Raw genomic sequence first — 57671 nt, forward strand, 5'->3', positions numbered from 1 at the left:
ATGCTGCGAGTATGGGGCGGAGGGCTGATTGAGAGGGATGCCTTCTATGAGCTTTGCAATCGTTACGGCATCATGGTTTGGCAGGAATTCATCCAATCCAGCTCTGGGATTGCGAACAAACCGAGTGAGGATGAGGCTTTTATCACGATGATGGTGCAGGAAGCCGAGCAAATCATTCCGAGAAAGAGAAATCATCCTTCTCTTGTGCTGTGGTGTGGAGGCAATGAACTGCAGGATAGCGATGATCGGCCGCTTGACGATACGGAGCCCGTATTGGGAGCCCTTAGACAAGTGGTTGAAACACTACATCCGGATGCACTTTGGCTGCCGACATCGCCTACCGGTCGATGCTTCTCGAATACGCTGGACAACATCGAGCAGGATCCTACTGGGCAGCATGACGTGCATGGCCCTTGGGAGTTTCAGGGATTGTCGCAACAGTATGAGCTCTATAATAAAGGAACCTCACTGCTCCATAGTGAGTTCGGCGTAGAGGGAATGACGCATTTAAAGACGCTGAACCATACGATTTCTGAATCTAATCAGTGGCCAGCAACCCGGGATAATCCTATTTATTTTCACCGAGGCTCCTGGTGGATTAATGAACCTATGGTTCAGTCATCCTTCGGAAATGAGCTTCGTAATCCGGAGGAGCTCATACGCACAAGTCAGTTTCTGCAAGCAGAGGGACTCAGGTATGCGGTAGAATCTAATCTTCGACGGATGTGGCAAAATAGCGGAACACTCCCATGGCAGTTTAATGAGCCATTCCCGAATGCTTATTGCACTTCCGCGCTTGATTACTTTACGAACCCTAAGCCGGTTTACTATGCGATGGCTAGAGCCTATCAAACTATACAAGTTTCAGCCAGCTTTGCGATGATTGCATGGGAAGGTCAGGAAACTTTTAAAGCGGATGTATGGATTGTACAGTCAGATAGGATAGAACTTGGAGAGTTAACCTCGCAGTGGTGTTTAGTTGGAGCAAGCGGACACATATATTCAGAATTCCAGTGGCAAGGAAAAGTGGCGCCTAGTGCTGCCACAAGACTTGGGGAGTTTGAACAGTCCCTCGAGCAGCTGCAAGAGGATGTGTTCTTCTTCCGCATTAATCTTGTAAACGCCGCGAAGGAAGTCATCAGCAGTAATTGCTATCCTTTTAGCGTCACAGCTAATTTGGTGCCGATGTTAGAACTGCCACAAACCACCATACAGGTGGAGAAAACGATTTCCGAGGAAGGGGTATTCTGGCAGCTTCAACTTACGAACGTGGGTACACAAGCAGCCTTTCTAGTCCATCTAGAGGATACTCGTCCGGTAACTGCAGAAGGATATGTTTATTATACGGATAATGACTTCTCCCTACTCCCTGGTGAAAGCAAGTCGATTAACGTCCGGTGGAGCTCCATTCCTGAAGCAGACAGGAAACTGGACATAGCTGCTTGGAACAGCCCGGTTCAAAACATTTTATAACGGATAGGACTTAATAGCCTCTTCTACTGGGGGGGGGTTACGGGGAACGCTCTTGACAACCCTACTAAGAAAAGCGATATTAGAATTTGCATATCTTCATTGAGAAATCCCCAATCAGAAATCCCTTTCTGATTCGGAAACTAATAGTGTAAAGGTATTCGAGGATTAGAGGGGGATCAAATTATGATTGCTATTCATCGCAGAACCAAAATAAAAGAAATTCTCTTCCAAGAACGCAGTGTTAAAGTAGCTGATTTGGTGAAGGAATTCAATGTTTCCGAAGAAACCATACGCCGCGATCTGAACCAATTGGAGCAGGAAGGCATCATTCAAAAAAATTACGGCGGCGCCATTTTGATGGAAGAATTGCAAAATAATTCACAAAACATTCCGCCAGTCGAGCAGCGGAGATTCCAATTTTACGAGGAGAAAGATGCGATCGGGAAAATGGCCGCTTCGCTGGTGGAAGGCAATCAAATCGTCATATTAGACGCTGGCTCAACAACCTGGTGTGTGGCGCGTCACCTAAGAAATGTGCCAAAGCTGATGGTAGTTACGAACGGAACAGATGTCGCAGAGGAAAGCAGTCATAATGAAGATGCTTCAGTCTTTGTCATTGGCGGGAAGCTAATTAAGAAATCAATGAGTCTTGTTGGTCCCCAAGCGGAATTAGAGCTGCAGAAATATAATGCCGATTTCTCCTTTTTAGGCGCCTCTGGGATAACCATGCGTAAAGGTTTTACAAGTTCTGATCTCTATGAAGCGGAAGTAAAGCGGGCCATGATATCGGCAGGACAAAAGATTGTCATTGTTGCGGATCACAGTAAATTCGAGCGGCAAGGTTTAGTTTCCTTTTCCAGCTTTCAAGATGTTGATATTCTGGTTACTAGCGACCTAGTAGAACCCAGTATTCTTGATGAAATCCGCCAGTGCGGGGTGCAGGTGATTGTTTGTCCTGTAAAGGAATTGATCCTAAATGAAGATGAATGAGAGTTAAAGTAACAGTAAAGAATAGTGGGTAGTCCAATAGAAGCCTTAAAGGCATCTAGGACCCCCGCTTTTTTTTATTGAATGCTGTCTTGGTGAATGGGAAATGTAGGTTTAAACCAGATGAATCTGGACATCGAATAGGTTTGTTCATTTGTTAAATTAAGTGTTGACATTTTCATGTGTAAGCGATAACATGTACATATAGAAATTTGGTATGAATAAAAGTGGGAACGATCCCAAACAAGTGAGGAAAACTTAATAAGATGACCCTTTTTTTTGAATACAAAATGGGAACGTTCTCAGAAAGTGAGATTACCTATCGAAGCAAGCAAAAAATCAAACTTTTATCCTTAAAATGGGAACGTTCCCGAAAATAAAAATTCAATCAATTTGTTCAAGCATAGAGGGGGGCAGCCAATGAATCCAACGATTCATGACGTCGCTAGAGTAGCGAACACATCCAAAAGTACAGTATCACGTTATTTGAATGGTCAAAAAGTAAAGAAAGCAACAGAAGAGGCCTTAGAGAGGGCGATTATAACTCTTAATTACCATCGGAATGAAAATGCTCGAAGATTAGTCATGAGTCGGACGAATACGATCGGCATCGTAGTCGACAACATTTCGAACATATTCTACTCAGGCATTATTAGAGGGATTGAAGCCGTAGCCAATAAGAAAGGCTATAACTGTATATTCTATAGTGGTACTTCAAATGCCAAACAAGAGGCGTCCTTCCTTCATCTACTTTTCGAAGGACAGGTTGACGGTATTATCCTGCTTAGCTTCCAGAAGCGGGATCTACTTGAACTGGAGCGGATGATGGATGTTCCGTATCCGCTTGCATTAATTGGCGATCATGGGGAAATGGACGGCTTATATTCCGTTGATATCGACAACGCTTCTGGAGTTGCTGATCTGGTTAACTATCTGCATGAATTAGGACATCGTCGAGTAGCCTATATTTCGGGTCCTAGTCACATGGGACCTATCAAATACCGGTTGAAAGGCTTGCAGCAGAAGATGCAAGAATTGCAAATGGAATTCCGGCCTGAGTGGGTCGTGGCGTCGGATTGGACCAATCAAGGCGGATACGAGGCCATGAAAGAGCTGCTTAAAGAAGAAGGCTATACGGCAGTCATTGCCTCCAGTGATGAAACAGCGATCGGTGCGCTTCGAGCACTACAGGAGCAAGGGATTCAAGTGCCTAACCAAATGTCGATCGTCGGATTTGACGATATCACCCTGTCGAGTTGGGTTTCCCCGCCATTGACAACGGTTCGCCAGCCTCTACAGCAGGTTGGGATGAAGGCAGCGGAAGGCTTGTTTGCCCAAATAGAGGGAGAAACAGTAGAGAGAACGTCTCATTTATTTAAACCGACACTGGTGATTCGTCAATCTTGTACCAAACTTTAGAAAAGAGTTGAGACCGATGATTTCAAAAATCAATAAGTCGAATTACGGATATCTATTTGTAGCTCCATTTTTCATAGGATTTGGGGTCTTTGGTTTAATTCCGATTTTATATACGTTTTATTTAAGCTTTACCAAATGGGATGGATTTACAGATCCCGTTTATGTCGGCTTGGCCAACTATTCTCGTCTTTTGCACGATACGTACTTCTATCAAACGATAGGGAACACCTTGATCATTTGGGTCATGTCGATTGTTCCACAGCTGATCATTGCTCTCGCTCTTGCGATTATTTTGAATGAGAAATTTATTCGCGGCAAGCATTTTTTCAGGGCTGTGTACTACTTTCCCCATATCATTACACCGATTACGCTTGGCGTCATGTTCAGTTTAATGTTCGACTGGCAAACGGGTTCAGTTAATAAGGTGTTGATGGATTTAGGAATTGTTAGCGACCCAGTGAACTGGTTCAGTAGTCCTTGGTGGTCGCGTATGATTGTATCGGGCGTCATTTGCTGGCAATATTTCGGATTTAATCTGATCGTGTTTGTCGCGGGACTGCAATCTATTTCAGAAGAAGTGTACGAAGCGGCCAAGATGGATGGCGCGAGTAAATGGAAAAGCACGCTATATATTACGCTTCCCATGCTGCGTCCTGTCTTTCTGTTCACCTTCATAACCTCAGTTATTGGTGGTCTGCAATTGTTTGATGCGCCGCTGATGCTCGGTGATGGTCCTAACAATACGACTAGAACTATGGTCATGTATCTCTATCAAACCGCATTCAAAAATTTCGATTACAGCTATGGAGCAACAGTCGCTTATGGTATTTTCATTGTTGTCATGATCTTGACGGCAATCACTGCGAAAGCTTCGAAGCTCAATGAGTAGGAGGTGACGACCCGTGATTAAGAAAGCGTTTCAATTTGATTGGTTTATTTTGAAAATCATCATCTATGTGGTGTTAATTGCGATAGCTTTGACTTGCTTACTGCCTTTTTACAGCATGATCATTACCTCCACGCACACGAACTCAGACATTGCCCGGAAGCTGCTGATCGTGCCTGGAGACCAGTTCTTAGTGAACTATCATAGGCTCATTGAAACCGTTAACATCTGGCGTGGTTTGGGAAATACGTTGTTCATCACCATAACGGCGACGCTCATTAATGTGTATTTTGCTGCGTTAGCTGGTTATGGATTCTCCAAATACAACTTTCGTTACAAAGGCGTGTTATTCATGATCACCCTAGGGACGATGATGATTCCGGGACAATTGGGGATTATCGGATTTTATAAACTAATGGATGTTTTCCATATGTTGAACACTTATTATCCGCTCCTGCTTACGTCAGTCTATAACGCATTCGGTATTTTTCTAGTCAAACAGTTCGCGGACACATCGGTACCAACCGAAATTATCGAATCTGGAAGAATAGACGGTTATGGTGAAATGCAGCTTTTCCATCGCATCATTTTACCGTTAATGAGTCCTGCGCTTGCCACGTTAGCGATCTTTGCTTTCATTGGAAAGTGGAATGACTTTTTAGTTCCGATGATTATTTTGTTCGACGCCGACATGCAAACTTTGCCAGTCATGATTGCGAGTGTTAAATCGCAGTTTTCATCCGACTTTGGCGCTCAATATGTAGGAATTGTGATATCGGTCGTCCCGATCCTGGTTTTCTTCTCTTTTATGTCCAAGCGGATTATTAACGGAGTTGCGGCTGGAGCCGTAAAGGGCTGATGCGTAGACATTGAGAGGAGTGATGCGCGGCAATATGTTATCGTCATTTTAACCAGAAAAACATCACTATACTTGTAAATTAACTCTAAGGGGCGATATATCTTGAAAGCACAAAAATGGGCTTCTATTTTAATGACAACGGTACTTGCAACAGGTGTTCTAACGGCTTGTGGTTCTAAATCAACTAACAATAGTTCAGCGACGAATACTCCTGCGGCATCGGTCGCACCCGTAGATCCGGCAAAGCTGTCTGGAACTCTCTCCCTATGGACTTTCTTTGATGGAACAAAAGGCATTGCGACAGCATTTGAAAAGAAATATCCGAATGTCAAAGTTGACGTTAAGGTGTTCCCTGGCGATCAATATCAAATCAAACTGTTGTCAGCGCTGCAATCCGGCAAAGATGTGCCCGATGTGCTTGACCTTGAAAGAAGTTATGTTGGTAAATTCATTGAATCTCCGTTCTTGATGGATTTAGCACCAATTGGCGCGGCTGATCTAGTTAAAAATTACATTCCATATGTCTCTGAGCTTGGTAAATCGTCAGACGGCAAAATCAAAGCGATTTCTGATCAATCCTCTCCAGGCGGCTTCTGGTATTTGAAAGAAAATGCGAAAAAGTTCCTCGGTACGGATGATTCGAACCAAATCAGCGAAATGGTGAACAGTTACGATAAGATCATTGAGCTCGGTAAAAAAGTTGCGAAGCAAAGCGATGGCAAGATTCATTTAATTGCGAATACAGGGGACTTGAATGACATTGCCAGCTACAATACACAGCCTTTCTATGTGAATGGCAAATTAAATGTAGATCCGAAATGGGAAAAAATATATAACAGTCAAAAAGAAATTCGTGCGAATAACGTAGATGCGAAATTACCATTCATGTCAGCGGGCTGGGGTAATGCACTTAACGACGGAAGTGTTGTATTGGTAGCGATGCCTGCTTGGGCAACATTCATGATCGGTAACAAAGATAACAAAGCCGTTGGTAAGTTTGGCGTTGCCAAAACACCAGAAGGTTTCTACAACGGTGGAACATTCCGTGCGATTTATAATAAAACGGCCAATAAAGACATCGCTGCTGAGTTTATCAAATTCTCCGCTAGCGCTGAATGGCAGAACGCAGATCTGATTGCAAGAGGGAACATGCCAGCACTTCAAAGTGTTTATGAAGCAAATGTAGATAAGTATACAGCTTCTTTAACTGGCGATCAAAAAGTACTGCAGCCTTACTACGCAATGATGAAGTCAATGCCAGTGATTAAGTCTGATAAATACAGTGATTCGATTCTAGGTCTATGGAGAAAAGTAGCAAGTCAAGGACTTACAGACAATAAAAGCTATGCGGATGTTGTAACAGCCTTCCAAAAAGAAGTGAAAGCAGCGTTCCCTGAGCTTCAATAATTGAAAAAAAGAAAAGCGGCTGTTTCTTCAAGAAACAGCCGCATATTTAGAAGGAGAGAGACCAGCTAATGAGCATCCTTCATGATTATGTTAACCGAATCCGCATCATTGACGGTCATGAACACCTGGCAACACCGCAAATTCGAAAAAGAGAAAATCATGATTTGTTTTCCTTGCTGCATTACTTGGACTCTGATTTTTATAGCGCAGGTATGAAAATGGGTGCGTTAGGAAGACAAAGTTCATTAGATGTGGAACAAAAGGCTTCCTTGTTTATGGACTATTGGCATAAAACAAAAAATACAACGTATGCCCGGATGTTTCGTACAGCCATGGAAGATTTATATGAGTTAAGCGAGTGGAACGTGAAAGGCCTATTAGAGGCGAATGAAAAAGTGTCCCAAGCAACACACAATCCTAACTGGTATGAGCATGTGATGGCCCAAAAGTCCGGCATTGATCTTGCTTTTACACTGATACAAACAACGAAATTGGAATACGAGCGTTTTCGTCCCATCATGTTTATGGATTTTACTTTCAAACTTCGAACATTGAAGGATATCACTGCTGTCGAGAGAATGTCTGGCGTTACGGTCTATCATCTGCGCCAATATTTGGAGGCAGTGGATACCTTATTGCATAAATATGTTCAGGAAGGCATGGTCGCGACAAAGTTTGGGCATGCCTACTGGCGCTCTCTATCTTGCGGTAAACCGACCTTCCATGAAGCGGAATTGGCTTTCAATCGTCTGCTTGGCTGTACACTGGAAGAATCGCTCTCACAAGCTGAAACACAGGCGCTGCAGGATTATTTGATCCATTTTATCATCCAACGTTCGATTGCTTATGATCTACCGATTCAAATTCATACAGGTCATCATGAAGTAAGTGTTTCTTCCAACGGTAACACGTTAACGAATTCGAATGTGGAATTGCTGATCCCGCTGCTGCTGGAATATACGGAAGCAAGATTTGTTCTGCTCCACAGCGGATACCCCTATTATTTGCCTTATTTAAGCCTTGTAAAAAATTTTCCGAATGTCTACGCAGATTTTACATGGGTGTACATCATTTCGCCGACGGCATCTAAACAAATATTGCATCAGGTGATTGAAATGGTCCCAATGACTAAAATTCAAGGCTTTGGCGGCGATTATAACTTTATCGAAGGGACATATGCCCACCAGAAGCTGGCCCGCAAAGTGGTGGCGGATGTCTTGACGGAAAAGGTGGCCGATGGCGCACTTGATGAATCAGAAGCCATGACCTTTGCTGATCGGATTTTCCGAACGAATTTAATCGAACTATATAAGCTGAAGGGTTTGGAGGAATAGCGATGCAGTGGAAGTTATCGGATAACGGCTTAGAGCATGCCGTGAAGGCATTTGAAATTACTACGGCTGAATCCAAGCATCAAGCAAGTCTTCGATTTTCCAATTTGTTATCGGCAAGCGGTAGGGACGGGGATCAGGAAATGGTACCCGTTGATGAGATAACGTCAACATCTAACGGGCTGCAAGCTTCTGGGGAATCGAAAAGCTTTCAAGTACGATCAAGCTGGAAACAAATGAGCGATATTTGCGACTATTTCGAAGTATCCATGGAAGTTCAATACAAGGGCAAGCAAGCTTCTGCGTACAATTTGCAGTTTGGCTGCAGCCTTGAAGGAACGGGCAAGCCGGATTGGATGATTCCCGGCGCTTTTTACAAAGAGAATCGGTTCGAAAAAAATCTGCGCCCCTACCCTCGCTATGACTTTAAGGGGGGCGACCCTCAGCAAATGGTGTCCGATTATTGGTCATTTCGTGCAGATCGTGCAGCTCTTCCCGCGGTATTCGCTTGGAATGACGGGATGTGCGGAGCGCTTTGTACAGATGAAATGTCCCCGCTTGGACTTAGTGGTCTAGGCTTTAGAGGCAATGCAGCAGGAACGGAAATTTGGCTTAACTTTCCTTACAAGGAGGAGCCCGTTACGTTCATTGGTAACGCCGTGCCAGCACCAGCAGATCTGAATATGCATACGTTCCAACCTGAAGAGAAAGTAGAACTTCACTTCTATGTATACGCAGGCACTTCTGATGCGCACAGCTACAATCCTTTCGTTCGTCAAATGTATGCTGTACATCGTCAAGTAAATGGGCTGAATCCATGGATGGACCTGGAGCAGGCAGCAGAACTAACGGCTCATGGCCTGTACGAATGGCACTATGATAAAGAGAACGACATTCTTAGAGAAACGGCTGCTTTCGACCGCGAGTTTAACAACAATGTCAAAGGGATGGGCGATCGTCCGCACATGCACGTCAGTTGGGTTAGCGGTGTGCCTTATGCCTACGCCTTGTTGACCTATGGCAGGAAAAAAGAGGATACATCCTATACAGAAGCAGGCATCCGAGTGTTGAATAAAATCGCAACAGGGCTTGCACCGAGCGGAACGTTCTGGGCTTCATGGGAGCTCGGGAGAGGTTGGACGGCGGGCTGGAATCCGAAAAAGACGTGGCTGCAAGCCCGAACGGTATCGGAAGCAACGTTGTTCCTAGTCCGGGCGCTTGCATTTGAGAGAGAAGCAGCAGTCATGCATCCTGAATGGGAGCATGCTGTTCTTTCCAATCTTCGTTTCGCGGCGGAACATCAACGCTCCGATGGGAACTTCGGCTCCTACTATGATTGTGAGACTGGCGAAGTACAGGAGTGGGATGGCGCAGGCGGTATGCTGTGGATTGCAGCTCTTCTGGAGGGAGCCGCATACTTTGAAGACGAAGGTTTCGCAGCTGCTGCAGTTCGGGGAGGAAGCTATTACGAACGATTCATTCGTGACGAATATATTTATGGCGCTCCCGAGGACGTCCACTTAACACCGACTTCGGAAGATGCATACAACGCTGTCGTGTCGTATGTTCTGTTGTATGAGTTCAATCGTCAGCCGCTCTGGTTGGAGCTTGCTTCTAGTGCCGCGGATTGGATGATGACTTTCCGTTGGACTTACAATTTACAATTTCCGAAGCATTCTCTTCTTGCACAGTACGATTACTGTTCGCGCGGGGCTGATCAGGCCTCAACATCCAATCAACATTTACACAATTATGGACTTTTTGCAGTACCGGAGATGCTCCGGCTATGGACTTATACAGGAGACAGATATTATCTAGATCGTACGCGAGATCATATTTCGTGCTTCCTGCAGTTTATTGCGCGTGAAGATGGCGACTTCAATGCTTACAAAGGTATGGTAACGGAACGGTTCTACAATACGAATTGTTTCCAGCCGAAGGGAATGATGCTGACGTTATCCCATTCTTGGTGTATTGGACTCATCTTATATGCGGCTCAGGCATCTCTACCTTATGAAAATGACTTAGATTTATACGATCGATAATTGAAGTGGACCAAAGGAAAAGTAGGCTGCGTTGCAGCCTATGTAACTTTTGGGAACGTGCCCAAATTGCCAGATAACGTGATGTAAACACGCAAAGGAGCGATTTCGATGACAACAAAACTAGCCATTATCCATACAACGCCGGTAACGGTGGAAAGTTTAAAAGCATTAGCCGCAGAGCTTCTGCCTGGGGTCGAAGTGATGAACTGGGTGGATGATTCCATTTTGCCGCAGCTCATAGCGAATGGCGGGCAAATCAACGAGATTGAAGAGCGCTTCCTTCAATATGCTCAAATTGCCGAGAAAGCAGGTGCTTCTTGCATTTTGAGCGCATGCTCCTCCATCGGTGAGTTGGTTGCCCGCATACAACCGAAACTCCAAATTCCCATCATTCGTATCGACGAACCGATGGCAGAGTTGGCGGTGAATTCAGCACGCAAGATTGGTGTTGCGGCAACGCTCGAAACGACATTGCAGCCGACCAAACGAATGCTTATCAGCAAAGCAGAGCAAGCTGGCATAGCGGTGCAAATTGATACAGTCGTCGCAAAATCTGCTTATCAGAAGCTCCTCGCTGGAGATAAAGAGGGGCATGATGTAGAACTCGCATCTGCACTCCGCAATCTTGCAGCCAATACAGATGTCGTTGTGCTTGCGCAGGCTTCTATGGCCCGCGTGATTTCGCAGTTTGCTCCAGAGGAACAAACGCGTTTTCTAAGCAGCCCGCGTTTAGGAATGCTGCGGGTTAAACAAGCCATGGATCAACTATAGCGTTACCTCAATAGTAGAAGCTTTATATAAAAGGAGACATACTCGATGACAAACTCAACACCCACTGCACCGGTAATCACATTAAAACAAGCACTTGAGATTTCTGAAGCGAACCATTTTGCGATTGGCTCTTTCTCGCCGCGTTATACACCCATGATTGCAGCCGTTCTGAAGGCGGGCCAAATCGCGAACTCACCGTTAATTGTTCAAATTTCACATAAAGAATTGATTCGTTATGGGATTACAGCAGCTGAATTTGGAGAAGAATTTTACCGTCAAGTAAAGGAACAGCAAATCACAGTTCCTGTCGTATTGCATTTGGATCATACAAAGGAATTAGAAACCATTAAAGAAGCGATTGCAGCAGGCTTTACGTCGGTCATGATTGATGCATCGGAGAAGCCATTTGCCGAAAATGCGGAAATTAGCAAGGAAGTTGTGGAATATGCCCATGCGAAAGGCGTTTCCGTAGAAGCCGAGCTTGGAATGATTGGCACAACAGACTTCGTAGAAACGGATAAAGATGAAGAATTATATACGAATCCACAGGAAGCGGCTGAGTTCGTCGCGATTACCGGTGTTGATGCGCTGGCTGTGTCTTGCGGTACCGCACATGGCGTATATGTCGTGAAGCAGCCGAAAATCGACTATGACCGCTTGATGGAAATTCGCAGATTGACTCCGGTTCATCTTGTCCTGCATGGAGGTTCTGGCGTACCTCCTGAAATGATGCGCAGAGCCTACCAATTGCCAGGCGGCGGTGTTAGCAAAGTGAATATCGCGACGGATTTGGAGCTTTCGCTGCTCCAAGCACTTGGACGTGAAGAACGGATGACCAATGAAGAATGTAAAAACTTAGCGCCGGATAGGCTGCAAGTTGGTCGTGATGCCGTTACGCAAACGGTGATGGAAAAAATGAAGCATTTTTTGAACAGTGCTGGTAAAGCGGATGTTTTTAATAAATAGATCGGGGGATTCTCTCAATGAAAGATAACAAACTCTATATGATTGGTAACGCACATCTGGATCCGGTTTGGTTATGGCAATGGCAGGAAGGATTCCAAGAAGCGAAAGCTACATTCCGTTCTGCGCTAGACCGTATGACAGAGTCCGAAGATTTTATTTTCACTTCCAGCTCTGCTGCCATGTACGAGTGGATTGAGAATAACGAGCCAAAGATGTTTGCGGAGATCAAAAAACGCGTGCAGGAAGGACGCTGGAATATTGTCGGGGGTTGGTGGATTCAACCTGATTGCAACATTCCGAATGGGGAATCCTTCGTCCGTCAAGGGCTGTACGGTCAACATTATTTCAAAGAGAAGTTCGGGGTAACCGCTAAAGTTGGCTATAACGTGGACAGCTTTGGGCATAACGGTATGCTGCCGCAAATTCTGAAGAAGAGCGGGATGGACTATTACGTGATGATGCGTCCAATGCCGAATGAAAAAGGGCTGCCAAGCCGTCTGTTCATGTGGGAATCGGATGATGGCTCACAAGTCATGACATTCCGCATCATGTATGAATATTTGTCTTGGGGCAAAGATTTGGAAAACCATGTTCGCCGCTGCTTGGGCGAATTCAAAGAGCCGCTTAACGAATTGATGCTGTTCTATGGCGTTGGCAATCATGGGGGCGGCCCAACGAAAGAAAATATCGAGAGTATTCGCCGCATGAACGAGGACCCATCTCTTCCTAAGCTGGAGTTTGCAACACCGGATGCGTATTTCAAAGAGATGGAGAGCAAGAACTTAAAGCTGCCGGTCGTTCATGATGATTTGCAGCACCATGCTAGCGGCTGCTATGCAGCGCATTCAGGCATCAAGCATTGGAATCGCAAGGCAGAGAATCGATTAATGGCTGCAGAGAAGTACTCGGCGCTTGCTTCATGGATCACGGGTCAGCCATATCCGGCAGAGTTTAAGCAAGCTTGGAAAAATGTGCTCTTTAATCAGTTCCACGACATATTAGCCGGAACCAGCTTGGAGTCGGCTTATGAAGACGCGATGTACTTGTATGGGGAAGCCATGGCTATCGCGGATCGTTCCCTTAATTATGCGGTTCAATCTTTATCATGGAACATAAACATTGAACAGGATGTAACCATGAAGCCGATTGTTGTTTTTAACCCTCATGCATGGGAAAGCCGTGTAAACGTTGAGCTGGAGGTAGGAGGCATCAAACCCACTACTGTTTTGCTTGATGACAAAGGGAATCCGGTGCCATTCCAGACGGTTCAATCACAAGCTTCTGCAAATGGCCGTTTCCGTCTTAGCTTTATGGCTGAGCTGCCTTCCATGGGATACCGGGTGTACAAGTTGGTGGCTGAGTCAGCCTCGCATAAACCGGTTGGCGAACCCATTCAAGCAAGCGACTTAGTTATGGAGAATAAGCGTTTCCGCTTGGAGTTCGATAAAGAAACAGGCTACATCAAAAGCCTGCATGATAAAGTGGTCGATCATGAAGTGTTAAAAGGAGATGGAGCCAAGCCCATCGTCTTGGATGATAAGTCGGATACATGGAGCCATGATGTGCTTCATTTTAACCAAAAGGCTGGCACATTCAAGGCGAAAAAGGTGTTCCGTGTCGAGCATGGTCCCGTTAAATCGGTCATCCGTGTTGTCAGTGAGTATGGCAGCTCGAAGCTAGTTCAAGATTTCGCCATGTATCCGGACCGCGATCAAATCGATGTACAGGTGATGGTGGATTGGCGCGAGTCCTTCAAAATGTTAAAGCTGGTTTTCCCTGTGAATGTCATGTTTAGCAAGCAAACCTACGAAATACCTTACGGTACGATTGAACGTGAACATAACGGTGAAGAAGAACCTGGACTAACGTGGATTGATTACTCGGGTGTGACACGAAAAGGCAACATCATGTACGGCCTCAGCCTAATGAATGATGCCAAATACAGCTACAGCATTCATAACCAAGACATGGCGTTGACTGTACTGAGAAGTCCTATTTATGCGCACCATGTGCCTTATGAGCCGGATCCGAACGGTGAGTATTCCTTTATCGATCAGGGCATTCAGCGTTTCTCCTACTCTTTGCTGCCGCATGAAGGTACATGGGAACAGGCTGGTACGGTGAAGCGCGCAGCGGAACTTAACTGCAAGCCGATTGCTGTTATCGAATCATTCCATGAAGGAGAGCTTGCGCAAACCGATTCCTATGTAAAAGTAAGCCGCGACAATATCGTTGTTAGTGCGATCAAGAAAGCGGAAGATAACGAAGACCTTATTATTCGTGTCTATGAGACGAATAAATCCGCTACATCAGCCGAGATTGAGCTGCCTAGATGGAAGCGTGTCATTAAGGCAGATTTTAAACCATGCGAGATCAAAACCTTCCGCGTGCCGAAGAATCCGGAATTGCCGATTAAAGAAACCAATATGCTGGAATGGGATGTGGAGTAGATGGAGGCATCGGTTTGGCAGCAGCTGCAGGAAGCCGGGCGTTACATGCTGAATAACGGCTTGGCTTGGGGAAACGCAGGCAATATCAGTGCGCGAACCAAAGCTGACCACTACTTGATTACAGCAAGCGGTACAGACCTAGGGGAGCTCAGCGAAGACGACTTCGTTGAGTGCTCTTTATTGAGCGGAACCTCATCCTCTGTAACAGGGAAGAAGCCATCCAAAGAAGTGCCCATGCATCAAGCGATATATGAATCTCGTCCTGATGTAGGGGCCGTGCTTCATGCTTCACCCTTTTACAGCACGATGCTAGCCTGCTCGGCAGAACAACTGCCATCGGAATGGTTTGTTGAAACGATGTATTATTTGGAACGCATAGAACGCGTTCCTTATTTTCATCCTGGTTCCCGCGAGCTTGGTGATGCGGTGCGGGAAAAGGCATGCAAAGCGAATGTGCTTTTCCTCGAAAATCACGGTGTGCTTGTCTACGACAAGAACGTAAAGGAAGCTCGTATGGCCATGCACACGCTTGAAATGGCTTGCCAAATGTATGTGATGGCGAAGAGTTCGGGGATTACCCTACGCAAGCTGCCAGATGACGTGGTTCAAAGCTTCTTGAACGAGTCGGGCTATAGGCCAAGAAGGAGGTTCTCCGATTGATTGGTATTATCGCAGACGATATTACAGGGGCAAATGACATCGGCATCATGTACGCTAAGGCGAACATCAGAACGCATGTCTACCCGATGGAGGCGTGGACGGGGAGAGATCAGAGCAGTGGTGACGAGCCGGATGTACTTGTTCTCGACACGCATTCCCGATTAGATACGCCGGATGATGCTTACACGAAGGTGTACCAGATGACGAAGCGGCTTCAGGAAGCTGGATGCGTACGATTTATCAATAAAACGTGCTCCGTTTTCCGCGGCAATATCGGGACAGAATTCGATGCCATGCTTGATGCACTAGACGCATCTTTTGGCATAGTCGTGCTTGGTTTTCCGAAAAATGGACGCACTACGTTGAATGGCATTCATTATGTACATGGTAAAAAACTGGAAGAATCCGAATTTCGAAACGATCCTGTGCATCCGATGCGCTGTTCCAATTTGGTTGATATTTTACAATCACAAACGGACCGCAGAGTAGGACTTATTCCCATTCATAATGTAGAACAAGGTGCTTCTGTGTTAGAGGAGCAAATTGCAGTGATGAAGCAATCAGGCTTTACCTATGTCATCCTCGATGTGCGTGATCAGCAGTCACTGAAGACCATTGCACAAGCCGTTAAGGATGAGCCGATTATATGCGGAAGCTCAGCTTTGGCCGAGGAATTGGCGTTGTTAGAGAAGCAGAAGGCCGTGCAGACGGGTGCTGCGAATAAGCTGCCAGCGCTTGGACGCTCAGCTGTTTTGTGCGCCGCAGGCAGTTTAATGCCGCAAACAGCTGCGCAAATTGCCTATGCCAAAAAACAGGGCCTGACAGCGTTGGAACTCGATTCCTTGCTCTTGTTTAACCCTATTGAGAAGCTGGCGCATTGCAAGCAATTGGTCGAACAGGCGTCGAGGCTTCTAAAGGACGGTCAGGACGTACTCATTCACGCCTCGAATAGTCCGCTCAAAGTGGCAGCGACGAAAGTAAAAGGCGCTGAACTCGGCTACGGCAATACGGAAGTGTCCGTTATCGTTTCGAATGCGTTGTCCGACGTCATACAATCGGTCGTCAATGAGACAGGGCAGCAGCGTCTGCTCATCGCTGGAGGGGAAACGTCCGCTGCGGTTTGCGATAAACTGGGCATTGGCGGACTTAGCATTTGGCAAGAAATAGAGCCGGGATTGCCATCCTGTTTAACACTCCAAACACCGCAGCGCTTTTTGGTATTGAAATCAGGCAGCTTTGGCAGCGAACCTTTTTTCATAGAAGCTATTGAACACTTGAAACAAACATAACCAGTGTTAGGAGGAGATTGGCGTTATGAGTCAAACATTGGAGCAGCTTTTCGTGAAATATCCAGACTTGGAACCGTGTCGTTCATCGATCCAAGAGGCATTTGAAGCTATGAAAGTGTCGTTTGAAAAGGGAGGCAAAATGCTGCTTGCCGGTAACGGAGGAAGTGCAGCTGATTGTGAACACGTTGTGGGCGAGTTGATGAAAGGATTCATGTCGCCGCGCAAGCTACCCAAGGAGCAAAGGGACAAAATGATGCTTCACGGCGAAGAGCAGGGGACGTATTTGGCTGATCATTTGCAAGGTGCGCTGCCGGCCATTTCGCTTGTCAGCCATACAGCGTTTGCAACAGCTTTCAATAATGATGTGGCGGCTGACATGGTATTCGCGCAGCAGGTATATGGCTATGGAAAGCCGGAGGATACACTCGTTGTATTCAGTACATCGGGTAACTCGGCTAATATTGTACACGCGGTGCAAGTTGCCAAAGCACTTGGTGTCTATACCATTGGTTTGACTGGGGAAGGCGGAGGCCGCTTAAAAGAACTTTGCGATGCGACGATTCGTGTGCCTTATCGTTCAACACCAGACATTCAGGAACGCCATCTGCCCATCTACCATGTGCTATGCATGATGCTGGAGGAGGCATTTTTCGTATGAGTCTTCTGCTAGGTGGCATTGATATCGGAGGTACGAAGTGCGCTGCGGTGCTTGGAATCACGGCTGGAGAAACCGTTAACATCTTAGATAAAATAAGCTTTCCGACGCCGGGAACGCCGAATGAAGCACTTGTGCAGCTTGGTGACGCGCTAGAGCAGCTGCTAAAGCGCAATCCTGAAGGTAATTTACAAGCCATTGGCATCAGCTGTGGCGGTCCTTTAAGCAGTAAGGATGGCCTCGTGCTGTCGCCGCCTAATTTACCTGGTTGGGATCGTATTGATGTGCTAGCCCCTTTTCGAGAACGTTTCGATGTACCTGTCGGATTGCAAAATGATGCCAACGCCTGTGCGTTAGCTGAATGGAAATGGGGAGCCGGGCGAGGTTCCCAGAATATGATCTTCTTGACCTTTGGTACCGGAATGGGTGCGGGCCTTATTCTAAATGGCCGCTTATATGCAGGCGCGAACGATATGGCCGGCGAGGTTGGGCATATCCGCTTAGCTGAGGAGGGACCTCTAGGCTATGGTAAGCAAGGTTCGTTCGAAGGGTTTTGCAGCGGCGGCGGTATTGCCCGGCTAGCGTTTGCGATGGCTGAAGACTGGTACACTGCAGGGAAATCAACGATACTTTCTACTTCTAAGGATCAGCTCCAAGAGCTCACAGCGAAAGATGTTTTTGAAGCGGCACATGCTGGCGATGAGCTGGCGATGCTGGTGATTCGTAAGGTAAGTGAGCAGCTAGGCAGAGGACTTGCGATCCTAATTGACGTCCTCAATCCGGATACCATCGTCATTGGCAGTATTTATGAACGGCAGGAGTCCATGCTAGCCCCTTTGGTTATGGAGGAGCTAAAACGCGAAGCGCTGCCGATTTCACTAGGTGTTTGCGGAATTGTTCCTTCGGGATTAATGGATCATGTCGGAGATGCAGCCAGCTTATCCGTAGCGCTTCATGAATTTGAACAACAACGGTTATAAGGAGGCCCTCTATGTTTCAACTAAATGAAATCGAACTTCAACATCTAAGTTCAAGCGGCTTGCAGGATGTTCTGGGCCGTATTGGTGTTACCGTGACGCCAGATACGGGTCCGGCATTGCCGCTTCTCCGCGGAGCAAACGAAAAGACTGCGGGAACGGATCATCTCGGTGATTACACAGAAACGAAAGTAACCTATTCGAATGAAGCAGACACGGCTGTTGTTCATTTACAGTTCCGCTGTTATGAATCCTTTGTGCTGACATCGGTGCAGGGAGAAATGAAAAATGCCAGCGATTTTGGCAAACAACACTGCTTTGCCGCTCAGAATGGCATCATCATTCATGCACAAGGAATGACGAATATAGATGGCTTAATGGCTAATTATCAGCATAAAGACTGGTGGACACGACCTCATTTTGACCCAAACTGGTCGACGCTGCCTGAACGGACACAATCGCTGCTTTGGTGTAAGGAATCGGCATTCTATCATTTGTTACCTGTATGCGGACCTGTGTTTCGAACGGATGTGTGCGGAACAGAGGACGGCTTGCAAATTCGCGTTTCTTCGCATCAAGGAGGAAGAACGCGCTGTGAGTCATTATCGTTTGTACTAGGTGCGGGAACTGATCCTTACCAGCTTGTAGAGCGACATGTGGAAGCTGCGCTGCATACCCTTGATTACCCGACGCTGCCTCGATCACGTAAACCCTACCCTGAAATCCTGGACTCTCTTGGCTGGTGCAGCTGGGATGCGTTCTACCATCAGGTCAATGAAGAAGGTCTGTTGGTAAAAGCCGAAGAGATGCAGGCTGCTAGCTTGCCGGTGCAATGGGTGATGATTGACGATGGTTGGTCACAGACGTTAGACAAAAAATTGTCCTCCTTTGAGGCAGATGTAGAGAAATTTCCTCAAGGTCTCGCGGAAACCGTCCGTCAGCTTAAGGAAAAGTATGGTATTCGTTGGGTTGGAGTGTGGCATACCATTGCCGGTTATTGGGGCGGTATTCATCCGGATAGCCCACTCGCGAAACAATTCAGCGATTATCTATACAGCAATGCCAAGGGGAGCTTAATTCCATATCCGGATGCGGGCCGCGGCTTTGGTTTCTGGCATGCGTGGCATTCCTTTTTGGAGCGTCAAGGTATTGATTTCGTAAAAGTAGACAGCCAAAGCGCCGTCTTGAACTTCACGAAGCATGAGTGGTCGATCGGTGAGGCTGCTGCTGCTGCTCATGAGGCGCTGGAAGCTTCTGCGGCACTTCATTTTAACAATACAATCATTAACTGCATGGGGATGGCAGCGGAAAATATGTGGCACCGTCCTAAGTCCTCTGTGTCTCGCAATAGTGATGATTTCGTTCCCCAAGATCAATTTGGGTTCGCTGAACATGCCTTGCAAAATGCTTACAATTCCTACTATCATGGCGCTTTTTATTATGGTGACTGGGATATGTACTGGACTAAGAATCATGATGATATTCAAAATGCTGTCCTCCGCTCTGTCAGCGGCGGTCCGATCTATTTCAGTGATGCCCCGGGCAACACGGATGCTTCAAAACTATGGCCATTAATTTATAACAACGGAAAAATCATTCGCTGTGAGCAAACGCCGAACCCTACGGCTGATTGCTTGTTCCTTGATCCTACGAAGGAAACCGTACCGCTCAAGCTGTGGAATATCGCCAAGTCATCCGGTGTCGTTGCCGCGTTCCATATTGGTAAATATACGGATTCAGTCAAAGGCACGGTAGGTCCGTCCGATGTTCCAGGATTGGAAGGCGATACGTTTGTTCTCTATGAACACTTCTCTGGTGAGATGAAGATCATGCATCAGGGCGAACAGCATGCTTTCGAGCTGCAGCCTGGTCAATGTGCGATTTACCTGATTATTCCTTCAGGGGGGGCTGTGACACCAATTGGTTTGTCGAACAAGTATGTAGCGACGGATGCGGTTAGCGATGTGAAATCGGAAGGTTCTACACGATCACTTCAGCTCAAAGAAGGCGGTTCGTTCCGGTTCGTGTCGGAGAACAATCGTGTTTCCGCGCAGTTGAATGGCAAGGCGCTTCCAGTCTTACTTATCAGCGAGCATTTGTATGAAGTAGACGTTCCGATGTTGGATGAAAAGCTGAACATTGTTCTTTCCGTATCGGAATGATGCGTGCATGTGGAGGAGAGATGACATGGACAAGACGCCCCAATGGGAAGCGGGAATTCCCGTATTAGCTAACAAAGATGTTGTTATCATCGGGGGTTCTTTGGCTGGCATTGCATGCGCGGTCGAATTGGCCAAGGCTGGACAACAGGTCATGATCATTGAGCCACGGACTTATTTGGGGCGGGAAATAACCGCCTCTCTTCGTCCGTGGCTTGACCTTTCTTCGCGTGTGGATGGGAAATGGCCTGAGCTGATTCAATTTGTCGTGGAGCAATCTGCTGCACAAGCAGATGCTGCTGACATGGCTCATATTCCGCTGCTACCAGACCAGCTTAAGCGGTCACTGGAAGATAAACTAATGGCGTATGGTATTGAGCTCATCTATGCATCGCTTCCGGTTGCCATTGTAAGTAATGATCAGGAATCAGGTCTGGAAGGCATCGTGATTGCTAATAAAACGGGCAGCCAATTCATCCGCTGCAGTAAGCTGATTGATACAACGGAAACCGCGATAGTCTCACGTCTTTGTGGTGAACCGTTGGTTGATTTAGCATCCAATGAAAAGGCAGCGTTTGCAAGGACATTGGAATTTACCGGCGTTGAGTGGCCGGATGAAGCTGCTAAAGACCTTACGACGTATGCGGTTCCTGACGATTTGGGACTATTGGGCGGCCAAGTCCGACTAATGGAGGGTTATCGCGGAAAGCAGCATCGCTATATTGAGTATTGGTTGGAATTAGCGAGTGCCAATGAGATCGCAGCGGCGGGTGAACGTGAACTGGAAGCGCGTAGGAGCGGCATGGCGTTAGCGGCTTATTTGGTAAAGCACGTTCCTGCATTCCGAAAAGCGGTGCTTTGCGGGTCGTCCTTCGAGCTTCACGGTCCTTTTCCGCTCAGCGGTGCGGAGATGCAACTAGGCAATCGCGGTACGCTGGCGATCGATACGCAGCAGACAGCGGATGGGATGTCTGGCATTTATAGCTTGTGTAAGCAGCTGCCTGTATGTCTAGATCCAATAACAGCAGTTAAAGCAGGTATGCAGCTGGCTAATGAATTACTTGGAAAGTGGACATCTAGTAAGCAAGTATTCACACCAAGTACACGGAAAAAGATAGAAGCTCCTACTTCTACTCCTACGCTCAAGAAGGTAGATGTGCTCGTCATCGGCGGCGGCTCAAGCGGAGCCTGTGCATCTATCACAGCAGCAGGGGAAGGCGTCAACACGCTCCTCGTGGATATGAATCCAGGACTTGGCGGAACTGGAACACTAGGCGGGGTAGATAGCTATTGGTTTGGTAGAAGAGAAGGCTTCGCTTCTCGGATTCATGAGGCTGTGTTAGCCGTACAGCAGGAAATCGGCTATAAGGGACATAAATGGAACATCGAAGCCAAAATGTTCGCTTTGCAGCAGGAAGCCGTTCGTCAAGGCGTCGATTTGCTGTTTAATGCGTTCACATATGGCGCATTAATGAAAGAGAACCGGGTATGCGGCGTTCAAGTAGCCACACGCTGGGGACCTGCTGCGATATATGCTGAGGTCGTTATTGATGCAACAGGGGATGGGGATGTGGCTGCTTTTGCAGGTGCGGAGTTTGTGTACGGCTCTGCCAAGGACCATACAGTGATGTGGTACTCCCTCGCCCAATATAAAACACCAGATAAGATTCAAAACAATTTTACAAGCATGGTGGATATAACGGATATCTTGGACTATACGCGTGCCATTATGGCTGGCCGCAGAAGAGGCGATCCGCAATTGCACGATCATGGCATCTATGTCGCTACGCGGGAAAGCCGGCACATTATAGGTGAAACCGTTATGCAGCTATCGGACCAGCTTTTGCAGCGCAGCTGGCCGGACGTCGTTAATATTCATTTTAGCAATCATGACGTCAAAGGGGTTAGTGGCGCAGACTGGATAAATATCGGACTTATCCCCCCTAATTTAGAAATTGAAATCCCTTACCGCCTGCTGCTGCCCAAAGCCATTGAAGGTTTGTTGGTTGCCGGAAAAGCCATATCAGCTACACATGATGCGCTTCCTGCTATTCGCATGCAGTCTGATTTAGAGAATCTAGGCGGAGTAGCTGCACTTGCAGCCGTACTAGCCGTTCGTTCAGGTGTCACACCAAGGGATATTGGGATTCACGAGCTGCAGGATCGCTTGATTCGAGAAGGGATATTACCTGAAGCGGTTCGAACTAGACGTCTTGCTCCTATTCATTATTCGGAAGAGGCGTTAAGAGGATTGGTGGATCAGATTGAATCGGAGCAACCGCTCTATGAATATGCCAATATGAGAATGAATGAAATTTATAAGGGACCCATTCCCTTTGTGGAAATATGCTCTCTAGGTCAGAGAATCGTACCATATCTGGCGGAAGCGCTTGAGTTGGCTTCGGGGGCGAAGCAAATCAGACTAGCGCAAGCGTTGGCGATGCTTGGAAGCCAATCCGCCGTTCCTGTACTGATCGAAAGGATCATGGAACAGCTGATAGGCACTGAGCTTCCTCGCCGGACTGCGGATATGATGTATGTCCAGCTCCCGCCAGATCATGGCGCGATGCCAGATGTCGTTTACTTGCTATATTCCCTCGGGCAGACAAGAGATTCACGCAGCATAGCTGTATGGCAGCGGGTGGTTGAACTCATGCGGCCAAGGGAAGAAGACTTTACAGATACGTGGCTTGGGCTCTATTACTATGTGGATGCTATCAGCCAAGGAGCAGAGCGGTTGGGAGACCGAGGCGCTATTCCTGTTCTGGAACAGCTGCATCGAATTCCCTATTTACATTCGCAAATGAGCTCATCAGCTCCGCAATCCGATTATTTTCTGGAACGGAGAGCTATGCTCGAATTGGTTATTGCCAGAGCGCTAGCCAGGTGTGGCAGCAGACTGGGTTATGAAGTGTTGATTCAGTATGTGCGCGACGGCCGATCTCTTCTTGCGAAGCAAGCCTTACAGCAGCTGCGGACACTTAGTGGACAATTGCTCGATAAGGATGTGGAACGCTTGCGTATTTGGCTGGATTCGGAGCGGCCCTATCGCCAAACGCACCCACTCCAGCTTCAGCTTGATATTGAAACGAACAGTGAATCCATATTACGCACTTGTGAGGAGGAGAAGAGATGAAGCTTCATTTGGAAGGCGATTTGCAAGGACTCGAAGCGGGACTAAGTGTTGTAAGTATGGAGCTAGGGTGCTCCTACCATCGGATTGTGACTGCGGGAACTTTCTCAGGATGAGGTGGCTACATTGTTTTTAGCTCTGGATATAGGTACAACGAACATTAAAGCAGGGATAGCTGATGAAAATGGAAAACTGCTGGCTACAGCAATTAGGGCTAACCGGAAGCACCAGCATGCACAGGGGTATGTTTACTATGATCCGCAGCATCTGTGGAACGCCGTGGTTGATCTTATCAACGAAGTGGTAACAGGAGCACGCGTTACAACTATTCGTTCAGTGGGCATAACTAGTATGGCTGAAAGCGGGCTGCTTGTTGATCGCCAAACGGGCGCAGCCAAGACGATGATTATTCCTTGGTTTGAGACGTGTGCCTTACCGTATGAGGCGCGGATAAAAAGTGAAATTGACGCTTACGAGCAGTTTTGCCAAAGCGGACTCCATCCGTCTTTTAAGCAAGGGCTGTCGAAGCTGCTTTGGATACAGGAAACGCAGCCCGAGGCGCTTGAAGGCACCGTTTGGCTATCCGTTTCCTCCTTTGTCGCTTATTTACTTACAGGAAGGTTTGCGGAAGAGGAAACACTTGCTGCCCGAACATTCGTGTATCGCATGGATAAGCAGGCGTGGAATCTGCCGTTAATCCAGCATTTTGGACTTAAAGAAAGTCATTTTCCAACTGTAGTTGCAACGGGAACTTCCATAGGAACCGTGCTGCCTGAAGTTAGTCGGAGGCTAGGTTTAGGAGTTGAAACAGCCGTTTGTCTTGCCGGCCACGATCATGTATGTGCTTCCTTGACAATTGGTCAGTCAGAGGTCGGGCGTGTCTATAATTCCATGGGCACTGCGGAAACGTTGGTGGGGCACTTCGGCATTAGGACGCTTGGAGAAGCCGATTACCATTCCGGTCTTGCCTTCGGACGCCATCCACTGCCGGGTCAAATGTTCTGGATGGGCGGTCACTCAGCCTCCGGGGGTTCAGTGGAATGGCTGCGGGATCTTTTGGATAAAGGAGATTTATCCTATTCCGAAATTCTAGATATGTTGGATCAGGTAGCCCTTACTCCGACAGGTATCCTGTACTACCCTTATTTGTCAGGTTGCGGTGCACCCTCTCCGAATGCCTTGGCAAAGGCTGGCTGGATTGGCCTTACTACGCGTCATAGTCGAGGCGATATGTTCAAGGCCATATTGGAAGGAAACGCGTACCAGATGGAATGGCTGAGGCAGGAAGCTGAAAAAGTAGGGAGAGAGCCCATCAATAAACTAATTGTTGTCGGTGGAGGTGCCAAGAATAAACACTGGCTGCAAATAAAAGCAGACGTCTCCGGCATCGAGCTCCAGCATCCGAATTTGCCGGAAGCGACACTGCTTGGCGCAGCTTTAATGGCGGGGGTCGGTTCTGGTGTGTATACTTCGTTCGAGGAGGCCATACTTGCTCTTCCGGAACTAGAGTCACAAGATTACGTGCCTGACCCACTGAGACACACGCAATATCGGTCCATGTTCGAGAATGGGTTCTCGCGCTTTCGTCCTATGCTTCTAGAATACGACATGTGGCTAAGTCAGCAGTCAAAAAGCTAACCTTAACAGGCTAGCTTTTTTTTGTGCAACAATGATATTCTGGAACAAATATAATTTAAAGGGAGAATAAGGAATTGAGAAATCGGAGGTTAAGCTTTGAGAAAAGGTTTTAGAATCATCAGCCTCATTATCGTACTCATTTTGAGTTATATCGTTGTCGCGCCCTATCAATATAGCATGACAGCCATGCAATTTTATGTGGTAACCATAGCATGTATAGTGCTTTCATGCCTGCATATCTTCCTATTTGCCAAAAGAATTACACTTGAAAAAGGTGTAGGTATTGTATTTCTATTATCAACAATCGTCTTCTCACTGGTAGAAATTCACCACCAAATCCCTAATTTAAGAATCAAGCAAAGGATAGAACCCTTTGTTCATAATGCGCCAATTAAAATAATAGGATTTACTACATCTCAATCGGCTTCTCTACCAGGTGATCCCAGCAAAAATGAATTAAGCGAAGCTCAAGGATCTAGAACTATACTTCTAGAAAAAACGATAACTCCTGGAAAGAGTGTAGATAGGTATACGGTTTTGTTTAAACGTCCTCTCATTATTAATCATGTCGATGTATCCAGAAAGTTTTGTTTTGACTTAATCTTCTGTAACTATTACTATGTCGGCTATGTTGATATCGACCCTGATAAGGATGAGTTGATCGCATTTTCAGTGATGAATAAAGGGGTAGGGAAATAGGCTATCATTGTAATGCTAACGAATAACTCGGAAAATGGAAACGAATGATGGCAAGAAATGACAAAGCGTATTACAATTTATCAGGAACGTTAATCAGAGTGCGGTCCATAGGGCTGCATTTTTTTTGTGTAAATTAAAACGTCATTTCTGTATTATGACCACTATTTCTTGAAATCGTCTGCTAGTTTCGCTAGTTCGGCGGACCTATAATGAAGTCAAGTAAACGTCATCATTTAGCTTTTACAGGGGGTAAATGTTTACGGCCAGTATATAAACAGGAGGGTGTATATCAAATGAAAAAATTGGTAGTGCTAGGACTTGCTACAATGTTTGCGCTTACAGCATGCTCGGACAACAAAGCAACAACAACAGAAACTCCAAAAGCAACTGGAAACGCTAAACCAGCCAAGCTGTCGCTTAACTGGTCCGTCATGAATGGAAATCTCGGGAATGTGACACTGCCTTCCGCAGACAAAGATTTCGTCAAAAAAGTAATTGAAGAGAAATTTAACGTGGACTTGAAAATCGATTATATGGTGACTGGTAAAGAATATCATGACAAGTTGAATGCTACTTTGGCAGGCGGAAGCGCTCCTGATCTATTCATCGCGGGCGGTGCCGAGTCCCAGAAGTACATTAACGATGGAATTTCCGCTAACCTGAGCACATTCGTTACGAAAGAAACGATGCCTAATTACTTCAAGTGGGTAACGAAAGAAGAAGTAGATGCTTTCCAACTCAAGCAGGGTGAGTTCACTCGCGGCATGGTGCCTTTCTCACGTAACACCTATGCTTCCTGGTATATTCGACAAGACTGGCTCGATAAGCTGGGGTTGAAGTCTCCCAAAAATTACGAGGAACTGACCAACGTATTAACCCAGTTCACGAAAGCTGACCCGGATGGCAACGGAAAGCAGGATACTTATGGCTTTACGGCAGCAGGCATGGGGCAAAATCTTCCTTTCGACTTCCCGCAATGGTTGAATAACGGCTTTGTAGCTGACTTCATGATCGTCGACAACAGCTATGTAGACAATCGTACGGATCTTAAAGTACAAGGTGTTATCGATCAAGTGGTGGAATGGAACAAAGCTGGAATCGTAGATCCGGACTGGTTCCTGAACAAGCCGCCAGCTCATTTTGATAAAGCTTCTCAAGGCAGAGTCGGAATGTTCTTCACGGCTGGCGACAAAACAGTGGCGCTGGACAGTGTGGCTACAAGCGTACAAAATCGTACGAAAGCTCTTGATCCAAAAGCCAATTGGCAGCCTATTTACCCGCTCGACAAACCGATCATGTGGAAATACAACGTTCCTACTGACACGTTCTTGATAAGCAAAGCTACAGCCGATAAGAGTCCGGACAAAGTGAAGCGTTCCTTGGAAATCGTCAACTGGCTTGAAGGTGAAGAAGGCTTCTTGCTGACCCACTTCGGACAAGAAGGTAAGCACTACACGAAATCTGGCAACAAGATTACTTTAAATGTAGCAGCTTTCGAAGCTGATGTCGCCAAAGCAGGCAACTGGTTGAATGTGTATGCTGCATTTACACCGGAAGATCCTAATGTACTCGGATTTGAACTGATTGATTCCCGTGTTTCCGAGCATGACCGTGCGATTCTGAAAACGGTTGAAGGCTTCCCGAAACATAATGCATTGCCACCAGTAAGCTTAGTTCCTCCTGCAGGCATCAACATCGGGGATTTCCGCAAAGAAATGAGCAAATTCCATGCCAAAGCAGTGCTTGAAGACAAGAGCGGTAAAAATTGGCCGCAATACCGTGAAGAACTGATGACCAAGTTCAAAGGAAGAGAAATTTTCACCGAGTATACCAAACAATTGAACTCCGTTATGAAAGATAAGAAACTAAACGATTTTAAATAAACGTGTCGAGGCATCGAGGGGAACCCTGGGTTGTTCATGGGTTCCTTCTGCCTTCCAACAGAGATACGGCTAGGAGGATATGGCGATGGCGGAAACCACAACTGCATTGAAAGAGAAACCTACAGCTGCACGCCCTGTGAGGCAAGGTAAACTACGAAGCATATACCACAGCAGATGGTTCTACATCATGATGATACCCGGACTGGTCTATTATATTCTGTTTCATTATGCTCCTATGATGGGAACCTTGATTGCTTTTCAGAACTATAACTTAATGAAGGGGATCTGGGGGAGTCCTTGGGTCGGCTTCGATAATTTTCGAGTTATTTTCGATAATCCTGAATTTTATCAAATTATGAGAAACACGCTGTTAATCAGTGTTTACAAAATTGTGGGCAACATGGTGCCTGATGTTATCCTTGCTCTTATGCTGAATGAGGTCAGGGTACTTTGGTTTAAGAGAGCGGTGCAAACGATTACTTACGGGCCTTATTTTCTATCCTGGGTCATCGTATATGGATTAGCTTTTTCTTTCCTTGCTCCGGGCTCCGGATTGATTAGTACGTTTGTACGCGATATGGGTTGGGGACAAATTGATTTATTGACGAACAAGGATTTCTTTAGACCGATGCTGGTACTATCAGAAATTTGGAAAAATACCGGATTCGGAGCCATCATCTATTTGGCGGCTTTGGCATCCATCAACCAGGAACTTTATGAAGCTGCCGTCGTGGATGGTGCAGGACGTTGGCGTCAGCTCTGGCATATAACGCTGCCTGGTATCCGTGATGTATTCGTGCTCATGTTGATTATTAGAATCGGCGGCATACTGGATGCAGGCTTCGATCAGGTTTTCATCTTCTTGAATGCCCGGGTGTATGATGTCGGGGATATTGTGGATACATGGGTTTATCGATATGGCTTTGAGCGTCTGGAGTTTGGCGTTGCAGCAGCTATGGGTGTGTTCAAATCCTTGGTAGGGCTCATTTTGGTTATAGGTGCAAACAAGCTGGCCAAGAAAGTCGGAGGTTCCGGCATATGGTAGATTGCATTTTGGAAAAGGAGGGGGTTTACGATGTCATTCGTACTCCAAAAATCAAAAGGGGATAAGGTTGCTGATGCGGCTATAAATACCGTTCTGACCTTGTTTGCCCTCGTCACCTTGTTTCCGCTTTACTATGTCGTTGTCGTTTCGTTGACTCCTTATATAGAAGTCATGAGGAATGGCGGTTTCGTAATTTGGCCCGAGCATTTAACTTTTCAAGCTTATAAAGAAATATTCGGAAGCGCGCGTATTCCCCAAGCGTTGAAAATTACCGTATTCATCACGGTTGTAGGCACGACTTTGAATCTTGTAGTCACTACGCTGTTGGCGTACCCGCTATCCAAGAAGTCAGTTCCAGGCCGTAATTTTATCTTGATGGCGCTCGTTTTCACGATGATTTTTAGCGGAGGAATCATTCCACTTTACATTATGGTTCGCAGTCTTGGATTGTACGATTCGGTCTGGGCGCTCGTTATTCCAGGAATGGTCTCCACGTTTAACTTATTGATTGTCAAAACGTACTTTGAAAACCTCCCAGCTGAAGTAGAGGAGGCAGCGAAGGTGGACGGTTGCGGAGATATACAGACACTATTTCGCATTGTTCTTCCACTATCGGCGCCCATTATGGCTACGATTGGTTTGTTCTACGGAGTTACGCATTGGAACGAATATTTCAAAGGTATCTTTTATATTTCCGACAAAACGCTTATGCCCATGCAGGTCGTGCTGAGAAGCATGATTCAAGCGCCGAATGTCAGCTCTGAACTGTCGATTAATTCATTGGCTTTAGACGCGCTGCCTCCGGAAACGATCAAGATGGCTGTAGTTGTTGTAGCGACATTACCGCTCCTGATCATCTATCCGTTCCTGCAAAAATATTTTGTCAAAGGTGCATTGTTAGGCTCCGTTAAGGGGTAATGGTGAGCGCACATGAGTAAACAGGAAAGATTTAGGTACAAAGAAGTATTGACCATGCTATAATATTTAAAAAGTCACAAGCCCTCGATATCGGGGGCTTTGCTGTATCCTCATAGGATAGGGGAGCGATCTTGCATGATTCGTCGGATTACAGGAAAAAGCTTCACTTCCAGCGTCAGCACCAAGCTGTTTATCCTTACTTTTTTGTCCGTAATCGTACTTTTCTTGGTGATCGGCATTTTCGGATACCAGCGGCTTTTCGAGCCGATCAGGCAGAACAATGAAGAAGTGCTGCAAGGCTCCGTCGTACAGGTTGAGAATTATATCAAAACTTTAATGAATTCTATACAAAGTCAACTGATCTTTCTCTCCAATCCGGTTCTATACAATAAAATGGATGAAGCCGACTATATGGAGCTAATCGATAATATCATGACTTACCACCAAGAACAGATACATAGTATTTATCTGATTGAATATGACAAAGTGAAGATTAGCTCTCCCTACGGATATCGATTTTATATCACTCCGGAGCGGATCGAGGAAATAAAGACTCAGACAAGCAAAACAGGCTTCTGGTGGAGTCCACCTCATTCAATCAATGAACGCTCCGTTATTACAGTTTCCAAGCAAATCGACAATAACCGCGTCGTTGCGCTAGATTTGAATTTGAATGCGCTAACTGGTCCGCAAATCATTCAAGGCGAACAGCGGCGAATTTATCTGTTTACGGGCCAAGGCGATTATTTGTCGACAAACACGTATCTCGCCTATCCGAAGACGTTTCAGGATCATTTGCAAATGAAGGATGCCTTGCAAGCATTAACCCAGAAGAGCGGGACGGCTTACAACACCGTTCACACCACTTTTGGAAGCTATATGGTGCTTAGCAGTAATCAAAATCGCTGGGACTGGTTTGTTTTCTCTGTGATCGAGGAGTCGCAGGCGTTTCCTTTGTTGGATTCGCTTAAGAAACAGCTGGTTGTAGTGCTGCTAATCGCAATTATTCTTGCAGTTATTGTTTCTGTATGGATTACGAACTACATCCGAAAGCCCGTGACAGCGATAACCCGACAATTCAAGGCGGCTGCGCGCGGCGAATTGGAAGCTCGGATCAAACTGAAGCGCAACGATGAATTCACGCATATTGCCGACGGTTTCAACAGCATGATGGGTAATATTAAGTCTTTGTTTGATGACTTGCGGATAGCGGAGGAAAAGAAGCGGCATCATGAACTGAAGGTGCTGCAATCGCAAATTCACCCCCATTTTCTTAACAATACACTTAATGCCATTTATTGCTTGGGAGAAACCGGGCAAACGGATGAAATGTGTGAAATGATTCGCTCGCTGATGGGGCTCCTGCAATATTCAACAGACAAGGTCGGAGATATTGTGACCGTTGAGGATGAACTTCGGCAATTGGAAAACTATGTTCAGATTATGAACCTCAGGTATGGGGATGTATTCGAAATGGACATTGCCGTTCCTGAGATCTACTTTAACACGGCAATCCCGAAGCTAACGTTAATTACATTGGTGGAGAACAGTATTTTCTATGGGCTCACTAAAAAAGAGGTTAATCATATTATTATCTCGGGGAAAAATACGGAGACTGATAGTGTATGGCTTGAGGTTTCGGATACGGGACCAGGGATTGATCCTGAGAAGCTTGCCTTGCTGACGGAAGAGACGGGGACGCCAAATCCTTATAAAGGTTTGAACAATCTGGGGCTGCGCAATGTGCAAGAACGGCTTAGCATGACATTTGGTTATCCGTATGGTCTGCATTTTCATAATGAGCCGGATGAGGGGCTAACGGTGACGATTCGTCTACCGATAGGAGAGCTTCGAGAGAAATAAATGTAGCGGAAGGGGAAAGTGCCATGCTGAAGCTGCTGATGGTGGATGACGAACAATGGGTACGTGAACGCTTTTCCGAACGGATTCCTTGGTCGGATGCAGGGTTTACGTTTATGGGAGCTGCATCGGGAGCGGAAGAAGCGATCCGAATGATAGAACGGGATATGCCGCATCTGCTGTTAACGGATATTACGATGCCGAATATGAGCGGATTAGAGCTAGCCGCATATGTACGCAAGAGGTGGCCGCGAATCCGAATTGTGATCCTGACGGCTTATGGCGAGTTCGAATACGCACGCCAAGCGATCGAGCTGGGTGTGGATAACTATTTGATCAAACTGGCGCAGACGCCTGAGCAAATTCTCGATGCTTGCCGCAAGGTGGCTGAAGAGATTGAGCAGGAGATGGATGTGGATCAAAAGCTGGAGATGCGCCGTAAGTTGGAATGGGAAAAGGAATGGACGAAGAAGCGCCAGTGGACAGGGCGGTTGGTGGACGATGATGGAAGTATTCATGGCCGAACGATTCCTGAAGAGTGGTTCGAAGGGGTTGCCCAAGCCAGCTATTTGGCGGGATTGACCATTGGCTGGAGCGTCCCTGCGGGATCCGAGCAAGCTGAGCTAACGGAGGAAGTGCTTGTTCAGCTCCAAAGACAAGTAGGCGAAGTATTGGAGCAGAGATTGGACCAGCGCATACTCGGTGAAGGCAACCAGATGGTGACGCTGCCGATACGGCGAAGCCGATTGTGCCTGTTGATCGGATCCAGACAGCTTCTGGAAAGCTTCAAGATGAACCAGCTGGCTTTGGCAGCACTGGAAGCTTTAAGAGATTTCGCCCCGGTTAAGAGCTTTATTCATGTCGGCCCGGTACGGGAACTAGGCAAGCAACCTTTGACGGTAAAGCAGATTGCCGACGGGTTACGCGAAGGACTAGATGGACTAGCAGCTTATTTCTATAAGTCGGATTCGTCTATTGTAAGCAAATATGCTACAACATTCCGGCGATTCGATGAAGAGCAGATCCGTGAGTGGATTGCAGCTGTGGTAAAAGCGATGCTGCGGGAGGATGCCGAAGCGTTCCAGGAAAGCGTGTCTGTCATAACAAAGCTTTATAATCCACCGGTTCATCCAGAGGATCTGCTGCGGATGACACGACAAATGTTTCACCCCGGGCTCGTTAAGATTCCAGCCTCGGTTGTGGAACGATTAAATGGAATCGATCGATTGGAAACGTGGGCGGATTACTGCACATGGTGGGAAAAAATGATTCACGCCGTAAACGAATGGATGAACAATCGCATTCATCCGTCAGCATCAATGCGCAAGGAAGTACAACTGATGATTCGCTATATTCGCGACCATTACAAAGAAGATGTGCAGGTGGCAGAGCTTGCTAAGCTTGTTCAATTGCACCCCTCTTACGCAGGTCAGATGTTCAAACAGGAGGTCGGCGAGAACTTCTCGGATTATTTGAACCGAGTTCGTATGGAAAAGGCAAGCGAACTGTTGGAACGGACGACGATGAAAATTTACGAGGTATCCGGAGCTGTCGGTATCTCCGACTACCGGTATTTCTGTAAATTGTTCAAGAGCCACACAGGATTTACGCCTACGCAATATAAAAATAAACAAGTGTAAGGGTTACGAGGGGCTGTCCCATAAGGTCAATAGATCTTAAAGGACAGCCCTCTTGGCGCAAAACCATCTCCTGAGAAGTCGATTTCCGCCTTCTCAGGCTTTGTCGGCTCGTCTTGCTCTCGCTGAAAGCGCTTTTTTCGCGCTTACTTGTCATGGATTCGTATGTTTCCTCAACACATATAAGGACTTTTTAAAGACTTGTCTTTAATATCGCTGCTCAATTAATATAAGCTTATAGACAGGTAAGCTGAGAGGAGTATGGCATGAATACAATAGATGAATTGGGTATCATCCAAGTACTTAAAAAAGGTGTTCATCGCAATAAATTAAGTTTTAATCAGGATTGGCGTTTTTTTCGGGGGGATACACCAGGTTCAGAAGCGGCTAATTTTGATGACTCAGCTTGGGAGATTGTGCACCTTCCTCACACTGTGAGGGTAGAACCGGCCCACTGTAGTGGAGGCTTGAACTATCTGGGTATCTCCTGGTATCGGAGACACTTTTATGTCGATAAGGCTTATAAAGGTCAAAAAGTATTTGTAGAATTCGAAGGTGCGAAGCACTCAGCTGATGTATGGTTGAACGGGAAACATCTTTTGACACATTACGGCGGTTACCTGCCATTTACAATAGATATTACGGATTATGTTACGGCAGATGGAGAAACGGATCATGTTATTGTGGTTAAGCTGGACAACTCCGATATGCCGGATGTTCCACCAGGTAAACCTCAGGGTGAATTGGATTTCTGCTATTATGGCGGACTTTATCGGAATGTATGGCTGCATACGACGGATAAATTGCATATCACAGATGCTATTTATGCGAATCAACAAGCAGGTGGCGGCTTGTTCATCACTTACTCGGATGTAAGTTCACTTAAAGCCCAAGTAAATATACAAACACATATTAGTAATGAATATGACATCCCTAAGGCTTGCTCAGTATCACATTATATTGTAGATAATAATAATGAAGTTGTTAGTAAGGTATCATCCAGTTTACACAACATTGATCAACAGAAGGATCATACGTTTACTCAGAGCGTTACAGTGTCAGATCCCAAGCTTTGGCACCCGGAACATCCCCACCTATATACTGTATACACGGTTGTTTATGATAGCGATGTAGTTGTAGATGCCTTTGAAACAAAAATAGGTATTCGGCACATCCGTTTTGATGGTGAAGGCTTTCATATCAACGGGACATTAATGAAATTAATTGGCGCCAATCGACATCAGGAATATGTATATGTGGGAGATGCCCTATCAGATTCATTGCATAGAAGAGATGCGATCAAGCTTAGAGAAGGCGGATTTACGATCATTCGTACTGGACACTATCCACAATCTCCGGCTTTCATGGACGCCTGTGACGAATTAGGCCTGATGTGTATTATTCCGACTCCTGGATGGCAGTGGTTCAGAGATAACGATACGTTTAAAGAAAGATCCTATCAAGATATTCGCGAAATGATTCGATATCATAGGAATCGCCCTAGTGTCGTATTATGGGAGCCTATCTTGAACGAAACCGATTATAGTGAACAATATACACGAACAGCTCTAGAGGTCACACATGCCGAATATCCAGGTGATCAATGCTATGCAGCCTGTGACAATTATAGAATTGCTGCCATCGACTATGATGTTGTTTACGGAGCAGCACTTCGTGAAAATCAGGGATCTTTCATCAGAGAATGGGGGGACCATTATTTGGAGCAGGCGGGTCCAAGGCATACGCATCTCAGATGTTCAAGAGGAACAAGAGATTTCTACCCAGGCGGCGAGTCTGGCATGCTGCAGTCTTCGAAAGAGCGTACCGACATATTAAATAACATCCTAGCTACAAAAGGACTTAGCGGCGGAGCGCTGTGGACCGGTATTGATACGAACAGGGGATATTACGATAATATAGCTGCTTGTGGTGCACTGGATTTATATCGTTTACCCAAATATAGCTATTATTTATTTCAAAGCCAAAGTGAACCTCATTTACAAATATCGGGTATTCGTACAACGCCAATGGTTTTCATTGCTAATGATTGGACATCGGCATCAACTAGGGATATTACGATTTATTGCAACTGTGAAAGAATCAGGCTCTATCTGAACGGAAGGCTTCTCGGTGTTAAGAAACCAGATGCAAGCTATGGCAGTATGCCGCATGCACCTTTCATATTCGAGGGGGTTGAATGGGAGCCGGGAAAATTAATGGCTGAAGCTATTGTTGACGATGTTATCGTAGCAACGCATGCCGTCATGACGCCGGGGACTCCGGATTATTTAACATTATCTGTGGATGACTGCGGTATTGATCTTAAAGCGGATGGATCTGATTTAATCATGGTCCATGTTTATGTAAGAGATGCCAATGGAACCGTTGTTCCGGATGCCTACAATAAGATAGCATTCCAGTTGACGGGGCCGGCAGAAATTGTCGGTGATGGAGACAGTAGAGTGGGGGCTAATCCCGTAGAAGCAGAAGCGGGTGCCATCGGGGTATTAATTCGTGCGACGAAGGAACCAGGCCTAATCACACTGCTTGCGGAGTCAGATGGTTTGAAATCGGCGACCGTAGAAATCATTTCGAAGCCCATCTCTGATGCATTTGTACCAGGGAAATTACAAATCCCACCTGATCGAAAACCGGAGTATGAGGTAGATCAGATTCCTTTCTTTTCGCCGCCATCATCAAGATATTGGGAACACTGGACAGATGTTGCGATCAATAAACCGGCGACAGCCAGTTCAGAGCTTCCTGGATGCAGCGCTAGTCAAGCAACAAGCAATGTCCTTGCTGATCGGTGGAGCGAGCGTTGGAGTGCTGGAAATAATGACCTGCCGGTGTGGTGGAAGGTAGATCTTGAAGGGTTCTACGAGTTGGATGGCTGTAAGATCTATTGGGAAAGTGATAATACAGAGTATGAATATCAAGTCGAAGTTTCATCCGATGATAGCCATTGGAAAGCGGTAGCTTCTCAAAGACAAACGGGACAAGAAATGGGCATGGATGAATTTCATGAAACAGGGATCAGGTACTTACGCATTGTTGTGACCGATATCCAAAGGGCTACCCAGCTTTTACGTAGTGAAAGTATTCGGGAAAGACATGTAATCTGCCTAACTCATACGGCAACGTTACCTAGCTTGAAGGCAGAGGCTTATCTGCGTTATATTTAACTTGAGTTTGCGCAGTATTCTGATAAATTACTGTGATGTGGATCCGCTCTTGCCTTGGCAATTCGATTCAGATCATCCTTCGGCCTTGCGCTCAGAGCTTTCGCGCAAGGTCGTTTTGGGTTAATCGTGAATCCTTACTCACTTTTAAATAATGTTGTAGAAGCCTTATTAAGTCGGGTTAGCAGCGATTGGGCTCGTAGATGGGGTAAAGTGGTTATCAATGTTGCATTTTCTGCAACAATTCACACGTCAAAGGGCTATTTTGCAGCGTGAAATTGCAATTTGTACAACATTTTGAACCCAATTGTTTCGAAATGGCCTGTATGGGACCAAATTGTTGTACATAATACAACAACGAAGGGTAAGAGGCGAGTTTAAGGCAGCAATTGTTGCACTTTCTACAACATGATTCACCCTTGAATATGGATACATTCATCCAGCAATCTCAATGCAGCTCAAAGGCTCTAGACTCTAATTTAGAGTCATACCTACCGGTGATAGAGAGCACAATGTATACCAACATATTTTGAAACAATTGAAAATAAAGCGAGGGATTTCCCATTGATACTTTAGGAAAAATAATAGGTCAGAACGATACGAGTGCTGGGGTAAAGATTGGCATTGTCGGACCTAAGGAAATGGTGTCTAAGATACTAAAAGTCATCAAAAATTTCCCTACGTTTGAACCCGTTGTCAGATATTCAAAGAATGAATTGGAAACGCCAGATTTATCAGATGAATTAAAGAATGAAGTGGAAGTCTTGTTATTATGCGGTCCTGTCCCTTACCGGAAAGTTCTGGAGAAAGTGAAATCGGTTGTACCTGTTCATTATGTACGATATAACGAAACTGGATTATATAAGGCTTTTTACAACATCCAAAAAAAGCTTGTAAAAGCAAATGGTATTTTAAACATTGGAAACGCAATTAGTGTAGATACAGTAACTCCGATCATGGTAAAACGATTTTTGGAAGAAATCGATGAACAAGATTTGAAAATCATTTGCTATGATGAGGCCAGCAACCCGACAAGAGAACAACTATTGGAGTTCCATCAAGATTGTTTTAACAAAGGTTTAGCCTCGGGAGCGCTCACTGGAATCAATTCAATATCAGCTGAATTAAATGATAGAGGTATCCCCAATGAATGGATGGTCCCAACCACACAGGACATCGTTGTTGCTCTGGAGAGAGCGCTTCTATCGACGGATGCGAGGAAAAGTAAGGAATCACAGATCGTTGTGGGTCTGATCAATGTGGATGGTTTTGGTAAAATCGTCGATCGCCATAATTCGGAGCATGAAATTCAAAAGCTGAAGCTCAATATTCACCGAATTTTGCTGGATTATGTGGATTCTTTACGAGGTCATCTTACGCATCTGGGAGGAGACGAATATTTATTTTTTACAACCAGGGGGATATTTGAACAAGAAACGGCTGGATACAAAAGAGTTCCTCTGGCATCAGAAATCTATAAATCCTATCAGTTAACGTTAAGTATCGGTGTTGGATTTGGCAGAACGGCCAATGAAGCGGGTTCGAATGCGAGATCAGCCTTGCGGAAATCCAAGGAGGCAAGCGGCAACTCCTGCTTTATTGTTAGAGAAGACAGAGGCATACTCGGACCTTTGGAAATGGTGGATGGCCAGGTGAAAGATATGGAATTGGTGAATCCTGACTTCATTAAAAAAGCAGAGAACGCCAATATGACCTCTTCCTACTTAAGCAGGCTACTTGTAACCTATGCCCGTACCGGCAAGAAAGAGTATAACGTTCAGGAACTAGCTTTGCTGCTCAATATTACCGTTAGAAGTACCCATCGACTGCTGTTGGAATGGTCGGATACAGGTTTAGTCCGGACTAGCGGTATGGAGAAAATGCCGAAAGGCCGCCCACGGCAAATTTTCGAGTTTGCGTTCCTGGATGAAAGTATGAAGAGCTAAGGTGAGATGGAAGGGATTTGTCCAAACCCTCTGTTTATATATAGACATTTAAAAGACTTGTCTTTTAATGTATCGGCTCTTTAAAATAAGGATGTAGACTTGAAAATCGAGAGGAGAACGATATGAAAACAATCCATGACTTAGAAACAAAGCTAGCTCAGCCTTCGTCCGCTTTAATCAATGATATTGCTGCACTCGATGGGGATATTCTGTTACTTGGTATCGGCGGTAAGATGGGACCTAGTCTGGCTAGGTTAGCCATGAACGCTATCAAAGAAGCCGGTGTAAATAAAAAGGTGATTGGCGCTTCGCGGTTCTCTTCTGAAGGATTAAAACAGGAGCTGGAGGCAGACGGTGTTGAAACGATTTCCGTTGATTTATTGAACGATCAACAGCTTCAGCAGCTGCCTGATGTGAAGAATGTTATTTATATGGCGGGAAATAAATTTGGCACAATGGGGAATGAGCATTTTACATGGGCAATGAACGCTTACCTCCCAGGACGTGTTGCAGAAAAATATAAAAACTCTCGTATTGTCGCTTTTTCTACAGGGAATGTGTACCCATTCACACCCGTTGCTCATGGAGGAGCTACAGAAGATACGGCGACAGGTCCGATTGGTGAATATGGTCAATCTTGTTTGGGACGTGAGCGGATTTTTGAGCATTTTTCCCGTAAGTATAATACGCCATTAACCATTTTCAGACTGAATTATGCGGTGGATTTGCGCTATGGCGTGCTTTTGGAAATAGCTAAATCGGTTAAAGCAGGAAAACCTATCAACATCACCATGGGAAATGTGAACTGTATCTGGCAAGGCGATGCGAATGAAATGGCAATTCGTTCCTTGAATATAGCCAGTTCCCCTCCTACATTCCTGAATGTATCCGGTCCTGAAACTTTATCGATGCGTTGGGCGGCAAATATGTTTGGCCAAAGATTTGGTGTGGAACCTATCTTTGTTGGAGAAGAATCACCAACGGCTTTATTGAGCAATTCAGCAAAAGCTCACCAGCTGTTCGGTTATCCTCAGGTTTCCATGCAGCAAATGATTGAATGGACCGCTGAGTGGTGTTTGGCCGATGGTCATACTTGGAATAAACCAACCCATTTTCAAGAGAGGGAGGGGAAATATTAAAAATGTGCCTAATAAAACCACTTAGCGAGGAAAAAAACAAGGCGCTGCATGAGGGATTGGTCATTCCCGCACATCCTCTGGCTTTAAATGCTGCAAGAGAGCTGGATGAACGCAGGCAAAGAGCTCTGACACGTTATTACATGGCTTCGGGTGCTGGCGGCATCGCAGTTGCTGTGCATACGACACAGTTTGAGATCAGGGACAAGGAGCATAATCTTTTCGAAAAGGTGTTGAGATTAGCATCCGAAGAAGTAAAGAATGCAAAGCTAACCAAGTCCTTCCTTCAAATAGCTGGTATTTGCGGTCCAACAGAACAAGCCGTATACGAAGCAGAAACAGCAGCGGGTCTCGGATATGATCTCGGTTTAGTCAGCATGGGAGGACTTCAAAGCTTCACAGAGAAGGATTTATTGAAGCGAATTGCCAAAATCGCGGAGATCATTCCAGTATTCGGCTTTTATCTGCAGCCTTCCGTCGGTGGAAGAGTATTAAGCTACGATTTCTGGAAAGAGTTCGCGAATATCTCTGGTGTGGCTGGTATCAAAATGGCCCCGTTTAACCGCTATCAAACGATCGATGTCGTGCGTGCCGTATGTAATTCCGAGCGGAGAGATGAAATTGCTTTGTACACAGGCAATGACGATAATATTGTGAATGATTTGCTGACCACTTACCATTTTGTCGTGAATGGAAACAAGGTTGAGAAAAAAATAGTGGGCGGTTTGTTGGGGCATTGGTCCGTTTGGACGCAAAAGGCTGTTGAACTTTTGGAGGCTATTAAACTTGTACGAAACGATGAAAGTCTAAGTTCCCACTGGTTGACGCGCAATATCGAAGTTACGGATTCCAATGCGGCATTTTTTGATACAGCGAATGGGTTTGCAGGATGTATAGCCGGGATTCATGAGGTGCTTAGGAGACAAGGTCTTCTGGAAGGGCGTTGGTGTTTAAATCCCGAAGAAGAGCTGTCTAACGGACAAATGGAGGAAATTGACCGTGTCTATCGGGATTATCCGAATTTGAACGACGATGAATTTGTTAAGAAGCATTTATCCGAATGGTTAGCAGATTGATTATGGATGGGAGGATTTACAGATGATGGCTGGGAAACCGATTCGAATTGGTATTATTGGTCTCGATTCATCGCATGCTCCCGTTTTTACGCAATTGCTAAACGATAAGAACCATGCTTATCATGTACCTGGCGGGGAAGTAACAGTTGCTTTTCCTGGAGGTTCAGACGATTTTGAGATGAGTTATTCGCGAGTTGCAGGGTTTACGGAGCAGGTTCGTGACAAGTATGGCGTGAGAATCGTCGAGACGCCTGAGGAAGTGGCTGATGCTTGCGATGCTATTCTGATGGTGTCGGTCGATGGGCGGGTTCATCTCGAGCTTTTTCGTCGCATCGCTGCATATCGCAAACCAATTTTCATCGATAAACCCATGGCTCTTTCATCTACCGATGCGAAGGCAATCGTGGAACTTGCGCAGCTTCATAGTATACCGATGATGAGCTGTTCTTCCCTTCGTTATGCTGAAGCAATGACCGAGGCATTACTGGAATCTGAAAGCGGCAGCATTATCGGCATGGATTGTTATGGTCCGCTAGCTATGCAAGCCACACAACCGGGGCTATACTGGTATGGCGTGCATACGGTTGAGATGCTTTTTAAAACACTGGGTAAAGGTTGTGTGAAGGTTTCGGCTGTTACAACGGATGAGCATGATCTCATTACCGGCGTCTGGGAAAATGGCATCATCGGTACGATTCGCGGCAATCGCAAAGGCAACTCAGAATTTGGCGCACTGCTGCATAGGGAAACCAAAACACAGTTTATCGATGTGTATCGACATCCGAAACCGTATTATGCCAGCTTAATGGAGAAAATTATGAGCATGTTTGTAACAGGAACGCCTGATATCGACATGGAAGAGACGCTGCAGATCATGCGATTCTTGGAAGCGGCTAATGAAAGTCGTGAATCTGGTTTAGAGGTATATTTGTAGAATCGGGAAAGGATGAAACGGCCATGCAAAAAGCAGAATTAAGGGTAGCGGTGCTTGGTGCGGGTATTATAGCCAAAGAACATTTTAATGCTATCCGAGCAACGACAGGATTTGCAGCTTGCGCGGTTGTAGATATCAATCTCGATAAAGCGAATGAAATCGCCCAGCTCTTTGATATAAAGGCTTATAGCGATTACCGGGAAATGATCAAACAGGAAAGACCGGACGTGGTGGTCATTGCATTGCCTCACTATTTGCATATAGAGTCAGCTGTGTTTGCAGCGGAACACGGATGTCATTTGATGCTTGAGAAACCTATGGCTTTGTCCGTATCGGAATGCGATGAGATTATCCAAGCTGGACGTAAAGCGGATATTCGCATTTTGGTCGGACATACTCAGCACTATATTGCTGAAAATATAGAGGCCAAAAGGATCATTCAAAGTGAAGAACTAGGAAAGCTCGTCATGATTCATGATGTCAGACATACGAATTACTTCCAAGACACGCGTCCACAGTGGTTTCTCGAAAAAGAGAAATCAGGCGGTGGCATTCTCGCCAATTTGGGTACGCACTCTATCGATAAAATTCAGTGGCTGACAGATCGTACTGTCCGTAAATTAAGATCATCTGTGAGTTATCATGGAAGCAGGGGCAATGTGGAAGGCAGCGGCATGATTTATCTGGAACTTACGTCAGGGATTCCTGCGACGATTGTTCAATCGGGTTACTTAGGGGCATCCCGCAATGAAACGGAGATCATTTTTACGGGTGGTATGCTGAAACTAGTAACCGGTGAAAGCTTATGGATAAGTCGGGGCGGTCAGTATGAGAAGTTGGAAATATTAAACACGGCCGCTCCATTCGAATTGCAGTATTCCGACTTGCTCACGGCCATACGAGACCATTCGGAAACCAGCTGCTCTCCAGCGTATGCGCGAGGCGTCATAGCTGCACTGGAGGCTGTATACCTTTCTGCAGAAACGGGTTTGGAACAGTTTGTTGTTCAACAAATCGGAGAATGAGCATTGGATAATGAAAGGGCAGGTCAAATGAACAGTTGACCTGCCCTTTTGGCGTTTGAATAGCCTTAATCCTTAGAAAAGGGTCGTTTTCAAGGTCTTCTCAGACTTGGAAAATAACCCCTTTTGTTTTCTGGAATTTGTAGACACTTTGTTGAATTGAATGTATATCTTCAAGGCCACACTGGACTTTATAATTTAGGATAGCACCAAATGAAAACGCTTTATTTATGGGTGGTTGACGAATATGATTGGAAAGGAAGGATTATTAATGAGTCGAATGAGAGGTTCGCAGTTTCTATCTGTTTTCCTATCTTTTTTAATGGCATTTTCGGTATTTACGGTATTCCCCGGTAATGCAAAAGCGGACACGCTGCCGATACTTCCAAACAGTGGATTCGAGCAGGTTTCCGGTGGAAAGCCTCTGAACTGGTCCGTTATGAGCGGGACAGTGACATCTTCTACGTACACGGTACACAGCGCAGTCTACAGCGTGCAGTTAACGGATAATAGCAGTACGGCATCCGTCGGTCTGCGCAGTCAGAAGATCCCGGTTACGGTTGGAAAGGAATATGAGGCTTCCGTATATTCTTACAATGCACAAGGCAGCTCGTCCCTTTACTTGGAGTTTTGGGATGCGAGTAACACGCTCATCCTTTTTCCAACTGCCACTAATAATACTGTAAATCAGTGGAAGCAGCTCGGAATCAGTCAAACTGCGCCAACAGGAGCTGTATACGCAAGCCTGAGAGTCTATTCAGGTCAAGCGAACATCGGAACATCCTATTTTGACGATGCGGATTTCCGGGAATTGGTGAAGGATCCGAACACGCCACTCAGGAACGGAGGAATGGAGAATACGATTGATGGAATGCCCCGCTATTGGGATTCTATCTTCGGCGGTAATATTACATCCTCCATGGAGCGGAAACGCTCGGGAGATCGCAGCATTAAAATGGTGGATACGAGCGCAACCGCTGGCATCGGAGTCCGAAGTCAGAAAATGCCAGTTTCAGCAGGGGTGAAATATGAAGCGGAAGTATTTGCCTATGACGAAGCCGGCGCCTCTACCATTTTTCTGGAATTTTGGGATGCCGCCAATACCAATTTAACGAACGTGATAACGGCTAGCACTACCCAGAATGAATGGAAGCCGATTCGTGCGGTAGGTACTGCGCCAGTTGGGGCAGCTTACGCCACGATAAGATTGTATCTGGGGGGTACTAACATCGGTACGAGTTATTTTGATGATGCCAAATTCGGGGAAGCCGCTCCGGACCCAAGTCCCTATTTGAATAACGGCAGATTCGAGCTGTTGGAGAATGGAAAGCCAAGCAATTGGCGTGGGGTCGACGGCACTGTGGATGTATCCAGCGAGAAGGCCTACGACGGAGTCCGCAGCATCAAAATAACAAATGCCGGGGACCAGTCGGCAGGACTGCGCAGTCATCTCATTCCTGTTTCACCCGGCGTTGAATATACGGCAAATGTGTTTGCATTCACGGACTCCGGGACAGCTGAGCTGAAGGTCGAATTATGGGATGCGGACAAAGTCTTCCTTTCATCGATATCTCAGACGGGTTCGTCTAGTAACGCTTGGACGCCCATTACGCTTAAGAGCGTTTTTCCGGCTCAAACCGCCTATATTAGCCTGAGATTAGGCACCTCGCCGCCAGCCGGAGGAACCGTATATTTCGATAACGCGACATTCATTAGGTCTGGTGAACTGGTGAATAGCAAAACGAGGACAACACTGTACAGCCAGGAGAAGGTCACGGCCGCCAGGCAAAATATACAGCAGCTGCAATGGGCAAAGAGCTTGAAGGATTCGGCAGTTTCAAACGCGGATAAATTTCTGGCTAAAGGACTGGACTTCTTGTGGAACGCGGTTCCCGGTCAAAGGCTTCCTCGCAGTTATGCCGTTAATCAGTCGTTAGGAAGTCCGATAACCGGCGAGGAGGTTAAAAAATACGGGAACTATCCTTATCGTATTGATCCATTGAATGACCCTTGGAAAATTGTAGATCCGAGTGCAAAAGACAAAGACGGCAACCTTTACCGCTTTCCGACGAATGACTTCGGAGCTTATTACCAGAGCGGTTTGGATGAACATGGCATCTTCCAACCGGAGCTAGCGGACCGAAGTCTGCTTGTAAACACACTCTATCCTGAAAAGGGACCCACTTGGGGAGTTGACGACGGCTTTGGTTGGGTAGATGAGCAAGGAAAACGGTATACATTCATCGCCTACTATGTCCACTGGTCATGGTACGGGGGAGATTCTCTGATTCAGCGTTCGCTAAATGCATTCCGCGATGCTTATTTATATACGGGGGACATCAAGTATGGCCGTGCCGGTTCGATATTGCTAGATCGGGTGGCGGATGTTTATCCGGAAATGGATATAAGCAAGTTTGACAGAGCGGTGTTTCTAAATTCATCGGGCAAATCTGTCGGCAATGGTAAAGTATTAGGCGGCATTTGGGAAACTGAATTAGTGAAGTCGTTTATTAGTGCCTACGATGCTTTATTCCCGGCACTCGATGACCCGGAAATCGTTCAATTTCTGAGTGCGAAGTCGACGCAATTTCGATTGGTAAATACGAAAAATTCCGGAGCAAACATTCGTCGGAATATCGAAGATGGTATGATTAAGCAAGTATTTCCGGCAGTAAAAAAGACGCAAATACTTGGCAATGACGGCATGCATCAAAGTGCTCTGGCCATGGCTGCTGTTGTCTACGATACAATGCCTGAAACGAAAGAGTGGCTGGACTTCATTTTTCAGACAGGAGGAGTACTTGCCAATCCGACCCGATTGACAGGTGGGAATATTCTAAATTCACTTGTTTCGGACGTTGACCGAGATGGGAACGGTAATGAAAGCGCGCCAGGTTACAATGCTTTGTGGCTGGTGAATCATCGGTTGACGGCCGATATTTTGGAGGGCTATGATTTATACCCGCAGGCCGATCTGTATAATAACGTGAAGTTTAGAAAAATGTTCTCCGCTATGAGTTCGCTTATTTTAAGTGAAAAATTTACAGCAAACATCGGGGATACGGGCCGAACCGGAAATCCATTTATCATTGAGCGGATGACAGATTCCGTCAAAGCGTTTGAAAAATTCAGCGATCCGATTTATGCACAGCTGGCCTATTTTCTGAACAATAATACGACGGATGGGATTCATAAGGATGTATTTTCCTCTAGTCCTAATGCGATCGCGGGTCAAATTCAAGAGGTTATTAACGTCAAAGGTCCACTGAAAATGGAGAGTGCAAATAAGAGCGGATATGGATTCGCCGCGCTGCGGGACGGTGATAACCCGAAAGTCGATTATGGAACGAGGATTGGGTTTAGCGGCATGAACGTGTCCGCACAAAGCGTACCGACGAAGTTTGTTGAGGCTACTAGTTCCATCCAACTTGCGGCAGCCCAAAGCGGGGAAACGGCAACATTTGAATTTAATGTTCCAGCTACGGATGATTATGAGTTGGCTTTACTCCCCGTAAAAGCTCAGTCTAATGGCATTTATCGTATTTCCATTGATGGGCAATCCGTTAAAGAGATGGATTTTTATGGGATGGATACAAATGAATATGAGATTATCAACCAGATGAACCTTACACAAGGAATGCATACCATTTCTTTCGAGGGCATCGGGAAATATCCGTTATCCAGCAGTTTCAATCTGGACGTTCGCGTATTGAATCTGCTAAATGCGCAGGCGCGAGCTCAGCGGGATGCCCACTTAGACGCGAATAACACGCTTCGTGATGAATGGATGTTCTATGGACGCAATGTAAGCCACGGACATGCGGACACGTTAAACGTTGGATTTCACGCGTTTGGTCTCGATTTGTCGCCAGATTTGGGCTATCCCGAATTCTCCGACAGCGTCGATATGCATCGGGCGCAGTGGGTCGTCAATACGATCAGCCATAACACGGTAGTCGTAGACAAGCGGAAACAGAACACAAATCTATGGGCTGCGGAAGCTAAGCGTTTTGACGATACGGACTTGGTGAAGCTCATTGATGTGGAAGCACCTAAGGTATATCCGCAGACGACGTTGTATAAGCGGACTACGGCCATGATCAAGGCAGATGACAAGAACTCCTATACGGTTGATCTGTTTCGGGTAAAGGGAGGCAATGATCATTATTTTAGCTTCCACGGAGCAGAAGGAACGGTTGCGACGGAAGGGTTGAACTTGGTTCCGCAAGCAACAGGGACGTATGCGGGAGCGGACGTACCTTACGGACAAAGAGTCGATGATGCCGCAGGGGTCGGCTATATGGGCAGCGGGTTTCATTATTTGAAAAATGTGGAACGTGATGGATCTCCGTCGAATAAATTTAGCGTTGACTGGAATGTGAAGGATACTTGGAATATGTACGGTCAAGGCAGCGGGGCAGCAACAGACGTTCACCTAAGATTGACGATGTTAGGCAGTGTTAATGATGTAGCGTTGGCCGACGGAGTACCGCCGCAGAATAAGATTGGCAATCCGAAAGATCTCCGGTATTTGGTCGCTCACCGCAGCGGCACTAGCATCGATAGTTTATTTACTTCGATCATTGAGCCGTATAAAGGAGAACGCTTTATCAACTCGATCACGCCATTGATCGTTAAGATGAACGGACAGACCGTGGATGACAGCGGGGTTCGAGCAGTTCAAGTGAAATTGAAAAACGGTAGAACCGACTATGTTGTTAGCAGCTTGGATTCAAGCAAAGCTTACACGGTTGAACTGCCTGATACCGCATACTCTTTGGAGTTTAAAGGCTTCTTCGGCGTATATTCGGTGCAGGAGGATGGAAGTGCGAGCACCTATTTGCACGACGGCTCGTATATCGGAAAGAACAATGAAATCGGGCAGGATCGGGTTGGAGCCGTTACCGGAACAGTTGTGGACTTTACGAAGGATTTGTCACCGCAAAATGAGATCATTATCGAAGCTTCTGGGCTTTTCAGCACCCCTGCCGATTTGATTGGTAAGAGCATCACCATTCAGAATGACGGCGTCCGCTATGCGTCTTACCGCATTAAGGATGTATCCGTCATGGAAGGAACCCGCTTGAAGCTCGATATAGGGGACATTACGCTTGTCCGATCCTATAAAGATTCGAATGATTTCAGTAAAGGATTTATCTATGATATTGCAAGCGGTGCTTCATTTAGGATCCCGCTGACGTACAGATCAAGTCAAGTTGCGCAACCACCAGCAGATCCAAGTCTTTCTGCAGATATCACAGCACCGACCAACACCGATGTTACCGTTACGATTAGCTTTCCGGCTGAAGCAGCGGTGAGAGAGTACAAAGTAGGTGCTAGCGGCATATGGACAGCGTACACATCGCCAGTAGTCGTTTCTGAAAATGGCATGATCTTTGCAAGAGGAACAGATGCGGCAGGCCATGCGTCGAATGTTACCAGCTACACAGTGAATAACATTGATAAAATAGCTCCGAGTACAACAGCCAGTTTGAGCCCGGCACAATCGGACGGACCAAATGGTGCTTATACGGGGCCGGTTACAGTAAGTTTAAGTGCAGTGGATGTTGATTCAAGTGTGATGAAAACAGAATACAGTCTGGATAATGGGACTACATTTCAGCTATATACATCACCTGTTACGTTGGATAAGAAAGGTCAATATACCTTGATCTATAAGTCAACGGATCAAGCGGGGAATGTTGAGTCTGTGCATCAACTTAGTTTTTCGCTTGCCACAACCGCTGTAAAGGTTGAGTTAAAAGACAGTAATGGCAATCCGCTCAGCGGCGGAGTAGTGAAATACTACGATGGAGGCTGGAAGGATTTTGGTGTGACAGACGCTAGCGGCAGAGTAAGTAAATCCATAGCAGACAAAAGCTACACCTTCGGCATTACGTACGAGGGAACCTATAAGGAGAAGGTGCAAAATACCGGAACTGATGCGGTTGTCGTATTCCAGACGGTAAAAGCCAAGGTGCAGCTGAAGGACAGTCAAGGAAATCTAATGGACAGCGGCAGCGTGAAATACTACGCGGGAGGCTGGCTGACGATTGGCCAAACAAACGGTGGAGAGATCAGTAAGGAGTTATTGCCTGGTTCTTATACCTTCGGTATGAGCAACGAGGGAGCATATAAGGAAAAGGTACAGAATATCGGAACTGATCCAGTAGTCATATTCCAGACAGTCAAAGTTAGAGTACAATTGAAAGACAGCCAAGGAAATCTGATGGACAGCGGCAGCGTGAAGTACTATGCGGGAGGCTGGCTGACATTTGGTAGTACGACTGGCGGAGAGATCAGCAAGGAGCTATTGCCTGGTTCTTATACCTTCGGCATGACCAATGAGGGAGCATATAAGGAAAAGGTACAGAATATCGGAACTGATCCAGTAGTCATATTCCAGACAGTCAAGGTTAAAGTACAATTGAAAGACAGCCAGGGAAATCTGATGGACAGCGGCAGCGTGAAGTACTATGCGGGAGGCTGGCTGACATTTGGTAGTACGACTGGCGGAGAGATCAGCAAGGAGTTATTGCCTGGTTCTTATACCTTCGGTATGACCAACGAGGGAGCGTATAAGGAGAAAGTACAGGATATAGGAACTGACGCAGTGGTCGTATTTCAAACGATAAAGGTCAAGGTACAACTGAAGGACAGCCAAGGAAATCTGATGGACAGCGGAAGTGTGAAATACTATGCGGGAGGCTGGCGGACGATTGGCCAAACAAACGGTGGAGATCAATAAGGAGTTATTGCCTGGTTCTTATACCTTCGGTATGACCTTTGGGGGATCGTACAAAGAAATTGTAAATAACATAACAACAAACCCAACGGTAGTATTCCAAATGTAAAAGGACTTACTTCTAACAGGTACATCCTAAATCAATCAAAGTTTTGGTGGAGAAGCGCGCTATAGTGGCGGCTTCTCTTTTTTATTTCGAATAACGTGCAATAATTATATTGAATATACATGCATATTTATGTATAATTATGCATTATCGAATGGAGGGAATTATGAATGCCACTTATCGTGAGAGACGCAGAACCTGATGATGAAATCAGATTGACCGAATTAATGTATGAATACATCGTTGGATTTTATCAGAAACCTAGGCCAGCCGATGGAAAAATACATAAGTTGATTCAAACCCTTTTAGAGAAACAAGTAGGCATACAGTTTGTCGCAGAACAAGATGGAAACCTAGTCGGCTTTGCTACCTTATACTTCGCATTTAGTACGATGAAAGCAGACAAAATTACCATCATGAACGACCTTTTTATCATTGAGCCATATAGAGGTACAGAAGTGGAATCGGAACTGTTTTTAGAATGTCAAGGTTACTCAAAGGATCAAGGCTATGCCTATATGTCTTGGATAACAGCTCCTGATAATATACGAGCTCAGCAGTTCTTTGACAAAATGGGCGGGGTTCAAGGGGAGTGGGTTAACTATTCCATCGTCTGAGTAATCTGACCGCTGATCCGCTCGAACTAGGCGGAAGGGCTTATTTGCATTTACTGTGGGACACTGCGGCGCCCTCGAACTAATAGGCGCGGAAACCGCGCTTTCAGAGAGAGCTGCGCGAGCCGAAGCTCGCCGGCAGAGCCTGAGAAGTCGGAAATCGACTTCTCAGCAGTCAGTCCCGCATGCCTCCGATTAAATAAACGTTCATCACTCGATGAAATGGACGGTTTTAGCCGAACGAGACGAACGAAAAGGAAATTTTGCCTCTCAAACATAATTGTTAAATTTTATGTGATATGCTATCATTGTATTAAATTAATATCAAACGGTTGTGAAGCACACACCGCTTTTCCGTACAGCGTTAGCTGTCTGGAGGAGCGGTTTATTTATTTTCTGGAGGTGGTATCTAATAATGAATGAATTTGAAAAAGCACATGAAGCCTTTTTAGCTAAACACATTTCGATAAGGGAAGGGGAAAGGTTAAAGCGACTTAAAGAAGGTCATGGACATGCGGAGAAGTTGTTTCTTGAGCAGATTTGGTGGAGCGCGTTTGGACATTTTCAAGACTTGCATCCAGAATATGAAATCAAAGATTTTCGCGACGGTACGCGTTTTTTGGATTTCGCCTTCCTTCGCAACTCTCTCAGACTAGCGATTGAAATTGATGGCTTTGGTCCCCATTTCACTGATATTAGTCGCTCTCAATTCTCCGACCAATTAATTAGACAAAACCACCTAATTATAGATGGTTGGAAGATTTTCCGGTTCTCTTATGATGACGTAAAAAACCGACCTCGCATGTGTGAGCAATTCATCCAGCAATGTATTGGCAGACACTTTGGCGATGTATTTAACCATGTAATAGAGCTGAATTATTTAGAAAAAGAAATCATCCGTTTTGCCCATGCGTTAGGAAGAGCAATCAAACCTGCTGATGTTCAAAAACGATTTCAGTTCCGACAAAGAAAAGCACAAGAAACTCTTAAAGGGATGTATCAGAAATCAATCCTTGAACCAACAGGGGAAGGCCATGCTCGTGTTCGAAGCTATAGAGTAGCACAGCACGTTCTTTCGAGTTGGGAAGATTTGGAGGGTTGGGGCTGAGAAGCAGATTTCCGGCCTTCAGATTCTACTGATGGGCTTCAGCTCGTGGCTTGTTAATCTACGAATCCGTACTAATTCTGATTCGGCTTATACTTTTCTCTGGTGTACATTTTCCCCACTACAATTTTTTTACTTAAAATTCCTTCACATGGGGAATAATACCTTTAACTCAAAAAAGGGTTATTTCACAGGGGGTATTAGGATGAAAAAATTATTCGCAACAACAGCAGTTACGGCATTGCTTCTGACTTCAATAGGCTGTAGTACGACTAAACCAAACGTAACACCGTCTGCATCTTCGCCGAGTAAGGCCGAAATTACGATCGGCACAGAAGGCACTTATGCACCTTTCACTTTTCATGATAAGGCTGGCAAGCTTACGGGTTTTGATGTTGAGACGGCAGAAGAGGTATGCAAACGGATTGGCATGACGCCGCGTTTTGTTGAAACCAAGTGGGATGGCATGATTGCAGGACTCGATGCGAAACGGTATGACATGGTAGCCAACGAGGTGGCTGTTCGCCCTGACCGTTTGGAGAAGTACGACATGTCTACGCCTTATATTGTTTCTCGCGCTGTTCTTGTGGTGCATGCCAATAATACGAATATCAAGACGTTGGATGACCTTAAAGGCAAGAAAGTTGGACAATCCCTCGATAGTAATTATCGGAAAATAGCGGAAGAGCACGGTGCGGTAAATACAGTTGTGGAGGGTTTTAATCAAGCGATTGATCTTCTGACTTCGGGCAGGATCGATGCGACGCTTAACGATAGTTTGTCCTATTTGGATTTGAAAAAGCAGCGTCCCGAGCTGCCGATCAAAACGGTGTATGAAGAGCCGTCCGCGACCAGCAACGCCTTTTTATTCCGTAAAGGAAGCACAGATTTAGTTAGTAAAGTTAATAAAGCTTTGGCAGACATGAAATCGGACGGTACATTGGTTCAAATTTCGCAAAAATGGTTCAATGCAGACGTAACGAAGTAAGGACATAGCCTAATGACAAATGAACGTCTAGAGCGAATTATAGGGATCCTGTCCGATTCCTTCTTACCTATTATAAAGGCGGGGCTTACGTACACAGTTCCGCTTACTTTAATCACATTTGCACTTGGACTTAGCTTAGCTTTCATCACGGCGCTTGCTCGATTATCGGATTTTGCCATTCTACGTACGATAGCGAGATTCTATGTTTGGGTTTTCCGCGGCACGCCATTGCTCGTCCAGCTGTTTATTCTATTTTATGGTTTTCCGAGTTTGGGAATAACGCTGGATCCTTTTCCGACAGCTATTATCGGATTCACGTTAAATAAAGGAGCCTACAGCTCCGAAATTATTCGCGCCGCGATATTGTCGATTCCCAAAGGCCAAAGTGAGGCCGCTTATTCGATCAATATGACGAAATGGCAGGCGATGAGGCGCATCATTTTACCCCAGGCTGTGCGAGTCGCTATTCCTCCATTAGGAAATTCCTTCATAAGTTTAATCAAAGATACTTCTTTAGCCGCCACGATTACGGTTACGGAATTGTTTCAGAAAGGGCAGCAGATTGCAGCTGTTACTTATGAGCCATTGTGGCTTTATATCGAGGTAGCCTTCGTTTATTTAGTTTTCAGTACCGTTCTTTCCTATTTCCAATCCAAGCTTGAAATCCACTATGAACGAAACATTGCCAAGTAAGGGGGGGCCAGCATGATTCGAATGGAAGGTATACATAAACATTTTCATGACCTCCACGTCTTGAACCATATTAATTTGGATGTTGAAAAAGGGAGCACGACCGTTGTGATTGGACCTTCCGGTTCCGGCAAAACGACCCTATTAAGATGTCTGAAATTATTGGACTTTCCAGATCAGGGGACCCTCTCGATAGCCAAAGCGACAATGACATTCTCAGGTGAAGTCAAATTGAATAAGGCGGACATCCGTTCCATCCGTAAACACACGGGTATGGTGTTCCAGAACTATAACTTATTTCCCCATCTAACCGTCTTGCAAAATATTATGGAAGGCCCTGTTATTGTCCTTAAAGAATCCTCGAAAACTGCTAAGGATAAGGCTTTATCCATCTTAGATAAGGTTGGACTTAGTGATCGTGCCGATCATTATCCGCATCAGCTATCCGGCGGACAACAACAACGGGTAGGGATTGCTCGGGCCATGGCGATGAATCCTGAGGTCCTATTATTCGATGAACCAACGTCCGCGCTTGACCCGGAATTGGTAGGCGAAGTGCTAAAGGTGATGAAGGATCTAGCTTTCGAAGGCATGACGATGGTTATTGTGACACATGAGATGGGCTTTGCCAAAGAAGTGGCGGACCAAGTTGTCTTTATGGATCAAGGCGCGATTGTGGAAAGAGGGACGCCAGCCGACATTTTTGATGCTTCAACGAATGAACGGACCTTGCAATTTTTGAGAAAAGTGAATCGGAAATCAGATTAAAATGAATAGGAGAAGACAGTCTTTAAAAGAAAGTATGGAAGGAAAATGAAGTTTTCTGTCGAATGCTATATTCCAGTCAACTTAGAGACAGTTATAAGGTTGTTGTGAGTATAGAGGAGTCGTTTGTATGATAAATCCTGCGAATAAATTACTTGATGTTAAGACACTCCTAAGCATGATGGATAATATGGAAGACTCGGTTTACATCATGAGTGTTGATGGATCGGATTTCAAATACTATTATGTAAATCGCGCTGCTACGAACTTTAGCGGAATTACAATGGATGCTGTTGGACTAACATTTTTTGATTCAAACTCGAGCCAGATGGCGAACTACTTACATAAGAAATATACGAGAGTTGTTACCGAAAGACGAACCATTAAGTACGAGGATGGCGTTGTGCTGCCCAATGGTATGTTAAGCGGAGAAAGTATACTTACACCTATTTTCAATGAAAGCGGTGACATGGAGTTCATCGTCACTGTCACTCGTGATATTACCGAGCGCAAACAACACGAAAATTTGCTTTATCATTACGCCTATCATGACGATCTTAGCAAGCTATATAATCGAAGATTCCTGCTTGAGCATGTGCATAATCCAGCAATCATTTATTTACTTGATCTGGACTATTTCAAAAACATTAATGATATCTTCGGACATGATGTAGGTGATACCGTACTCGTGGAGGTCGCTAATCGTCTTGTTGAGAAATTTGGTGCGGAGTATACACTTGTACGATTAGGCGGGGATGAATTTGTCGTTGTAGCAATGGGGGAATCTGGATCAGCAGAGGAGACTGCCGACCAAATTAATCAACTTTTTGCGGCTGCCTTTACAGTAAATGATCATCCATTGAAGTTAAGTGTAAGTATTGGTGTAGCTCAAAGTGTGAATAGTGAAACTGTCCAAACCCTTTTAAAACAAGCGGACATTGCCTTGTATAAGGCCAAAGGGGCGGGTAGAAAAAGATATCATATTTACGAAGCTTCATCTAAATACGACCACGTTGAGAATTTCATTCATGAGATTGCTCTCTCTAGCGCGGTTGAAAAAGAAGAATTACATATGCTTTATCAGCTTATTTACAATCCGGTTCTGGAGGAATTCATTGGAGCTGAGGCTCTGCTAAGATGGAACTCTGCCGACATGGGAATGATCCAGCCGAATGACTTTATTCCGGTCGCTGAAGAAACTGGTTTGATTATTCCGATTGGATACTGGGTCATCCGGCAAGCTTGTAAGGATTGGCATCTTTTAAAAGCGGTATACGGTCATCAATTTAAAATTTCAGTCAACATTTCGAGGATTCAATTAAACGAACATCTTTTCGTTGATCAAATGCTTCAAATATTGAAAGAAGAGCATATGGACCCACGTAGGATAGAGTTGGAAATAACAGAAAGCACAACGATTCATTCGATGGAAGATGTCCAACAAACGTTGCGAAGATTGCGTGCTGAAGGCTTTACTATTGCCTTAGATGATTTTGGAACCGGCTATTCCTCGTTAAGCATGTTAACTTTACTGCCGATAGATAAGTTAAAGATTGACAGGTCTTTCATTTGTGAAATGAATGTCTCACTGATTTCAGCCATTTTAGCCATGGCCCAAGCACTGAACCTGCAAGTAATCGCAGAAGGCATCGAGACGTATGAACAATATAGGATGTTAAAGGAAATGAATTGTTGGGGAGTACAGGGTTATTATATCAACAAGCCAGCCCAACTTGCCTTATTACCCAAAGAGGCGGTTATTACAAAGTAGATGAGAGGTCAACGTCCAGTGTACGCGCTGGTGATGTTGATCTTTTTTGCTTTACTAGAGGAATATGATACAATTTTTTAGCAAGATTAGCCTGTTGGAGGTAGTCAATGAAAGCACTAATTTTTGAGCAGTTTGGCGGGCCAGAGGTCCTGCAATATGTAGACATTCCTGAGCCCAGCTTAGAACTAGGCCATATCCTAGTGAGAACGGAAGCCATCGGCTTAAATTTCGCCGACATATATAGGAGACGAGGCAACTATCATTTGGCTGGACAACCGCCTTTCATTTTAGGGTATGAGGGTGCCGGCATTGTCGAGCGAGTAGCTTCGAATGTGGACCAAATCAAGGTCGGAGATCGAGTTGCCTTCGTGGATGTTCCTTTTGCCAATGCCGAATTGGTTGCTGTGCCAATAGATCGTGCTATACCTTTGCCTATATATATCACGTTCGAACACGCCGCGGGTATATTGCTTCAGGGAATGACGGCGCATTATTTGGTGAATGACAGCTATTGCGTTCAATCCGGCGAGGAAATCGTCGTACATGCTGCAGCAGGTGGCGTTGGACAGATTTTGACACAGCTATGTAAAAGTAAAGGCGCACGAGTCATCGGTTTGACCTCTTCGGAAGCTAAAAGGGAAATAGCCTTAAAGGCCGGTGCAGATGAAGTTCTAAGTTACGACAGCGATTGGGTAAATGGGGTCAAGATTTGGTCCAATGACAGTCAAGGCGTAAATGCGGTATACGATTCAGTAGGATCCACGTTAATGGATAGTTTCGCTGCTGCCAAAACGAAAGGGACAGTCATTTTCTATGGCATGGCTGGAGGAGATCCAGCTGTTATTGACCCAAGAATGCTCATGGACACCTCAAAGACGCTGACGGGAGGGGACCTGTGGAACCATGTGACCACCTTGCAGAATCGAATCGAGCGTTCAAGTGAACTATTTGATGCACTGCGGCGAGGGATTATTCGAATAGAGAACCTTACATGCTTTCCTTTGAAGGATGGAGCGGAAGCCCACAGACTCTTAGAGAGCAGGAAAAGCACAGGGAAAATCTTATTAATCCCTTAACAGGGAAAAGGCGGCTGTCGCAAAAGTGCTCGCATGATTGAGCATGTCCCAAATTTAAACAAAAGAACCTCCAATTCCACTGCTAAAGTGGTGGGAGATTGAGGTTCTTTTTACATATGAATCTGATTCTAAGTGGGGGTTCAAAAATCATGAATTGACTTTTGGGACAACCCCTTTTTGGACTTAAGAAAATTATAAGTGAGAGAGTCGATTCATTCATTCTTGTTCTACAAGCAGAAGTCTTATATCGAAATCCATTGTGATATAGGCTCACTTGAGGCTGCTGGATGAATGAATTGCAGAAAGTACAACAATTGCTGCCTAACCCCCTATTTTCTCCCTTCCATGTTGCATTACGTACAACAATTGGGCCCTAATCAGGTCATTTCTCAAGAAATGGGCTCAAAATGTTGTACACACTGCAACTTCAATATGCAAAATAGCCTTTTTGCGTGTAATTTGTTGCAAAAAATACAACACTTGTAACCACGAGAGCCCCATTTACCCTCACGAGCGCACTTATGTTTGAAATTGTGTGATCACTAAAACGATAAGAATATAACAATGAAAACAGCAATAATATACCCAAGCTTACATAAAGAAAGCCCATATACAATCCTTGTTAGATCATGTATCTTGTAAAAATTGACACATCGCATCGTACAAGGAAATGAGGAAATGCTCTTGTTAACAGCTATGAATAGGCTAACCGCTATTAAACTTCCTTTTTGGGTCATGTTTATGAATACATTCAGCATGGCGGTCGGATTTTATATGATGATTCCTCTGCTTGCTTCGTATTTACTGCATGATCTACTGCTAACTGTCACGATGGTTGGCGTCATATCGGCTATCCGCAGCTTCAGTCAACAAGGGTTGTCTGTTTTCTGCGGCACATTGGCCGACAGGCTTGGGTATAAGCGTACGATTTTGATAGGTTTGTTTATCCGTACGTTCGGTTTCGGATTATTCGGATTCGTTGATCATATCCCGGGTTTAATCCTAGCATGTTTCTTCTCGGGTTTAGGCGCAGCATTATTTCAACCAGCCAGTTATGCCTATTACGCAGCGCTTTCTACACCGGAAAACCGCATTACGGTATACTCGATACGTGAATTGTTAAGTAATTTGGGATTTGTGGTGGGGCCGATACTGGGCGCGTTTTTATTGGGTTTTCATTTTCAATATGTGAGTATAACGGCCACACTGATTTTTGTATTTTCGTTCATGTTAAGTCTTTTCTTTTTACCGCAGATTAAATCTGAACCAACAAAAGCCGAATACGTAGGTATTTTGCCACAGATGAAAAAAGTGCTGCAGAACCGCAGTTTTATACGATTCATGGTGTTTACTATGATATCCTGGTCG

Annotated in this window: 39 protein-coding genes (2 of these 39 running past the window's edge); all 39 read left to right on the top strand. The window is 45.6% G+C overall.

Annotated elements, in window-relative coordinates:
* Nucleotides 1-1473, top strand: the 3' portion of a protein-coding gene (locus AC58U0_RS16430; RefSeq protein ID WP_497380056.1) for a glycoside hydrolase family 2 protein. It extends 1122 nt beyond the left edge of the window; the window shows 1473 of its 2595 coding nt (coding positions 1123-2595); its start codon lies beyond the left edge, outside the window; the stop codon is at nt 1471-1473.
* 183 nt (nt 1474-1656) lie between these two features.
* Nucleotides 1657-2463 carry a DeoR/GlpR family DNA-binding transcription regulator gene (locus AC58U0_RS16435; protein WP_497380057.1) on the top strand — a complete coding sequence of 269 codons (807 nt, stop codon included), beginning with the start codon at nt 1657-1659 and terminating at the stop codon, nt 2461-2463.
* A gap of 417 nt (nt 2464-2880) precedes the next feature.
* Nucleotides 2881-3879 (top strand): LacI family DNA-binding transcriptional regulator, encoded by a 999-nt coding sequence (locus tag AC58U0_RS16440; RefSeq protein WP_497380059.1) that lies wholly within the window; start codon nt 2881-2883, stop codon nt 3877-3879.
* 16 nt (nt 3880-3895) lie between these two features.
* Nucleotides 3896-4768, top strand: coding sequence for a carbohydrate ABC transporter permease (locus AC58U0_RS16445; RefSeq protein ID WP_497380060.1), 873 nt, complete (start codon nt 3896-3898; stop codon nt 4766-4768).
* A gap of 13 nt (nt 4769-4781) precedes the next feature.
* Nucleotides 4782-5624 carry a carbohydrate ABC transporter permease gene (locus tag AC58U0_RS16450; protein ID WP_497380061.1) on the top strand — a complete coding sequence of 281 codons (843 nt, stop codon included), beginning with the start codon at nt 4782-4784 and terminating at the stop codon, nt 5622-5624.
* A gap of 102 nt (nt 5625-5726) precedes the next feature.
* Nucleotides 5727-7031: an ABC transporter substrate-binding protein gene (locus AC58U0_RS16455; RefSeq protein WP_497380062.1), complete on the top strand. Its 1305-nt coding sequence runs from the start codon at nt 5727-5729 to the stop codon at nt 7029-7031.
* A gap of 68 nt (nt 7032-7099) precedes the next feature.
* A complete protein-coding gene (locus AC58U0_RS16460) occupies nt 7100-8365 on the top strand; it encodes an amidohydrolase family protein (protein WP_497380064.1) in 1266 nt (421 codons plus the stop codon).
* Nucleotides 8366-8367: 2 nt separating this feature from the next.
* On the top strand, nt 8368-10407 hold the full coding sequence (locus tag AC58U0_RS16465) for an AGE family epimerase/isomerase (protein ID WP_497380065.1): 2040 nt from the start codon (nt 8368-8370) through the stop codon (nt 10405-10407).
* A 108-nt stretch (nt 10408-10515) separates the two neighbouring features.
* Nucleotides 10516-11178 carry an aspartate/glutamate racemase family protein gene (locus AC58U0_RS16470; protein WP_497380066.1) on the top strand — a complete coding sequence of 221 codons (663 nt, stop codon included), beginning with the start codon at nt 10516-10518 and terminating at the stop codon, nt 11176-11178.
* A 45-nt stretch (nt 11179-11223) separates the two neighbouring features.
* Nucleotides 11224-12144, top strand: a complete 921-nt coding sequence (locus AC58U0_RS16475) for a class II fructose-bisphosphate aldolase (protein WP_060648815.1) — start codon at nt 11224-11226, stop codon at nt 12142-12144.
* Nucleotides 12145-12161: 17 nt separating this feature from the next.
* A complete protein-coding gene (locus tag AC58U0_RS16480; protein ID WP_497380067.1) occupies nt 12162-14594 on the top strand; it encodes an alpha-mannosidase in 2433 nt (810 codons plus the stop codon).
* Nucleotides 14595-15254 (top strand): class II aldolase/adducin family protein, encoded by a 660-nt coding sequence (locus AC58U0_RS16485; protein WP_497380068.1) that lies wholly within the window; start codon nt 14595-14597, stop codon nt 15252-15254.
* On the top strand, nt 15251-16543 hold the full coding sequence (locus tag AC58U0_RS16490; protein WP_497380069.1) for a four-carbon acid sugar kinase family protein: 1293 nt from the start codon (nt 15251-15253) through the stop codon (nt 16541-16543). Before AC58U0_RS16485 ends, AC58U0_RS16490 begins: the two co-directional genes overlap by 4 nt.
* A gap of 25 nt (nt 16544-16568) precedes the next feature.
* Entirely contained in the window at nt 16569-17201 is a 633-nt protein-coding gene (locus tag AC58U0_RS16495; RefSeq protein WP_497380070.1) for a D-sedoheptulose-7-phosphate isomerase, read from the top strand.
* Nucleotides 17198-18178 carry an ROK family protein gene (locus tag AC58U0_RS16500; protein WP_497380071.1) on the top strand — a complete coding sequence of 327 codons (981 nt, stop codon included), beginning with the start codon at nt 17198-17200 and terminating at the stop codon, nt 18176-18178. Before AC58U0_RS16495 ends, AC58U0_RS16500 begins: the two co-directional genes overlap by 4 nt.
* Nucleotides 18179-18189: 11 nt before the next feature.
* Nucleotides 18190-20337 (top strand): Sip1-related alpha-galactosidase, encoded by a 2148-nt coding sequence (locus AC58U0_RS16505; protein WP_497380072.1) that lies wholly within the window; start codon nt 18190-18192, stop codon nt 20335-20337.
* A gap of 25 nt (nt 20338-20362) precedes the next feature.
* Complete coding sequence (locus AC58U0_RS16510) at nt 20363-23470, top strand: FAD-dependent oxidoreductase (RefSeq protein WP_497380073.1); 3108 nt, start codon at nt 20363-20365, stop codon at nt 23468-23470.
* Nucleotides 23471-23593: 123 nt separating this feature from the next.
* On the top strand, nt 23594-25105 hold the full coding sequence (locus AC58U0_RS16515; protein WP_497380074.1) for an FGGY-family carbohydrate kinase: 1512 nt from the start codon (nt 23594-23596) through the stop codon (nt 25103-25105).
* 96 nt (nt 25106-25201) lie between these two features.
* The gene (locus AC58U0_RS16520; RefSeq protein WP_497380075.1) at nt 25202-25804 is read left to right on the top strand and encodes a hypothetical protein; all 603 of its coding nucleotides are present in this window, start codon (nt 25202-25204) and stop codon (nt 25802-25804) included.
* A gap of 293 nt (nt 25805-26097) precedes the next feature.
* Nucleotides 26098-27687: a hypothetical protein gene (locus AC58U0_RS16525; protein ID WP_497380076.1), complete on the top strand. Its 1590-nt coding sequence runs from the start codon at nt 26098-26100 to the stop codon at nt 27685-27687.
* Nucleotides 27688-27772: 85 nt separating this feature from the next.
* The gene (locus tag AC58U0_RS16530; protein ID WP_497380077.1) at nt 27773-28732 is read left to right on the top strand and encodes an ABC transporter permease; all 960 of its coding nucleotides are present in this window, start codon (nt 27773-27775) and stop codon (nt 28730-28732) included.
* A gap of 30 nt (nt 28733-28762) precedes the next feature.
* Nucleotides 28763-29650 (top strand): carbohydrate ABC transporter permease, encoded by an 888-nt coding sequence (locus AC58U0_RS16535; protein WP_497380078.1) that lies wholly within the window; start codon nt 28763-28765, stop codon nt 29648-29650.
* A 135-nt stretch (nt 29651-29785) separates the two neighbouring features.
* Complete coding sequence (locus tag AC58U0_RS16540; RefSeq protein ID WP_497380080.1) at nt 29786-31513, top strand: sensor histidine kinase; 1728 nt, start codon at nt 29786-29788, stop codon at nt 31511-31513.
* 23 nt (nt 31514-31536) lie between these two features.
* Complete coding sequence (locus AC58U0_RS16545) at nt 31537-33150, top strand: response regulator transcription factor (RefSeq protein ID WP_497380081.1); 1614 nt, start codon at nt 31537-31539, stop codon at nt 33148-33150.
* A gap of 263 nt (nt 33151-33413) precedes the next feature.
* Nucleotides 33414-36332 carry a glycoside hydrolase family 2 TIM barrel-domain containing protein gene (locus tag AC58U0_RS16550; RefSeq protein ID WP_497380082.1) on the top strand — a complete coding sequence of 973 codons (2919 nt, stop codon included), beginning with the start codon at nt 33414-33416 and terminating at the stop codon, nt 36330-36332.
* 638 nt (nt 36333-36970) lie between these two features.
* Nucleotides 36971-38275, top strand: coding sequence for a GTP cyclohydrolase IIa (locus tag AC58U0_RS16555; protein ID WP_497380083.1), 1305 nt, complete (start codon nt 36971-36973; stop codon nt 38273-38275).
* A gap of 122 nt (nt 38276-38397) precedes the next feature.
* Nucleotides 38398-39414, top strand: a complete 1017-nt coding sequence (locus tag AC58U0_RS16560; protein ID WP_497380084.1) for an NAD-dependent epimerase/dehydratase family protein — start codon at nt 38398-38400, stop codon at nt 39412-39414.
* Between the two features lie 2 nt (nt 39415-39416).
* Nucleotides 39417-40487 (top strand): dihydrodipicolinate synthase family protein, encoded by a 1071-nt coding sequence (locus AC58U0_RS16565; protein WP_497380085.1) that lies wholly within the window; start codon nt 39417-39419, stop codon nt 40485-40487.
* A gap of 22 nt (nt 40488-40509) precedes the next feature.
* Nucleotides 40510-41421 (top strand): Gfo/Idh/MocA family protein, encoded by a 912-nt coding sequence (locus AC58U0_RS16570; protein ID WP_497380086.1) that lies wholly within the window; start codon nt 40510-40512, stop codon nt 41419-41421.
* A gap of 23 nt (nt 41422-41444) precedes the next feature.
* Nucleotides 41445-42446 carry a Gfo/Idh/MocA family protein gene (locus tag AC58U0_RS16575; RefSeq protein WP_497380087.1) on the top strand — a complete coding sequence of 334 codons (1002 nt, stop codon included), beginning with the start codon at nt 41445-41447 and terminating at the stop codon, nt 42444-42446.
* Between the two features lie 268 nt (nt 42447-42714).
* Complete coding sequence (locus AC58U0_RS16580; RefSeq protein WP_497380088.1) at nt 42715-49191, top strand: OmpL47-type beta-barrel domain-containing protein; 6477 nt, start codon at nt 42715-42717, stop codon at nt 49189-49191.
* Between the two features lie 273 nt (nt 49192-49464).
* A complete protein-coding gene (locus tag AC58U0_RS16585) occupies nt 49465-49911 on the top strand; it encodes a GNAT family N-acetyltransferase (protein WP_497380089.1) in 447 nt (148 codons plus the stop codon).
* Between the two features lie 412 nt (nt 49912-50323).
* Nucleotides 50324-51016, top strand: coding sequence for a putative endonuclease domain-containing protein (locus AC58U0_RS16590; RefSeq protein WP_497380090.1), 693 nt, complete (start codon nt 50324-50326; stop codon nt 51014-51016).
* A 202-nt stretch (nt 51017-51218) separates the two neighbouring features.
* Nucleotides 51219-52001: an amino acid ABC transporter substrate-binding protein gene (locus AC58U0_RS16595; protein ID WP_497380091.1), complete on the top strand. Its 783-nt coding sequence runs from the start codon at nt 51219-51221 to the stop codon at nt 51999-52001.
* 12 nt (nt 52002-52013) lie between these two features.
* A complete protein-coding gene (locus AC58U0_RS16600; protein ID WP_497380092.1) occupies nt 52014-52694 on the top strand; it encodes an amino acid ABC transporter permease in 681 nt (226 codons plus the stop codon).
* Nucleotides 52695-52706: 12 nt separating this feature from the next.
* Entirely contained in the window at nt 52707-53459 is a 753-nt protein-coding gene (locus tag AC58U0_RS16605; RefSeq protein WP_497380093.1) for an amino acid ABC transporter ATP-binding protein, read from the top strand.
* Nucleotides 53460-53586: 127 nt separating this feature from the next.
* Nucleotides 53587-55227: a putative bifunctional diguanylate cyclase/phosphodiesterase gene (locus AC58U0_RS16610; RefSeq protein ID WP_497380094.1), complete on the top strand. Its 1641-nt coding sequence runs from the start codon at nt 53587-53589 to the stop codon at nt 55225-55227.
* A gap of 107 nt (nt 55228-55334) precedes the next feature.
* Nucleotides 55335-56303 carry a quinone oxidoreductase family protein gene (locus AC58U0_RS16615; protein ID WP_497380095.1) on the top strand — a complete coding sequence of 323 codons (969 nt, stop codon included), beginning with the start codon at nt 55335-55337 and terminating at the stop codon, nt 56301-56303.
* A gap of 684 nt (nt 56304-56987) precedes the next feature.
* Nucleotides 56988-57671, top strand: partial view of an MDR family MFS transporter gene (locus AC58U0_RS16620; RefSeq protein WP_497380096.1) — the 5' portion only. Its footprint extends 513 nt past the window's final position; the window shows 684 of its 1197 coding nt (coding positions 1-684); its start codon is at nt 56988-56990; its stop codon lies off the right edge, out of view.

The sequence above is a fragment of the Paenibacillus sp. J31P190 genome (assembly GCF_059692075.1).

Coding starts and splice junctions, on each gene's coding strand:
- AC58U0_RS16615 (WP_497380095.1), top strand. CDS start 55,335: ATGAAAGCACTAATTTTTGAGCAGTTTGGCGGGCCAGAGGTCCTGCAA.
- AC58U0_RS16500 (WP_497380071.1), top strand. CDS start 17,198: ATGAGTCTTCTGCTAGGTGGCATTGATATCGGAGGTACGAAGTGCGCT.
- AC58U0_RS16600 (WP_497380092.1), top strand. CDS start 52,014: ATGACAAATGAACGTCTAGAGCGAATTATAGGGATCCTGTCCGATTCC.
- AC58U0_RS16470 (WP_497380066.1), top strand. CDS start 10,516: ATGACAACAAAACTAGCCATTATCCATACAACGCCGGTAACGGTGGAA.
- AC58U0_RS16595 (WP_497380091.1), top strand. CDS start 51,219: ATGAAAAAATTATTCGCAACAACAGCAGTTACGGCATTGCTTCTGACT.
- AC58U0_RS16535 (WP_497380078.1), top strand. CDS start 28,763: ATGTCATTCGTACTCCAAAAATCAAAAGGGGATAAGGTTGCTGATGCG.
- AC58U0_RS16460 (WP_497380064.1), top strand. CDS start 7,100: ATGAGCATCCTTCATGATTATGTTAACCGAATCCGCATCATTGACGGT.
- AC58U0_RS16525 (WP_497380076.1), top strand. CDS start 26,098: ATGAAAAAATTGGTAGTGCTAGGACTTGCTACAATGTTTGCGCTTACA.
- AC58U0_RS16585 (WP_497380089.1), top strand. CDS start 49,465: ATGCCACTTATCGTGAGAGACGCAGAACCTGATGATGAAATCAGATTG.
- AC58U0_RS16530 (WP_497380077.1), top strand. CDS start 27,773: ATGGCGGAAACCACAACTGCATTGAAAGAGAAACCTACAGCTGCACGC.
- AC58U0_RS16445 (WP_497380060.1), top strand. CDS start 3,896: ATGATTTCAAAAATCAATAAGTCGAATTACGGATATCTATTTGTAGCT.
- AC58U0_RS16505 (WP_497380072.1), top strand. CDS start 18,190: ATGTTTCAACTAAATGAAATCGAACTTCAACATCTAAGTTCAAGCGGC.
- AC58U0_RS16605 (WP_497380093.1), top strand. CDS start 52,707: ATGATTCGAATGGAAGGTATACATAAACATTTTCATGACCTCCACGTC.
- AC58U0_RS16480 (WP_497380067.1), top strand. CDS start 12,162: ATGAAAGATAACAAACTCTATATGATTGGTAACGCACATCTGGATCCG.
- AC58U0_RS16545 (WP_497380081.1), top strand. CDS start 31,537: ATGCTGAAGCTGCTGATGGTGGATGACGAACAATGGGTACGTGAACGC.
- AC58U0_RS16475 (WP_060648815.1), top strand. CDS start 11,224: ATGACAAACTCAACACCCACTGCACCGGTAATCACATTAAAACAAGCA.
- AC58U0_RS16435 (WP_497380057.1), top strand. CDS start 1,657: ATGATTGCTATTCATCGCAGAACCAAAATAAAAGAAATTCTCTTCCAA.
- AC58U0_RS16590 (WP_497380090.1), top strand. CDS start 50,324: ATGAATGAATTTGAAAAAGCACATGAAGCCTTTTTAGCTAAACACATT.
- AC58U0_RS16495 (WP_497380070.1), top strand. CDS start 16,569: ATGAGTCAAACATTGGAGCAGCTTTTCGTGAAATATCCAGACTTGGAA.
- AC58U0_RS16560 (WP_497380084.1), top strand. CDS start 38,398: ATGAAAACAATCCATGACTTAGAAACAAAGCTAGCTCAGCCTTCGTCC.
- AC58U0_RS16555 (WP_497380083.1), top strand. CDS start 36,971: ATGGTGTCTAAGATACTAAAAGTCATCAAAAATTTCCCTACGTTTGAA.
- AC58U0_RS16565 (WP_497380085.1), top strand. CDS start 39,417: ATGTGCCTAATAAAACCACTTAGCGAGGAAAAAAACAAGGCGCTGCAT.
- AC58U0_RS16610 (WP_497380094.1), top strand. CDS start 53,587: ATGATAAATCCTGCGAATAAATTACTTGATGTTAAGACACTCCTAAGC.
- AC58U0_RS16575 (WP_497380087.1), top strand. CDS start 41,445: ATGCAAAAAGCAGAATTAAGGGTAGCGGTGCTTGGTGCGGGTATTATA.
- AC58U0_RS16550 (WP_497380082.1), top strand. CDS start 33,414: ATGAATACAATAGATGAATTGGGTATCATCCAAGTACTTAAAAAAGGT.
- AC58U0_RS16540 (WP_497380080.1), top strand. CDS start 29,786: ATGATTCGTCGGATTACAGGAAAAAGCTTCACTTCCAGCGTCAGCACC.
- AC58U0_RS16580 (WP_497380088.1), top strand. CDS start 42,715: ATGAGTCGAATGAGAGGTTCGCAGTTTCTATCTGTTTTCCTATCTTTT.
- AC58U0_RS16485 (WP_497380068.1), top strand. CDS start 14,595: ATGGAGGCATCGGTTTGGCAGCAGCTGCAGGAAGCCGGGCGTTACATG.
- AC58U0_RS16570 (WP_497380086.1), top strand. CDS start 40,510: ATGATGGCTGGGAAACCGATTCGAATTGGTATTATTGGTCTCGATTCA.
- AC58U0_RS16440 (WP_497380059.1), top strand. CDS start 2,881: ATGAATCCAACGATTCATGACGTCGCTAGAGTAGCGAACACATCCAAA.
- AC58U0_RS16510 (WP_497380073.1), top strand. CDS start 20,363: ATGGACAAGACGCCCCAATGGGAAGCGGGAATTCCCGTATTAGCTAAC.
- AC58U0_RS16465 (WP_497380065.1), top strand. CDS start 8,368: ATGCAGTGGAAGTTATCGGATAACGGCTTAGAGCATGCCGTGAAGGCA.